The 42209-nt window shown below is 47.7% G+C and carries 26 protein-coding genes; 15 read left to right on the top strand and 11 right to left on the bottom strand.

The annotated features are described in order from the left end of the window. Positions 1 to 225 precede the first annotated feature (225 nt). From HXW94_RS09895 to amt, 10 genes are all read left to right on the top strand, one after another. Entirely contained in the window at positions 226 to 2994 is a 2769-nt protein-coding gene (locus HXW94_RS09895; protein WP_178366737.1) for a phosphoenolpyruvate carboxylase, read from the top strand. 1 nt (position 2995) lies between these two features. Further along, positions 2996 to 4147 (top strand): sigma-54 interaction domain-containing protein, encoded by a 1152-nt coding sequence (locus HXW94_RS09890; RefSeq protein ID WP_246293824.1) that lies wholly within the window; start codon positions 2996 to 2998, stop codon positions 4145 to 4147. 261 nt (positions 4148 to 4408) lie between these two features. Next, positions 4409 to 4768, top strand: coding sequence for a response regulator (locus HXW94_RS09885; protein WP_178366736.1), 360 nt, complete (start codon positions 4409 to 4411; stop codon positions 4766 to 4768). 180 nt (positions 4769 to 4948) lie between these two features. After that, positions 4949 to 5461, top strand: coding sequence for a chemotaxis protein CheW (locus HXW94_RS09880; RefSeq protein WP_178366735.1), 513 nt, complete (start codon positions 4949 to 4951; stop codon positions 5459 to 5461). A gap of 66 nt (positions 5462 to 5527) precedes the next feature. After that, a complete protein-coding gene (locus HXW94_RS09875) occupies positions 5528 to 7864 on the top strand; it encodes a methyl-accepting chemotaxis protein (RefSeq protein WP_178366734.1) in 2337 nt (778 codons plus the stop codon). Positions 7865 to 8000: 136 nt separating this feature from the next. Then, positions 8001 to 10928 carry a hybrid sensor histidine kinase/response regulator gene (locus tag HXW94_RS09870; protein WP_178366733.1) on the top strand — a complete coding sequence of 976 codons (2928 nt, stop codon included), beginning with the start codon at positions 8001 to 8003 and terminating at the stop codon, positions 10926 to 10928. A gap of 401 nt (positions 10929 to 11329) precedes the next feature. Continuing rightward, positions 11330 to 13711 carry a chemotaxis protein CheA gene (locus HXW94_RS09865; RefSeq protein ID WP_246293823.1) on the top strand — a complete coding sequence of 794 codons (2382 nt, stop codon included), beginning with the start codon at positions 11330 to 11332 and terminating at the stop codon, positions 13709 to 13711. 25 nt (positions 13712 to 13736) lie between these two features. Then, entirely contained in the window at positions 13737 to 14795 is a 1059-nt protein-coding gene (locus HXW94_RS09860; protein ID WP_178366732.1) for a protein-glutamate methylesterase/protein-glutamine glutaminase, read from the top strand. Positions 14796 to 14809: 14 nt separating this feature from the next. After that, positions 14810 to 15721, top strand: a complete 912-nt coding sequence (locus HXW94_RS09855; protein WP_178366731.1) for a chemotaxis protein — start codon at positions 14810 to 14812, stop codon at positions 15719 to 15721. A 336-nt stretch (positions 15722 to 16057) separates the two neighbouring features. Beyond that, positions 16058 to 19129, top strand: a complete 3072-nt coding sequence (gene amt / locus HXW94_RS09850; RefSeq protein ID WP_178366730.1) for an ammonium transporter — start codon at positions 16058 to 16060, stop codon at positions 19127 to 19129. On the opposite strand, the gene HXW94_RS09845 is transcribed toward amt, so the two are convergent. After that, positions 19080 to 20342 (bottom strand): EAL domain-containing protein, encoded by a 1263-nt coding sequence (locus HXW94_RS09845; RefSeq protein WP_218576656.1) that lies wholly within the window; start codon positions 20340 to 20342, stop codon positions 19080 to 19082. The two genes, amt and HXW94_RS09845, sit on opposite strands and share 50 nt — an antisense overlap. Positions 20343 to 20670: 328 nt before the next feature. Here HXW94_RS09845 and HXW94_RS09840 point away from each other — a divergent pair, with 328 nt between their 5' ends. From HXW94_RS09840 to HXW94_RS09820, 5 genes are all read left to right on the top strand, one after another. Then, positions 20671 to 22107, top strand: a complete 1437-nt coding sequence (locus tag HXW94_RS09840; protein ID WP_178366729.1) for a methyl-accepting chemotaxis protein — start codon at positions 20671 to 20673, stop codon at positions 22105 to 22107. Between the two features lie 15 nt (positions 22108 to 22122). After that, positions 22123 to 25785, top strand: a complete 3663-nt coding sequence (locus HXW94_RS09835) for a response regulator (protein WP_218576655.1) — start codon at positions 22123 to 22125, stop codon at positions 25783 to 25785. Positions 25786 to 25829: 44 nt separating this feature from the next. Continuing rightward, a complete protein-coding gene (locus HXW94_RS09830; protein WP_178366727.1) occupies positions 25830 to 26762 on the top strand; it encodes a GGDEF domain-containing response regulator in 933 nt (310 codons plus the stop codon). Continuing rightward, on the top strand, positions 26719 to 28044 hold the full coding sequence (locus tag HXW94_RS09825) for a DEAD/DEAH box helicase (protein WP_246293822.1): 1326 nt from the start codon (positions 26719 to 26721) through the stop codon (positions 28042 to 28044). Before HXW94_RS09830 ends, HXW94_RS09825 begins: the two co-directional genes overlap by 44 nt. Positions 28045 to 28107: 63 nt before the next feature. Further along, positions 28108 to 29181, top strand: a complete 1074-nt coding sequence (locus tag HXW94_RS09820) for a hypothetical protein (RefSeq protein ID WP_178366726.1) — start codon at positions 28108 to 28110, stop codon at positions 29179 to 29181. On the opposite strand, the gene HXW94_RS09815 is transcribed toward HXW94_RS09820, so the two are convergent. The 10 genes from HXW94_RS09815 to HXW94_RS09770 form a co-directional block, all read right to left on the bottom strand. After that, the gene (locus HXW94_RS09815; protein ID WP_246293821.1) at positions 29138 to 31252 is read right to left on the bottom strand and encodes a transporter substrate-binding domain-containing protein; all 2115 of its coding nucleotides are present in this window, start codon (positions 31250 to 31252) and stop codon (positions 29138 to 29140) included. The genes HXW94_RS09820 and HXW94_RS09815 overlap by 44 nt on opposite strands. Positions 31253 to 31279: 27 nt before the next feature. Further along, entirely contained in the window at positions 31280 to 33409 is a 2130-nt protein-coding gene (locus HXW94_RS09810) for a Tex family protein (RefSeq protein WP_178366725.1), read from the bottom strand. A 68-nt stretch (positions 33410 to 33477) separates the two neighbouring features. Next, the gene (locus HXW94_RS09805) at positions 33478 to 35973 is read right to left on the bottom strand and encodes a hybrid sensor histidine kinase/response regulator (RefSeq protein WP_178366724.1); all 2496 of its coding nucleotides are present in this window, start codon (positions 35971 to 35973) and stop codon (positions 33478 to 33480) included. Between the two features lie 345 nt (positions 35974 to 36318). Further along, the gene (locus tag HXW94_RS09800; protein ID WP_281357828.1) at positions 36319 to 37035 is read right to left on the bottom strand and encodes an energy-coupling factor ABC transporter ATP-binding protein; all 717 of its coding nucleotides are present in this window, start codon (positions 37033 to 37035) and stop codon (positions 36319 to 36321) included. Beyond that, on the bottom strand, positions 37032 to 37784 hold the full coding sequence (gene cbiQ / locus HXW94_RS09795; RefSeq protein WP_178366723.1) for a cobalt ECF transporter T component CbiQ: 753 nt from the start codon (positions 37782 to 37784) through the stop codon (positions 37032 to 37034). The genes HXW94_RS09800 and cbiQ overlap by 4 nt, the downstream gene beginning before the upstream one ends. Positions 37785 to 37796: 12 nt before the next feature. Beyond that, on the bottom strand, positions 37797 to 38420 hold the full coding sequence (locus HXW94_RS09790; protein WP_178366722.1) for a hypothetical protein: 624 nt from the start codon (positions 38418 to 38420) through the stop codon (positions 37797 to 37799). Positions 38421 to 38442: 22 nt separating this feature from the next. After that, positions 38443 to 39075, bottom strand: a complete 633-nt coding sequence (cbiM, locus tag HXW94_RS09785; RefSeq protein WP_178366721.1) for a cobalt transporter CbiM — start codon at positions 39073 to 39075, stop codon at positions 38443 to 38445. Between the two features lie 8 nt (positions 39076 to 39083). Then, on the bottom strand, positions 39084 to 39866 hold the full coding sequence (locus HXW94_RS09780; protein ID WP_178366720.1) for a DUF4198 domain-containing protein: 783 nt from the start codon (positions 39864 to 39866) through the stop codon (positions 39084 to 39086). Positions 39867 to 40292: 426 nt separating this feature from the next. Continuing rightward, the gene (locus HXW94_RS09775; protein WP_178366719.1) at positions 40293 to 42047 is read right to left on the bottom strand and encodes an acetate--CoA ligase; all 1755 of its coding nucleotides are present in this window, start codon (positions 42045 to 42047) and stop codon (positions 40293 to 40295) included. Between the two features lie 50 nt (positions 42048 to 42097). Continuing rightward, the coding region (locus HXW94_RS09770) for a transposase (protein WP_178366718.1) at positions 42098 to 42209 on the bottom strand (112 nt) is incomplete at its 5' end.

Below are 42209 nucleotides of genomic sequence, written 5' to 3'. Positions count from 1 at the left end.
CTTATAAGGATAAGGAATAGAGGCTGTGGGTTTCAGCCATTTAAAGTGCTTGCATTTTAATAAAAAAATTCTATTTGAGTCGTAAGTTTAATTCTTTAAATTACTATTTGATATAATTTTGTAACCTGACGCTTGATCCTTTTGTCAATTTCAGGCTGAATTTGACAATTTTCGTGGACTGATACATAGTTCATATATTTCTTAACCTATTAAATAAATAATACTATGAACACAGTTTTCACCCAAGTCAAAAATGCGTTGGGCAAGCCCTATGACGACCTTCACTTTCTATTAAATTGTTTTAAAGAAGTGCTGGAAGAAAATAATCAGCACCAGCTGGTTGATTTGCTTCCGTGGCTGAATTCGACGGTGCCGTCAGAGCCGGACCTGACAAGCAATAAATACATCCATATGATGTCGATGTGTTTTCAGCTGTTAAATCTGGTTGAGGTGAATGGGGCCGTACAAAGCCGCCGCCATAAAGAAGATGAGGACATGGCCCAGGTGAACGGACTGTGGGCCAATCAGTTTCAATACCTGACATCCAGGGGGATCACCGAGTCCCAAATTTTAAAGGTATTGCCTGACGTGCTGGTCGAACCGGTTTTGACCGCACATCCCACAGAAGCCAAACGCGCGGTGGTGTTACAGGAATACCGCGCGTTATACCTGCTGCTGGTTAAGCGCGAGAACCGGATGTACACCCGAATTGAACAAGCGGATATTCGGCAGGAGATCAAACAGATATTGCATCGCTTGTGGCATGTCGGAGAGATATATATTGAAAAGCCGCGATTGGCGTCGGAGCTGAACAATATTCTGCACTATCTGACCCATGTGTTTCCCAGTGTGATTATGATTCTGGATAAGCGGTTGCGCCAGGCCTGGAAAGAGTCCGGATTTGATCCGAATGCGCTGAATAATTCGGATGTACTTCCGGTATTGTCGTTTGGAAACTGGGTTGGCGGAGACCGTGACGGACATCCGCTGGTGACACCGGAGATCACCCGACAGACGCTTGAAAAACTTCGTATTCATGCGTTTTATATCATTAGAAATGAATTGAAATGTCTGGCGCAAAAGCTGAGCATTTATCACAATATTTCGGATGTAAGCAAGAATTTTGCGGCGCGGATTAAAGAACTCCAGGAGGAAATCGGCGTGAATGCCGATGTTGAACTTGAAGAACATGCCGAGGAGATCTTTAAGGCGTATGTGCTCGTTTTGATTCAGAAAATTCCCATTGATCTGAGCCGGGAGTTCAATTTTGAATTGGAAGATAAACCGAATAGTTACATCAAGTCCGTTGATTTGATTGCCGACTTGAGCTTGCTTCACGACGAGTTGGAAAGATGCGGGATCGGCCAGGTCGCCCATGTTGATGTTGGGTGGGCAAAACGAATTTTGAAGATTTTCGGGTTTTATTTAGCAAAGTTGGATATCCGTCAAAACAGTGATTATCATGAGAAGGCCTTGAAACAGTTGGTGACCGCATCACTGGGGGCTGACGCAGCCGCACGGATCGAAGATTCCCAGGAGGCCAGGCGGGCTTTCCTGGATCAGGAACTGAAAATCAACCGTCCGTTTCTGGTGCAGCATAAAAGCCTTGATCCGGAAGGACGAAATGTGATTGGGACCTTTGAGGTCGTCAGTGATCATGTTCAACGGTACACCTCCAATGCGTTTGGAAAGCTGATTGTGAGTATGACCCGAAATACCGAGGATCTGCTCACCGTTTACCTGTTCATGCGCGAAGTGGGTTTAATTGTGAAAAAAGAGGGCCGGCTCGGGGCGGTTCTGCCTGTTGTGCCGCTCTTTGAAACGATCGAAGACTTGAAGGCCGGCCCAGGCATTATGGATGATTTCCTGAGCTGTTCAATTGTGAAAAACAGTTTGCAGATGCAATCGTCGGAGAATCCCAATGGCGAATTGATTCAGGATGTGATGATCGGTTATTCCGACAGTAATAAGGACGGCGGAATGCTGGCCAGCGCCTGGTGCTTGTTTGAGGCACAGAAAGAATTGACCGGAACAGGCGAAAAACACGGTGTGAAAATCCGTTTTTTCCATGGTACCGGGGGGAGCATCAGCCGCGGTGCGGGGCCAAGCCATTGGTTTATCAAAACTTTGCCGCACGGATCAATCAATGGGAAGTTTCGTGTCACAGAGCAGGGCGAGACGATCGAACGAAAATATGCCAACCTGGTCAATGCGGCCTATAACCTGGAGCTGATGGTTTCAAGTGTCACCGCCCAAACCGTGTTGCACGAAAATACAAAAGGCAAGCGAGAAGACGTTGAAAGCTTATTCCGGCGGTTAGGTGATCGGGGCCGCCATTATTACCTGCAACTGATTTCCGATCCTGATTTTATCACCTTCTTTTCCCAGGCAACCCCGATTGATGTGATTGAGTCCAGCAAGATTGGTTCCCGCCCGGCACGTCGTACCGGGAAACGTTGCATGGAGGACCTCCGGGCAATTCCCTGGGTGTTCAGCTGGTCCCAATCGCGCTTCAATATTACCAGTTGGTACGGTGTTGGGTCCACGTTGAATGAGTTGAAAAACGAACACCCGGAAGAATATGAAAATTTACTTAATTTTGTTGAATATGATCCCTTGATTCGTTATGTAATGACCAATTTGGATAGCAGCCTGGCATCGACGGATGTACGGATTATGGAAAAGTATGCGTCGCTGGTTGAAGCGGTTCAGATTCGCGAGCGAATCATGGAGATGATTAAAACCGAGCTGTACTTAACGCGCAAGATGCTGGCTGATCTGTTGAAACGGCCCATTAACGAACGCCGCATTAATCATTATTACTCAACCATACTCAGGGCCGAGGCCCTTAATAATTTGCACGATGCGCAGGTTGAACTGCTGCGGAAATGGCGCAAAGCTAAAAAGGCGACGTCCAAAGAAGAAGATCATTATCTGTTTGCCCTTTTGCAGTGTGTTAATGCCATTGCCAACGCGCTTGGTGCAACAGGTTGATATGAATCAAAATCAGAACTATAATAAATTGATTGCGCAAATCAATCACCTTGAAGATCAGTTAGATAAAAAGCCTTTTCTTAACCAGGAACGGGATTTGATCCATAGTGTCTGCGAACGGCTTGGGAAAATTATCGAACGCATACAGACCGATGAAGCGCTTAAAGAGGTGGAAGCCGGCATAAAAGACCGGTACCGGTTTCAGAATATTATCGGCATGAGTCCGGCCATGCAGAACGTATATGATCAGATACTGACCGCTGCCAAATCCGATGCCAATGTTTCCATCTACGGGGCGTCCGGTACAGGTAAAGAACTGGTTGCCAGAGCCATTCATGATATGAGCCCCCGGAATGCCGAGGAATTTGTGACCATTAACTGCGGCGCCATTCCTGAACCGCTGATGGAAAGCGAATTTTTTGGCTATAAAAAAGGCGCCTTTACCGGTGCGGCATTTGACAAACACGGATATCTGGATCTGGCAGATACCGGTACCTTGTTTCTGGATGAGATCGGAGACCTGCCGGTAGGCATGCAGGTCAAATTGCTGCGGGCCATTGACGGCGGCGGATACTATCCCATCGGCAGCCAATCCAAGCATAGATCGGATTTCCGGATTGTTGCCGCCACCAACAAAAATTTAAAACAACTGGTTGGTGACGGATTTATGCGGGAGGATTTCTATTACCGTATTCAGGTCATTCCCATCTTTCTCCCCCCGTTAAAAGATCGAAAAGAAGATATTCCACTCTTGCTTGATCATTTTACCGATATGTACGCCCAAGACAGTCCCGTTAAAAAAATTCCCAACCATATTACGACACAGATTCTCAATCACGACTGGCCCGGAAATATCCGTGAACTACAAAATGTTCTGTTACGTTTTTTTTCAACCGGGGAATTTGACATGTCAAACAGGATCGTCAATCCTGGAAAATCTGCTGATGCCAACCGTTCCGATTCAATCGCAGACAACAGTAACAACCTTTCGCATGCCATTGAAATGGTTGAAAAAGAACAGATTGTCAATGCACTGCAATCGACAAACGGGCATCGGTCCTGTGCGGCGGCAAAGCTTGGTATCTCCCGAAGCACCTTGTTTCGCCGCATGAAAAAGCATGGGTTAATATTGAAACAAAATGTTCAATATTGACACAATACGCATAAATCTCCTTTTTATATCTCCGGGACGCCCGCGCTCCCAAGTTAAGGTATTTCGGTTTCATTTCTAAGGCTTCCAAAATGCAATTATTGTTTCAATATTGACACGTTGCGTTGCGTCGTGTCAGGCAAGTCATTGGATAATAATAAAAAAATGATGTATTATTAAATAGATATATATAGTTATGTTGATTTAACAAAATTTGGCACTATTATTGCCTCGTCTCTCTCCAGTTACTAATATGGAGACTGTATGAAAATCCTTATTGTTGAAGATGACCCCCAGATTGTCACGTATATTCAAAGAAGACTGGAAACATGGGGGTATGACCATCACGCCGTAAGCAATGGAACAGAGGCATTGCAAGACATTTTAAACACCGCATTTGATATTGTCTTACTGGATATCATGCTGCCGGACTACCTGGGATATGATCTCATCCCTGAATTGCGACAGATTGATCCGGATATCGACATTATCACCATGACCGGAGAGAGTTCCCGTGAACTAGAAAAACGTGTCAGAAAAGCGGGGGTTTTATACTACATGATTAAGCCGATTGAAACGCACAATCTCAAGCTTTTATTGGAACATCTGTGTAAACAACAGTAAAAAATGTTGGCCTTGGTCATATTTTAGGCCATACGGATTTCCGGTAGGTTGGGTTGAGGAACGAAACCCAACACCGATAAGTTGTTGGGTTTCACTTCGTTCAACCCAACCTACGCTGTGGCCGATGTTAGGACCAAACCCAAAATGTTGACTCTGTTGTTTATCAAAAAGGAGAAGCGAATGACCAAAGACAAAAGCCCCATGGATCAAGCCATCAAGGAGACCAGCATAAAAAATGGAAAATACCTGACTTTTTCCCTGGAACAGGAAGAATACGGCATCGGGATTCTAAAGGTAAAGGAAATCATCGGCATGATGCCCATTACATCCGTTCCCCGGACCCCGCGGTTCGTTAAAGGGGTGATTAACCTGAGAGGAAAAGTGATTCCCATTGTGGATTTGAGAGCCAAATTCGGCATGGAGAGCATTCCATATACCGAACGAACCTGCATTATCGTTGTAGAGATTGATTCCAAGGATGCCACGGTACTCATCGGCATCGTGGTGGATGCAGTATCTGAGGTTCTCAATATCCATGGAGATGAAATTGAAGACACCCCGGCCTTTGGTACCCATCTGGATACTGAATATATCATGGGGATGGCCAAAACAGAGGGCGGGGTCAAAATTCTGCTGAATATCGACCGGGTTCTTTCGATTAAAGAAATACAAAATATTCAAGGTGTTATGTGACAAATACAACCCCAGTGACAGCACTTTTAAAATAAAACATATTGATTAAAGAAAGGGAGTACAAAGATGAAAAATCTGAGTTTAGGAATTAAAATATCCGGGGGATTTGGGTTATTGATCCTCATGGCCATTGCGCTTGGCGGGATGGCGGTCTGGAAGATGAACACGGTTAAAACACAGAGTGTGATGCTGGCTGACGAATACGTCCCCGAAGTGGAGATGGCCATGGAACTCAGGGGGGCTGTAAACCGGCTGATGTATGAAATGCGGGGGTATGGATATACCGAGGACGACGCGTTCTATCAAAAAGCCCAGGAAGAGATGGCGGCTGTGGAAAAAGCATTGGACGCGGGAAGACTTCTGGATGAAAAAGCCGTGAATCTTGAAAAGCTCAAGGGTAATCTGGACCAGGCGACCCAGGGGATTCATGATTATAAGGCATTAATGGAAAAAACCGTGGACACCAGTGTCGAAATGGCAAAGAACCGCGAAACATTGTATAAATCCGCAGCCGAATACATGACCAACAGCAATGCCCTTCTGGCCCATGAAAACGAGTTATTTGAAACAAACTTGGCCGAACGGCAGCATAAAATCGCCCAGGTAAGCCAATTGGTTGATATCGGTACGAACGTCCGGGTGATGAACTATAAAGCCCAGGCCAATAATCAGCCGGACATGATTAATGCGGCGGCCGATAAACTGGACAGTGCCTTCACAGTACTCGATAACCTTCGATCCATCAGCAGTGATCAAGGAGACATCCGGCGCATTGATGCCACCGCATCCGCCGCCCGAAATTACCAGGATGCCATGAAGGCCTTTGCTCCGGAATTCAGAAAGGGTATGCTGGGGGATCATGATATACTGGCCCGGCTCAAGGCCCAAATGGACAAAAATGTAGCAGTCTATACGAACAATTGTAATGAATACCTCAAAGGGCAGCAGGAAAAATTAAGCCGGGATATGATGGATCGACACCATAAAATAACCCTGGTGAATGATGTGATAGATTTGGGAAATGATGCGCGTATCGGTGCATTTAAGGCCCAGGCACTGAGAAGTCCGGCAGTAATGAAAACCGCCATGGAACATTTTTTCAAAGTGAATGACAAACTGGATGCCCTCAAAGCCGTAACCCATTCATCAGAAAACCTGAAAAAAATTGAAGCGGTCCGGCAGGCCGGCAATACCTATAAAACCGCCATGTCTGATTTTCTAACCAACTGGATCCGGCGTGAGGAGATCGGTCATCAGCGTGTGAAAGCCTCTGAAATGACCATTGCCGCATGTAATACCACGGCTGATACCGGCATGTCCGCAACCAATGATGTTGCCGACGGCGCGGTCGCGTCCCTTGGCAATGCCTCCACAGTTATGACCATCGGTTTGATCGCCGCGCTTATTGTGGGATGTTTGATCGCATTTTTCATCACCCGGGGCATCACGGTACCGGTGAACCGGATTATCGCCGGTCTGAATGAAGGTGCCAATCAGGTGGCATCCGCCTCCTCGCAAGTATCGTCCTCCAGTCAGTCCATGGCGGAAGGCGCCTCCCAACAGGCAGCATCCATTGAAGAGACCTCTTCCTCCATGGAAGAGATGTCCTCCATGACCAAGAAGAACTCCGAAAATGCCAGCCATGCGGATCACCTCATGAAAGAAGCCAACCAGGTGGTTAAAACGGCCAATGATTCCATGGATGATTTAAATACCTCCATGAGCGAGATCTCAAAAGCCAGCGAGGAAACCTCCAAAATCATCAAAACCATTGATGAAATTGCATTCCAGACCAATCTTCTGGCATTGAATGCGGCGGTGGAAGCGGCCCGGGCCGGTGAAGCCGGGGCCGGATTTGCCGTGGTGGCGGATGAGGTCAGAAACCTTGCCATGAGAGCCGCGGAAGCCGCCAAAAATACCGCAACCTTAATTGAAGACACCGTAAAAAAGGTTAATCAGGGCGCTGAACTGGTCTCCACCACCAATGAGGCCTTTTCACAAGTGGCCCAAAGTTCCGGTAAAGTCGGGGAGATCGTGACCGAAATATCCGAAGCCTCCAATGAGCAGGCCAACGGCATTGAACAAGTCAATTTAGCGATCTCGGAAATGGATAAGGTGGTACAGCAGAATGCCGCCAATGCCGAGGAATCGGCGTCAGCATCAGAGGAAATGAGCGCCCAGGCCGAACAGCTCAAGGAGTATGTGGGGGACCTGGTACTTCTGGTCAAGGGCAGCGGCAGCCAAAACGAATCGATATCCGGACGGACGCATATCAAATCCATTGCTTCTTCCCCAACATCCATGTATGCGACGAAGAAAAAGACGTTGGGCCAGGCATCATCCAGAGAGGTCCGGCCGGACCAGGTGATTCCGCTGGATGACGATGATTTTACTGATTTTTAATCCAGTTCCCAAATAACTTAGCCTAGGCGCGCGGGCGTCCTGCCGGTATCGTTACTGCGGGCGGGACGCCCGCGCGCCCGGATCCTGAAATATGACCAAGGCCGGATACTCAATTCTTGATTTTGGATAATGTGTAATGGTCAACGATAAATACAAAAACGATTTTTGGACTCAGATTCCCGGGCTTAAATTTCCTGGAATGCGGTCCTACCAGGTGACCGTGGCGGTTATATTCGGATTGATCGGATTCTTCGTTAATTTTCTGGACATTGAATTTTTAAAAACCGGTGACTTTAAAATCAGCATTCTGCCGGGGGTATTTTTTCCCCTGATCATTGCCTTGGCCTGGGGCTGGCGCTACGGACTGCTTTGCGCCCTGGCCGGCGGATGCCAGACCATGTGGTGGCTCTGGTACGGGGACGGCTGGGGGATCTTTTACGCGGTACCGATTTTCACCTTATGGATTGTCTGGCACGGCTGGTGGGCCGACCGCCGCTCCGACAGCTCGCCCTGGTATATGACATCCTTTGCCGTGGAGATTCCGTTCCGTATCGTTTGTGAACTTGGCTTTCTGATGCTATTTCCATGGCTGCTCTCTTTGAATCCACCGCCCTGGGATTCCTTGCTGCTACAGGACCATGTGAGTTCGGCCTGGCTCCGGACGGTGGGCATCAAACACACGGTAACGGCCTATCTTTTTCTGATGGTGGCCTATGTACTCCTCAGCCTGGGATCTGTCCGGCATTTTTTCGGCCTGTCATCACGACGGGCCCAGGCCGATACCATGGTCATATATATCACGGCCATGCTGTTCGGCCTGGTTTTGTGGATACTGGATGTGCTGACGAATTACTTTTTTTTCCCCAATACGGGACAAACCTTCTGGGGCCTTGCCGTGCATGGGGCAAGCCCCAAAGAGCTGTTTTTTAGATCCTTTTATGTGATCGCCGCCTTGCTTGTTGGGATTGTGCTGGATCGCTTTAACCGCAACCGCGTCAGACTGCAGGAGCGCCTCGACCACCAGAACCGTGTGCTGGCAGCCATCCGTAACGTCAACCAGCTCATTGTCGGAGAAAAGGATTCGGACCGTCTTTTAAATAAAGCGTGCGCCCTGCTGGTGGAAACCCGCGGCTTTTATAACGCATGGATCGCTTTAACCGTGGACGGGCGGCCAAAGGAACCATTTTATCATGTGGGGTTTAACGGCGAATTTATTCCCATGGCCGAACGTCTGCTTGCCGGGGATATACCGGCCTGCGCCAAAGCGGTGCACAGGTCCGGCAATGTTCAGGTAAAAGAAAATCCGTTACACCATTGCAAGGGGTGCCCACTGAGTGATTCCTATATCGTTCGGGCCGGATTGTGCGTGGGACTGAATTACGCAGACAGAAATTTTGGCTGGCTCAGCCTCTCCTGTCCCAGCGAATTTGCCCACGATGCCGAAGAACACGACCTCATAAAGGAAGTGGCCGGCGACATTGCCTTTGCCCTGTGGTCCATTGAAAACGATAATCAACGTAAAACCGTTGAACGTCGATACGCAGACGTATTGGCGGTTTCTGTGGATGCGGTGGTGGCCACGGATATGGATGACAGGATCACGGTGTTCAACCCCAGCGCGGAAAAAATGTTTAATTGCCAGGCACAAGAGGCCCTGGGGTCCCCCATCACCCGCTTTTGCCCTGAAGATTGCCTGGCCGAACGGGAACAAATGATGCGCCGTTTGCATGAAACCGGGGAAGTAGCCAGTTATGAGTCTGAAAGATTGACTGCCGATGGCCAACGGATATGGGTGGAATTCTCAAAGAGCATCAGTCGAGATGATCTGGGGCATCCACAGGGCATTAATTCTATTTTACGGGATATCAGCGAACGGAAAAAAATGGAACAAGAGGCGTTTCGGTTACAAAAACAGATGCAGCAAGCTCAAAAAATGGAATCCATTGGTTCTCTGGCCGGCGGTATTGCCCATGATTTTAACAATATCCTTTTTCCGATTGTTGGGTTTTCACAAATGCTGATGGAAGATTTTTCTGAAGACAGCACCGCATATCAACATGCCAGGGAAATCCTGACAGCAGCCGGAAGGGCGACCGAGCTTGTCAAGCAGATTCTTTCTTTCAGCCGTCAATCCGAAGACAAAAATATACCGGTCCGATTTCAAAGTATTGTCAAAGAGGTGTTGAAGCTGTGCCGGTCAACCATCCCAAGCAATATAACCATCCATCAGGAGATCAATTCCCAATGCGGTTATATAACGGCAAACCCGACACAACTGCACCAGATTCTCATGAACCTGATGACCAATGCCTATCATGCCATTGCGCCGGACCATGGAGAAATATCATTAAGGCTTTGTGAAAAAGAATTTTGCCGGGAAGATATCCCGGCCTTTTCACTCGAACCCGGCCGATACGTGATGCTGTCCGTTTCCGATACAGGTGAAGGGATTGCCCCTGACATCATCGATAAAATATTTGATCCCTACTTTACCACCAAGGAGAAAGGCAAAGGTACGGGATTGGGGCTTTCTGTTGTTCACGGCATTATTAATACCTATGGCGGTGAGATAAAAGTGTACAGTGAAATCGGGCAAGGAACGACCTTTAATGTCTATCTTCCTTTAAAAGAAAAAGCGGTTGAACCCCCAACTGCCCAAAAGACGAAAATCAATCCCACGGGTACTGAACATATTCTTCTGGTTGATGACGAGAAACCGATTGTTCAGATGGAGAAAACCATAATTGAACGCCTTGGCTATCAGGTAACATCCCGTACCGGCAGTATTGAAGCCCTGGAACTGTTCAAGGCAAAAGACGGGGCATTTGACCTGGTGATCACGGATATGACCATGCCCAACATGACCGGAGATCAATTGGCAAAAGAATTGTTGGCTGTTAATCCGGATATCCCGATCATCATAGTTACCGGGTTCAGTGAACGGATCAACAAAGATACCATAGAGACCCTGGGGATCAAAGGCGTTCTTATGAAACCTGTTGTAATATCTGATATGGCACTGGAAATTCGACGCGTATTAGACGAACGCCAAGGCATTGCTTAGGAATGGGGGCCTTGGTCATATTTTAGGCCATACGGGTTTTCGGTAGGTTGGGTTGAGGAACGCAACCCAACGTCGATAAGTTGTTGGGTTTCACTTCGTTCAACCCAACCTACGCTGTGGCCGATGTTATGAGCAAACCAGATTTTTTATTTTGGGCCAAACGATGATCATGACCGGAATGGGTCTTAAATAACTTGCTCTTTTGCTGTGTCGCAGGATATTCTGTATTGCTGAATCAAATTAATAAAATTTGGAAAAAAAATATGCCATATGAAATCATAATATCAACGACCGAAAGTCTAATCTCCGAACTTATCTTATCTGATCCGAATAAACCGGATTCGTTAAAACGGTTATTGCCGATCCTCAAATGTATTCATACCCAATGCACGAAAGCCGCCTTGAACTTCGAAGCAAAAAAAATCTTAACGGCCAGACATATCATTGATTCTATTTTAAAGAATGGACCAACGATTAACGGCAGCCGGTTTTCTGATCTGGAGCGTATTCTTTCTGAGTTCAGGGATCAGATAAAGCGTCTTGATCCCAACGAACTCGACAAGGCGATTGAGATGGAAGTCACAAAAAAACCGGATGATGAAACAGAGAATAGCGAATATAGTGAACTAGAGGTGAAGTTAGATGCGTTATCCATGCTGATTGCCGGGTTCTGCCCCGGGGAAATTCCTGATTTGGGACAAATGCTCAACACCCTTGATGATCTGATCAATATTTCTCAAGACAGTGATCTTAAAATTTTTTGTGACATTTCAAAATGCTGCAAAGCATATATAGAGGAGATGACGCTTAAAAACCTGGATGACACAAATCCGGTTGAAGAGGTCATTACCCTGTTAAAATCCATATTGACGTATTCGAAAAAAGGGGAAGCATTTACATTTGACTATTCAGATGTCCTTGAGATGCTGGAAGAGAATCTGTCAAGAGATGATATTAAAGAACAATCCGCGCAAATCGAAAAAGAAGACACCGATCATACCATTCAAAGCGCCCCTGAAAAAATTTCTGATGATGACATGGAAATCCTCACTGATTTTATTTCAGAGGCGGAAGAAAATTTGAATACAATTGAAGTCTCCTTGATCGAGCTGGAACATGATCCGGAAAATACAGATATCATTGATGACATATTCCGGCCGTTTCATACAATAAAAGGGGTTTCCGGGTTTTTATCCCTGACGAAAATCAACAAGCTTGCCCATGCCACCGAAAATTTGTTGGACAGTGCCCGAAGTGGTGATTTTATTATCAGCCATAGCGTCACAGATACGATTCTGGCGTCTGTAGACACCCTGAAGGCGCTTCTTGACAGGGTAAAGCAGGGTATTCAGACAGGTCACAGCGCGTCGGATGATGATATTGATGTCGATGCTTTACGGCGTCATCTCACGTATCTTCAGACATCCCTTACCAAAGGCGGAAAAGAGCCTTTGGGGCAAATCTTTGTCCGTAAAAAAGAGCTGACGTATTCCGACCTCGATCAGGCGCTTGAAATTCAAAATAAAAATTCGCATAAAAAACTCGGGGAGATTCTGGTTGAAGAGAAAAAGCTGGCACCTGAACAGGTTGCCTCAGCCTTGATGGAGCAGTCTCCCGTTAAAAAGAAAATGGATGTGCAGGTAAAGGTCAGCACGCAGAAACTGGATGATCTTGTGGATTATGCCGGAGAACTTGTTATTGCGCAATCCATGCTCCGGCAGCAGACTCAATCGGATGCCCTTATCAGTAAGACGGTTTCGCAATTGGGACAGATCGTAAACAATATGCAGAATATTGCCATGTCCATGCGTATGATTCCAATTAAGGCAACATTTATGAAGATGATCCGCCTGGTCCGCGATCTTTCTCGAAAATCCGGAAAAGAGATCCATTTATCCATGACCGGAGAAGATACTGAGATTGACAGAAATGTCGTCGATGCCCTTTATGAGCCCATGGTACATATGATCAGGAATGCCTGCGACCATGGAATTGAAGCACTCTCGGAACGATCAGAAGCAGGCAAGCCTGCCCAGGGCAATATACATCTTTACGCCTATCATAAAGGCGGGAATATTGTCATTGAAATTGAAGACGACGGTAAAGGCCTGGACAAAGATAAGATATTGGAAAAAGCCCAATCAACCGGATTGATTCAAGGCGATGAGCAAATGACCGATGCCCAGGTATTTGATCTGATCATGCAGCCGGGATTCTCCACGGCAAAACAGGTAACAGACGTATCCGGTCGCGGGGTAGGTATGGATGTGGTTAAAGATGGTATTGAAAAATTCCGCGGTCATCTTAGCATTGAGTCAAAAAAAGGAAAGGGCACTAAATTTATTATCAGCTTGCCCCTGACACTTGCGATCATTGACGGTATGCTGGTCGGCGTAGATGATGAAAGATATGTCATTCCCACCATTGCAATTCAGAAAGCCTTCAAACCAGGGCAGGGCGAATATTTTACTGTAGAAAATAAAGGAGAAATGGTCAAAGACCGGGGTAGTCTGATCCCTCTCATACGATTGAATGAGATTTACGGAACCAGTAACAACAAAAAATCCATAGATGCGTGTTTGGTTGTGGTGGTTGAATCAAAAGAGGAAAAAAGAGCCATCTTGATAGATGAACTTCTGGGTAAAGATGAGTACGTCATCAAAAGCCTGGGCCACAGTATGGATGATATTCAGGGTATTGCCGGCGGTGCGATTATGGCTGACGGAAAGGTGGGACTTATTTTAGATGTAGACGGCATTTTTTCTATTGTTTCTCAAAAATGATCTCATCAAGGGAAAAGGATTCTTAATGGCGAACAATATCAAGGTACTGGTGGTGGATGATTCTGCGGTTGTAAGGAAAATTTTCAAAGAGCAGTTGAATCGGCAAAAAGGAATAACGGTTATTGATACGGCACCAGATCCTTACGTCGCCCGGGATAAAATTATAAAGTTGAATCCTGATGTTATCACGCTTGATATAGAGATGCCGCGCATGGACGGTATCACGTTCTTGAAAAAATTGATGAAATATTATCCGCTTCCGGTGATCATCGTCAGTTCTTTGACAGCAAAAGGCAGTAAGCTTGCCATGGAAGCCTTGTCCATGGGGGCATTGGAGGTGATTTCCAAACCCAGTGCGGCGTATTCAGTCGGTGATATGAGTGTGCAGCTTGCAGAAAAGATCCGGGCCGTTCATGGTGTGAAATTAAAAAAGCAAACGGTCGTTAACCGGTTGAGCGCGTCTATTGCTAAACCATCCCTGGCATTGGCGGAAACGACAAACAAAATCATTGCGATCGGCGCATCCACTGGTGGAACCGAAGCGATTAAAAAAGTCGTCACCGCAATGCCGCACAATTCTCCCGGTATGGTCGTGGTGCAACATATGCCTCCTAAATTCACCACCTCGTTTGCAGAACGTTTAAATGAATTGTGTCAGGTGACCGTCAAAGAGGCCCGGAACGGAGATACGGTAACAAACGGCATCGTTCTTATCGCCCCAGGTAATTATCATATGCTCTTAAAAAGAAGCGGTGCCCGATATTACGTGGCGGTTAAAACCGGGCCACTTGTCCATTATCAGAGACCGGCGGTTGATATTCTGTTTCGATCCGTTGCAAGGTATGCCGGTGCAAATGCATTGGGTATCCTTTTAACCGGTATGGGAAAAGATGGGGCCCAGGGTTTGCTTGAGATGAAAAAAGCAGGTGCCGTAACAATTGCCCAGGATGAGGCTTCCAGTGTTGTGTATGGGATGCCCAAAGAGGCCAGGCAGATTGGCGCGGTTGATTATGTTGAAGATATTTTAAACATTGCGGATCGAACATGCTTGGTGTTACAGAAAATGTTTATGACTAAGGCCTAATTGGGAGAATGTGTATGAGTGAAAAGGGTATATTGCTTGAGTCAGGCACTAACGAGATGGAGCTTCTTGCAGTTTTAATAAATGGCCAGTCATTCGGGATTAATGTTGTCAAAGTCCAGTCGATTCAACAATATGATCCCAATCTCATTACGGCGTTACCCAATAAGGTGCCGGGTGTGCTTGGTATGCTTTTATACAGGGACCGTACAATACCGGTAATGGATTTAGCGCAAATACTTGATATCGAAGTAACACATAAAAGTGAAAAAGAAATCATTGTTGTCACTGAATTTAACAATGCTGTAAATGGTTTTAAAGTTCAAGGTGTTAAACGCATATTTCGATTGTCCTGGAAAGATCTGGTGCCATTTGATCAGGCGATCTGGAATACTGATTATTTTACAGGCTCTGTTGATATTGAAGAAGATCAAATACTTGTTATCGACCTTGAACATATTCTTTCAAATATTTTCCCTGATCTTATCATTGAAGACATTAATGAACAGAATCTTCTTAAAATTGAAGATATTGCAAGAGATCAACTGCAGATTATTTTCGCAGATGATTCTCCCACTATTCGAAAAGGTGTTTCCAACGCTTTAAAATCAGCCGGGTTTTCAAATATTACGGAGTTTGTGGATGGGGCCCAAGCGCTTAAGTATCTAAAAATCAAATTCAGCAACGGTGAACAAAATTTAGATAAGGTTGTTTTGATAAGTGATATCGAAATGCCCCGGATGGACGGATTGAGCCTATGCAGAAATGTGAAGCAGGACAAGAACCTTCGAGAGCTTTTTGTTGTGATGTTTTCAAGCCTGATCAATAAACAAATGATTGCAAAATGCGAAGGTGTCCAGGCTGATACATATGTCACCAAACCTGAAACAAATCAGCTGATAAAATTGCTGGATGAACGATGCCGTTGATTGATCCGGATCACTTTGTGGTGGGTGCTGGGTATTGGGTATTGGGTGCTGGGTGCTGGGTAGTAGGTGGTGGAAATTTCTATATCATCTATTCAATTACATTAATGTGATTGTTGCTTCGATTAAATAACAAAAAAGAAATTTTAGAATGCTTTTCCGGCATGATAATCTTTGCAACTGTGTGAAAGTAGCACCAATAATAGGGATTGTTCTCATCTGGCGCGCTAATTGCTTTTGTTAAAAGTTGAAAATGGTACCAGGCATTGCAGATTTGTCTGTACCTTGATGATCGCGTGTAAACAAAAGCTGAAAATTATTAGAATCAAAGAGTCGGTTATGGGAAATTCCATTGTTGATAATTTCTGGGTCATTGTTTCAGCAGTTCTTGTCTTTTTAATGCAACCCGGCTTCATGTGCCTTGAATCCGGGCTTACCCGCCAGAAGAACAGCATCAATGTCGCCATCAAGAATCTGGCTGATTTTGTGTTTTCCGTCATGCTTTTCTGGCTGGTCGGCTTTGGTATGATGTTCGGCCTTTCTTTTAGCGGCATCGTTGGCACCGACAACTTCATCCCCGAATTCGGCAACAATTTCCACCTGGTATCCTTTTTTTTGTTTCAAGCAATGTTCTGCGGTACTGCCACCACTATTTTTTCCGGTGCGGTGGCCGAACGGATTAAGTTCTCCTCTTACCTGATTATTGCCATATTGATGTCCGCCTTTATTTATCCCCTATTCGGTCATTGGGCCTGGAACGGTATAGACGCAGGCGTTTTTTCCGGATGGCTGGGGGAGGCCGGTTTTGTTGATTTTGCCGGTTCAACCGTGGTACACAGTGTCGGGGGCTGGATGGCACTGGCTGTTCTCATTATTATCGGCCCAAGAAAAGGCCGGTTTTTACCAGACGGGAAGCCCGTAGAAATATGCGGAAGCAATCTGCCCCTTTCAGTCCTCGGCACGCTTCTTCTCTGGATCGGCTGGATCGGGTTCAATGGCGGTTCCACGTTGACAATGGATGTCCGGGTTCCGGGAATTATCGTTAATACAATGATGGCGGCGGCCTCAGGATCAATATTTTCACTCTCGATCGGCTATCTGTTGAACCGGATCTCCAAGATTTCTTTTCTCATCAACGGCTCTTTAGGGGGGCTTGTTGCCATCACTGCCTGCTGCCATTGTGTCAGTATTTCGGAATCGGTCGTGATCGGCGCCATTGCCGGCGGGGTCTGTCTGGTTGTTGAAGATATTCTTCTTTATTACCGCATTGATGACGCTGTCAGCGCTGTCCCGGTTCATCTGGGCTGCGGTATCTGGGGGACCCTGGCCGCGGCACTGTTTGGAGACCCTGAAATTCTTGGCACCGGCCTTGGGTTTCTTCCGCAATTAATGGTCCAGGTGACCGGCATTGTTGCCGCTTTTGTTGTGGCGTTTCTCATACCGTGTTTCATTATCCGGGGAATAAACCGAAACGCTCCGCTCCGGGTCTCTCCCGAAGACGAATATATCGGCCTGAATATTTCCGAACACGGCGCAAAAACAGAGACGGCGGATTTTCTCAGGGTCATGGAAATTCAGGAAAAAACAGGGGACCTTACGCTGCGGGTACCGGCCGATCCCTTCACGGATACCGGGGTTATCGCCACACGCTATAATAAGATGATGGATGCGCTTCACCGGATCGGTGCCACCTTTCAACAGCTGTTCGACGGCTCCCCCCAGGCTGTGGTGTCAACGGATATGAACGGACGTATCACCAGGGCCAACAAAGGGTTTCAATCATTGTTCGGCTATCCTGCCGCAAAAGTGGTGGGGGCCTGTAATATTGACCTCATTGTACCAGATAACCTCTGCCTTGAAAGCGTTACGCTCAGGCAGGCCATTCTCAGTGGTAAAAGCATTGAAAAGGAGACACACAGAAAACACCATACCGGAAAATTGATACCGGTTTCCCTGATGGGGTTTCCCCTGATTGTCAATAATGCGATTGAAGGGGTTTTCTATATCTATCAGGATATTACCGAGCGCAAGGCCATGGAGGACGAGCTTTACCACAAAGCCTTTTATGACAGCCTGACCGGCATCCCCAACCGGGTACTTTTCATGGAACGGCTGGAACACGCCTTTAAAAGAAAGCAGCGAAAGGAACAATTCAACTTTAGCGTTTTGCTGATCGACCTGGACGGTTTCAAGTGGGTAAACGATAATCTGGGCCACCAGGCCGGTGATATCCTTCTCAGGAAAGTCGCCCAGCGATTCCTGGGCTGCCTCCGTTCCGTGGATACCATTGCACGCCTCGGCGGGGATGAATTTGCCGTTCTCCTGGAAGACATCACCGGTCCTAAAGAGATTGTCGCCATTGCCTGGCGGCTCATAAATGAGGCGGCACGGCCATTCACGCTTCAAGACACCGAGGCCTCTATCAGCGCCAGTATCGGCGTCATTCTCAAGGCATCCCGCTACACCAGGCCCGATCATATTCTCAGGGATGCCGACATTGCCATGTACCGGGCAAAAACCAGCGGTAAGTCACGGTTCAAGGTCTTCAGTAAGAAGTTGCACCGGATCACCCATGAGGCCCAGGAACTGGAGAATGACCTGAGAAAGGCAGTTGAACGCAATGCGTTTACCCTCTTTTATCAGCCCATTATCTGTTCCAGAACCGAAGCCCTGCAAGGCTTCGAAGCCCTGATCCGATGGGCGCACCCTGTAAAAGGAAAGGTCCCTTCCAGTCATTTTATTCCCCTTGCCGAAGAGACCGGACTGATTGTTCCCATTGGCCAATGGGTCATTGAAACCGCCTGCCGTCAGCTGAAAGCGTGGCGGGCCCGTATCCCCGGGGCCCTGAATCTGACCATGAGCGTAAATATATCCGCCCAACAGTTTGTCCACAACGATCTTGAGCAGATCATTGAAAATGCCCTCAGGGCAACGGATCTCCCTCCCGGCTGTCTGATGGTGGAGCTGACTGAAGGCAGTGTTATTGAAAAGCCCGAAGTCATGATCGTTCATCTCAACCGGCTCAGGAAAATCGGGATTAAAATTGCCATTGATGATTTCGGAGCTGGGTATTTTTCTTTGGCCTACTTGAAAAATTTCCCCCTGGACTGTCTCAAAATCGACAAGATTTTTGTGGATGAGATCAATACCAGTCATGAGAATCTGCAGATTGCTAAAGCCATTATCATCCTGGCCCGGAACCTGGATCTTAAAGTCGTGGCTGAAGGCATTGAAGACCATGAGCAGCTCGAAATCATGCGCGGCTTAAATTGCAATTTTATCCAAGGATATTATTACTCAAAACCCTTGTCTGCCCGGGATGCGGAAGACTGGATGCAAAAGAAGAAGACCGTTTGCACGTCTAAAATTTCAGATCGCAGCACAATATGCAGTCTCCGTCCGGACAGGTAAACTTCATGGACAGGGTCACGCACATATGCGCCCCGGCAATGGAGAGATAGGGTCGGGTGACCTGGATCTGGTCAGGATGGTAGATGGCGCGTCTGAGGTAATGGCGACGGAACCAGTCTGCACTTTTTGCATCTTCCAGGGGTTTGAAGCGCTTGTCTCTCATGGCGTCATACTTAGCAGTCACCAGGGTCTGGCCGATCTGTATGCCTTCGGTATCAATGCAGTAGCAGCGAACAACGTCGATCGTTGACAACAGATCCCTGCAGGCGGTATCCATGGCGCTTCCCGCTTTGAACATGGAGACGGCCCGCTCAAACAATGTGCGGTATGTCCGGATACGTTGCCTGAATTTTTTTTCGCTGGAATGCGACTCGCTTTTGAAATCCGCCAGGAGGCCGTTGAATCCGTTGAACGCCGGTGGCGGTTGTTTCAGGTTGGTAAAAGGTCTGCCGAAAAAGAATCCCTGTACGAAGTCCACATCACTTTCGATGGCGATCATCGCCTGATCCCGGGTTTCAACCCCTTCCATGAGTACCAGGGCCCCGGCTTGATGGAGAAGTGTCACAATACCGGAAAGAATTTGCCTGATTTCAGGGTTGCGATCGGCCTGGACCAAAAAGGATAAGAAGGATCGGTCCAGCTTGACAATATCCGGCTGGAGGCTCCAGATCCGGTCAAAGTTGGAGTGTCCGGCCCCGAAATCATCAATCGCGATCAGACAGCCGAGTTCCTTGAAAAAGGCAACGGTTTCCATAAGTAGGCCGTTTTCAACGATGGGGTTCTCCACGATCTCGATCACAATACGGTGGGGGGGAAAGTCATGGAACTTCAATAGCTCATTGAAGTATGCGCCGTATGCTTTTCTTCCACTGCTGATGGTGACGGGGGAGACGTTGAGGAATAGCCAGTTAATGGGCGTGTTGATGAGCCGGTAGTTGTGGAGGTGGATAAACCGACAGAGCCGGTCTAAGTGAATGACTTCGGTGGCGGAGCGTTCCTGGTCAAAAAGGATGGCCGGTGAGACGGGGACCCCGCCTTGATCCTGGATACGGACCAGTGCTTCATGGCCGACCACCCGTTTGTGGGCAAGGCTGTAAATGGGCTGCAGGGCCGTCATCAAATTCAGGGTGTTGAATTTACCGGTCATGAAAGGGGCGCGATATTCCGCCCATTGCCGGATATAATTCAGGTCAAGCGTCAGTGTCTGCTTCATTTCGGCTGCCAAAATTTTTTATTGCATTACAATTTCATGTATTTGCCCATAATGGACCTTCCCTCATCGAAACCGAACATTAAGCAAAAAGCAAATTATATGCCAGATCCAGGATATCGCTTGGTTGACGTGCGGATAAATAGTATACTTTTCAAAAATGTAATTTATTGGATAGTTCTTAATACATAATTGTAATAAAACCATTGAAGGCCAATAATTCCTTAAAAGCGACCTTTTCCAGCCGGTTGATTAACCGGCATTGAATTTGTATATTTGCTTTGCAATAAAAGACATGAAATACGGATTTAAGATAAATAGGAGAAGTAGGATGTTATTCAGATTGATGAAAAACAGGATGACGACAACAGGATCTGACCCAATAGATGAAATAGAAAAAATGCTGGAAAGCACCTGGGATCTGACCATGGCCCATTCTGTGGAAGAAGGGGTGCCTGAAGCCAGGGTGGTTAATATTTTCAATACGTTTTTTGCAAAGCTTAACCGTACCATTACCGCCATTTTAAGACATATCGTCGCCTTGGCCGGACTGGCCCCTGAACTCACCGCCTTTTCCAAGACTTTTGGACGGCTGGCCGGCGAACAAGAAGCTCATGTGGCTGACATTAGCAAGGCCGGGGACAGGATCACCCTGGGAATTGAGGAGATTCTAAGCAGTACGGCTGAACTGAATCAAAATTTTACGGCCATGAAGGGCGATGTGGAGAGCGCCATGAACCAGGGGAATCTAAGTAAAACCGGATTCAACGAGATCAAGTCACAGGTCGGTATTCTCGTGGAGACCATCCAGGCCCTCAAAGAGAATTCCGCCTCCATCAGTTCCATATCAGATACCATCAACGCCATCTCCGATGAGACCAACATTCTTTCTCTCAACGCCCGTATCGAAGCCGCCAGAGGGCAGACCGACGGCAAAGGGTTTAAAGTAATCGCCGAAGAAATCGGACACCTGGCAAAACAGTCTAAAGACGCCACGAATGATATCAGGCAGCGGTTGGATCTGCTGGGGGAAAAAATAACGGAAACCATTGCAGCCGTGGATACGGTAGAACAACATGTCACGGACTGTGAACGACAGATCCTGGATGCAAATATCGCTCTGGATCATGTCTGTTTCCAGTTCAGGCCTCTTTCCGAAGACCTGGATACCATCAGCCGTGCTGCGCAACAACAGGCCGAAAACATAAAAGGGGTAACAGTGAATATCGCTGAAATTAAAGACGCCTCCAAGCGTCAGACAGGTGAAGTAAACACCATTTTGACCATTGCGGACCGAGTAACTGCCGCCTGTGATGGTATGGTGACAGACGTTGGGGGGTTCCATATTTCCGGCCACGAAAGTGCTAAAGCAGCCGCCCTTGAAATGGCGGCGGATACAAATCTGATAAACGGCAACCTTGATATCCGGGAGAAAGCGTTGATGACATTCCTTGACAGGTTCTCATTTATTGAACTGGCGTATATTACGGATACCAACGGCAGACAGGTTACCTCCAATATTTATGCAAAGGTGGCGGCAGAAAAAAAAGGGCTCACAAAAGGCTTAGGCAATGATTGGTCCGCCAAGGAGTGGTTCAACAAAGGGCTTGGCAACAGCACCCCTTTTGTGTCAAAAGTATACCGGTCATCGGCTACCCGGGAATTCTGCTTTACCGTATCGCTGCCCCTCAGGTATGCGGATGGAAGAACCGCAGGGGTTCTGGGTATCGATGTGAATTTCAGGGATATGTTGAATATTAAAAAGTAGGGGGTTACGAGAACTTTGGGATCTGCATTATCTTACCGAAATTTGAAAATTTCACACTATCTGATTATCGTTTTTCTTATACTTTCGATGCTGATAAACATAATTATCACCGTTACCCTTTACCAGGCGGCATCTAAACGGGTAAAACAGGACATTCAACAACGGCTTCATGATATTGTCGCCATCTCCGCCAGAAGCATTGACGCAGATCTTCACGAGCAATTATTGACAATTTCCCGGCAGCAAACCCCACTCTCGGCTCAAAATTCAAAAATTTATAAAGAACTCAAACAGACATTGCAGAAGATTCGGGATGCGGCAAGCGATATTCATTTTATTTACACCATGAGGACTACCCAGACCCCAGGAGATCAGGATTATGGCACGCCCCAAACCGCCCCCCAAATTATGTTTGTGGTTGATGCCGAAGCCGATCCCGGCCAAATGGCCAGACTCGGGGATATATATACCGATGCCGGACCACGTTTAACCAAACATTTTCTTGATATGCGCACGCCGGTGATTGAGGCGTCGGCTTATCAGGATCAATGGGGGTCCTGGCTTTCCGGATATGCCCCTTTTTATGATTCCCAGGGGCGCCGGGCCGGTGTTGTGGGGGTAGATATTTCGGCAGCCACCATCGCCCAGTACCAGGAACGGCTTTTATTTAAGTCGTTGATGATCTTTCTGGCCACCCTTCCCTTGATTCTGGGCGGTGCAATGCTCATCGGACGGTTGTTCGGCGCACCTTTAACCTTGATGCAAAAGGGGGCCCAAGCCATTACCTCAGGGGACCTGGGCTACCGCCTTAAAATTCCTGCGGGCAGGGAACCGGCTATATTGGCTGATGCGATGAACCGGATGGCAGCGCATTTGCAGCAGGAGCAGGACAACCTGAAACTCATGGTTGAAAAATATAAAAACATTTTTGAAAATGCCTCAGAGGGCATATTCCAGACCACCCCTGAAGGCCGGTTGCTAACCGCCAACACAGCCATGGTTAAAATGCTTGGGTACGAGAGTATTGATCAGATGACGGCAGCCATTGACGGCAGCATTGGCAATATTTACCAAAATCCGGAAGACCGGCGACAAATTGTCCGGCGCCTGAAACAAGAGGAACGGATCTCAGGCCTTCAGGTGGAATTGAAACAAAAAGACGGTTCCGGTATTATGGTGGAATTGAATATCCATCTCTGTGATTACGGCCAATCCAATGGGGAGGGAAAAATTATCGAGGGCAGTATCCGGGATATCACCCAGCGCATTGAGCAGGAAAAGGCTGAACGGGAAAAAGAGGCGGCCCTGGCCTCATCCCAGGCAAAGAGTGAATTTCTGGCCAATATGAGCCATGAAATCCGCACCCCCCTGAATGCGGTAATGGGCCTGACGGATCTTCTGGCACGGACTGAGCTTTCGGACTCCCAGCAGCAATATTTACAAAAAATCACCATTTCATCCAAAAGCCTTTTGGCGGTCATCAATGATATCCTTGATTTTTCCAAAATTGAAGCCGGACGGCTGGAGCTGGAGCAGGCCCCATTTTCCCTGTATGATCTCATGGCCAATGTTTCTGAAATATTTGCCTTTAATGCCGATGAAAAAGGGCTTGAATTTTTGCTCTCCATTGATGAAAACGTCTCTGTCGCAGTCATTGGAGACTCGGTTCGCCTTGGTCAGGTATTGATCAATCTGGTGGGCAACGCCATTAAGTTTACCCGGGAAGGAGAGGTTGTCGTCAGGGTAGACCTTGAAAAGGCAACTCAAAAAGATCAGGATAAGGGCGAATCTGTTCAGTGGCTCAGGTTCTCAGTCCGGGATTCAGGCATCGGCATCCCGGCCGACCGCCTGGAGACCCTGTTTGAATCCTTTACCCAGGCAGATGGTTCTACTACCCGCAAATACGGTGGAACCGGACTGGGGCTGACCATTTCCAGACAACTTGTCCGCCTCATGGGCGGGAAGATTACCGTGACCAGCACCCCGGGGGAAGGGAGTTGCTTTTCATTTGTTCTCCCCCTGAAATGTCAGCCCCCAAAGGACCAGATCCGGTTGAATCCCCCCAAGGATCTACGTGGATTAAAGGTGCTGATTGTGGATGATAATCGGACGTCCCTGGAGCTTCTGGCCGGTATTATCCAATCCTTTCACATGGAGGCGGTCACTGCCCAGTCCGGGGCACAAGCCCTGGATCTGCTCAGAAAACAGGCAAAAACCGCCCCGTTTGATCTGGTGCTGATGGATTGGAAAATGCCGGAAATGAATGGCCTTGAGACCTCACGTAAAATCAAGCTGGATATGGAACTGGACAAGACCCCCATCGTATGCATGGTTTCGGCCCATGCCCGGGAAGATCTCATCCATCAGGCTGACCGGAAATTTCTGGATGCGTTTCTGCATAAGCCGGTAAACCAGTCATTTCTTTTTGATACCATCATGGAGCTTTTCGGCAGGCATGAGGCCCAGATAGCCAAACCCGGTACCCGGATGCCGGCCCTGAAAAGTCTGGAAAACGAACAACTCAAAGGCAAACATATCCTCCTGGTTGAAGACAATGAAATCAACCGGGAAGTGGCCCTGGAATGGCTCAACAGCGCAGGACTTGAGGTGGATATGGCTGTGAATGGAAAGGAAGCCCTGGCATCTTTGGGTATTGAGCCCCACAACCGGAATCGGTTAAGGCCCGACGCAGTGCTTATGGATATTCAAATGCCTGAAATGGATGGATTTGAAGCGACCGTTTATATCCGCAAAGATCCCCGGTACACGGATTTACCCGTCATTGCGATGACAGCCCACGCCCTTAAAGGAGATCGGGAAAAGTGTCTTGATGTCGGTATGGATGATTATGTGACCAAGCCGATTGATCCCGAGAACCTGTTTCAGACGCTGGCCCGATGGAGCATAGACAGCAACGAGCCGGCATCCAGGAAATCAAAAACCCTTGTGCCCCAAAAGAGAGAGCCTGAGAAGCCGGAGGGAGAACCGGGGGATAAAGCCCCCCCATTTGAAATTCCGGGTATTATCGTGGCCCATGGGCTTTACCGTGCCAATAACAATGAAAAATTATATGAAAAATTGCTCAGAAGTTTTATCAGGGATTTTGGACATGCCCGGGATGAACTGACCCTTTTTTTGACTCAAAAAAAAGATTTGCCCAAAGCCATAGACAATGCTAGAATTACAGCCCATTCCATTAAAGGGGTCTCCGGCAACATCGGTGCAGAAGCCCTTTGCAACCGGGCTTCCGACCTGGAGCAGGCCATTGACGCGTTAAAACAAAGCAAGGGAGAGATAAACGTACCGGACCAGGTCTGGCAACCATTCTGCCATGAACTGGATCAGGTACTCTCGGGTATAAAGAAACATATAGACAAAAAAGATGACGGCAAACCCTTTGAAGTCCAACAGGATCAAAACAGCAGCCCCGGCCCGGCCCAGGATATGGGTGCCTTGGTTAAGATACTGGCCCGCCTCGGCCCCATGCTGGATGACGATCTGGATGCGGCCCGGGATATGGTAGACCGCATTGCCCGGGATTTTAAAACAGTCCTGGGAGAAGCGCGTTGTCGGAATTTAATGGATGCAATGGATGATTTTGCAATTGATGAGGCATCTGATATGATAGAAGAGATGTTCCGGATCGTAAAAGAAAAAACAGCCCAGGAACGCCCATAACCACCTCAACAGGCTGTTAAAAATATATATTAGGATATAAGTATATGGAGACCCAAGGGGACAGCAAAACGCATCGGGAAAAGTTGCTGATCGTTGATGATAATAAACAAAATATTGAATTGCTGATGGAATTGTTTCGCAGCGGTTATAAAATTGCCGCAGCAAGAAATGCCCAGCGCGCCTTGAAGCTGGCTATTTCGGATTCGCCACCGGATATTATTTTATCTGATATTCTTATGCCGGATATGGATGGATACGAGTTTTGTGCCAAAATCAAGGAAGATCCTAGAACAAAGCATATTCCTATAATTTTCATCACAGCGGTTTCTGAAGTCATGGACGAAAACAGAGGATTTGCCCTGGGGGCCGTGGACTATATTACCAAGCCTTTTCATCCGCCCATGGTCAAAGCCAGGGTAAAACTCCACCTTAACCTTAAACGGAAACAGGAACTGCTTGAAAAATATGCATTTATTGATGCCTTGACTGAAATCCCCAATCGAAGACGGTTCAATGAAGTCATTGAAAAAGAATGGCGACGGGCAGGTCGTTCAGGGTATCCCATCTCCCTGCTGTTTATCGATGTTGACCATTTTAAAGCGTATAATGATACCTACGGCCACGGAAAAGGAGATGAATGCCTGAGACGTATTGCTTCGGCCATGGCACGGACCCTCAGAAGGGCAGGTGATTTCATCGGCCGGTACGGTGGTGAGGAGTTTGCCGTTGTACTTCCGGATACAAAATCTGATAAAGCTGTGGCAATGGCAAAGACTCTTCAGAAGGCCGTGGATGGCATTGCCATTTTTCATGGGGCATCGTCGGTGGCCTCGCATGTCACCATCAGTATCGGCATTGCCACGGTAACACCGGATGATAAGGATATCTCCTTGACCCCGAAAAATTTGATTGATGCGGCGGATAAAAAAATGTATGAGGCCAAATCCCGGGGCAGACACCAGATTGCTTATAAATAGAAACCATTCCAATGAAACCCTGATCTGCCTGCCGGGACTTACGGAAATCAAATCGTTCTGGTACCAGGAAGAAACCGCCAAAAAAGTACTCAAGCAATTCAGGGGACGGGCACTGCTCTCCGATGAGGTGGGGCTGGGCAAAACCATTGAGGCGTTGATCATCCTGTCGGAATATTTACGCCGGGGCATGGTGAAGACCGCATTGATTCTGACCCCGACCCCTCTGGTCTCCCAGTGGCAGACGGAAATGGCATCCAAATTCAACCTCAAGGTGCCGTCAACCGACAGTCCGGAATTTAAATCCGGGGACAATGACTTCTGGGAGCAAAAGATTGTGGTGGCGTCCATCAACCAGGCCAAGTCAAAGAAAAACTGGGATCTGATCACCACCCGGGAGTATGACATGGTGATTGTTGATGAAGCCCATCATTTAAAAAATAAATCCACGTTGAATTTCAAGCTGGTCAATGCCCTGAAGAAAAAATTTATCCTTTTACTTACGGCTACGCCCGTGGAAAACAACCTCATGGAACTGTACAACCTGATTACCCTGCTCAAGCCGGGGCAGCTTGAGACGGCGACCTCTTTCAGGGAGCGGTTCATGACGCGCGGAGATCCCACAGACCCCCGGAACAGAGAAATGCTCAAACATCTGTTAGGCGAGGTGATGATCCGGAATACCCGGGCCTTGGCAGGGATTCATATTCCGCCCCGGTTTGCGACCACCATCCGCATTGCGCCCACAAAAGATGAAACGGCTTTTTATGACCGGCTTCAGGTTCTTTTACACCTGCTCAATGATCAGCAAAAGGGGCGGGTCAAATTGATGATTAAAAATCTGCTGGCCCAGGCCGGATCATCTCCCAAGGCGGTGGAAGCCACCCTGGACCGGATGCTTGACAGCCGGTCATGGCTGCCGGAGATTGAAAAAGAGATCAAAGCGGTTCGGGACCTGTGCCGGACAACGGCGGATACCCCCAAGAACATGGCGTTACTGAAACTAATCAAAGCGAACAGCGAAAAGCTCATTGTTTTTGTGAAATATACGGCGACCCTGGATCATTTGGCTGACTTTCTGGAACGGAATGATGTCTCATTTGTTCTTTTCCACGGCGGCATGACCAATGATAAAAAGGATGCGGCCATTGAGGCATTTAAAGATAATATCCAGGTACTGGTCACCACGGAAATCGGCGGGGAAGGGCGCAATATCCAATTTTGTTCCCGGATGGTTAATTACGATCTGCCCTGGAATCCCATGCTAAACTGGGTACAAAGCTGAAACGGGCCAAAACAGGGTATGTGAAAACAAGGGAACTGGACGGCAAGCTTTTTGGAGATACCTATGAACTCTGATGGACATGAACAGATTGATGTCATGGATTTTGCCTGCCGGTTTTTTAAGTCCCGGGGTGGGGTGGTGGAAGACCAGGGCCTGGTCCGTGATATCCTGCTGCCTGAAGAGACGGCCCAAAGCCTTGGCATGGATGAATTTTTTCGGGTCGGACCTGAAGCGGTGGCGGCGGCGGGCCGGCCAACGGTTCATGCCGTGCAACTGCATACCCCGTTGCTTGACCGGATACTCACCTTGGCAGGGCAATCCGCACCATTTGCCCGGGCCGAGCTGAAATTTGACTATATCAAAACCCAGGGATTTGACCGGCTGATCAAAGAGCGGTTTCAATTTCACAAGTCCAAGATCCAGGTAATGAAGACCGGAGAGGCACGAACCCGGTATCTTATACTGACCTGCCGGTATACCGCCCAAAGCGATGAGATCAAACAAGGTCTTGTGGAAATCTGTATTAATCTGGATACGGGTGTGGTCATCCCGGACATGTCCCGGAATCTTTTCCACGTTCAAAAGGCATTCAGCGTTAAACATGCCAAAGGGTTGAACGAAAAGGAAATTGAAGGCATGCGGACGGTTGTTTCCCGATATGGTCAAGACCTGGTGAAAGACCGATTGGCCTCATTTGTAGACAGCATGAACCGGCGGTTCCAAAGGGATACGGCAAGTCTTGACGCATATTACCAGGCACTTGAAAAAGAGATGCGACAAAACCTCAACCGGAGCGGACTTTCCCAGGATCTGATCCGGGAACGGGAAGAAAAAATCGCCATGATTCCAGCCGAACTTGCGGCCAAGAAAAAAGATCTGCTCAATAAGTACGGCATCCGTATTGATTTTAAACCGGCAGCCGCCCTGTACCTGACATCAGCCTGCGTGACCGTGTTTGTCCGGCTCATATCCGGCCGCAGCCATACGGATTTCAGCATGACCTACAATCCTGTGACCAAGGATATGGACCCGGTTGCCTGTCGCGCCTGTGGTGCCGGTACCTACGATATAGGATTGAGTCCCAATGGGCAGATCAACTGTCCGGACTGTTTTGGCTTGCCGGTAACAGAACAGTGAACACAGCGCCGCCTCCCATTTTATTTTTAACGGATATAATGCCGCCATGGTTGTGAACAATTCCATGAGCAATGGCCAGTCCCATGCCCACCCCCTTGCCGAACTCCTTGGTGGTGAAGTAGGGATCAAAAATTCTGTCCTGTATGGCCGGATCAATGCCGGTGCCGGTGTCTGCAATGGTGAGCCGGACAGCCTCGGCTGCAGAGAACCCCTTTAATTCAGGCATTTTTAAATCATGGGGGGCCACCATGTCCAGGCCAATGGTCAGGGTACCGCCGTCGGGCGCCATGGCCTGGGTTGCATTGTTGCACAGGTTGATAATGACCTGCTGGATCTGTGTGGGATTGGCATGGATTGTTTGTATGGGGGGATTGTTTTGATACAAAATTTCAATGGACGAGGGAAGGGATGCCCTTAAAAGTCGGACCGTATCGGTTACTAATTTAGCCGGGTTTAAAGGCTGTTTTTCCTGTTCTGTCTGTCGGCTGAAATTGAGTAGTTGCAGGACAACGTCCTTGGCCCTGAGGCAGGCAGTCTGAATTTCATTGACGCGTGAACAGGCTGGATTATCTTCGCTCAGGTCCAGCAGTGCCAGCTGGGCGTTTCCCAGGATAATTCCCAGAATATTGTTAAAATTATGGGCAATGCCGCCTGCCAGGGTGCCGATGGATTCCATTTTACGGGCCTGGATAAGTTGGCGTTGCAGTGCTTCCCTGTCTTTTTCAGCTTTCTTCTGCTCTGTAATGTCGGTTGCAGAACCGACAATGGTTACGGTTCTACCGTTTCTTACAACCGGGTGTTCACGGATTTCCACGATAACTTTACGGCCTTTGGTTCCTTTCAATTCCAGTTCATACGGGGGCTGACGCTGTCCGGTTTTGATGGCCTTTGCTTTATATTCAAGCCCTTTGCGGTTGATGGGATTATCCGTAACAAAATCAATCCATGATTTCATGGCCTCTTCGGGTTCGCACTGCAGGATCTGTCTGCACCGGGGGGTGATGTAGGTGATTTCATGGTCAGGGGTATGGGCGTAATACATGTTGGTACTGTTTTCCAGGATGTTTCGAAGTTTTCCTTCGCTTCTCCGCAGGGCTTTTTCCGTGGCAATCCGTTCCCGGGTCTCTTTTGCAAGCCGATGGCTCCGGAACAGTACAACAAAAATAACACCAAGCGCGAATAAAAGAATCAAAACTATATATCGGAACACATCTTTGGGATTAACGCCATAGTCATATTTGACGGAGAGCCACTGGTTCCGAACTTCATTTGTTTGTCGGGGCGTTATGGTGGGAAGTGCTTTGTTTATAATTGAGAGCAGTGGCTGGTGTCCCTTGGGAACGGCCATATACAGCCGATATTTGTCATAGGGTGTCGGCACCGCGATTTTAAGATTTGCCAGCCCGTTTTGGTGAATCAAATAGTTGGCTGTTGCCAGATTATCTATGGCGGCATCTGCCCGTGAAAACGAGACCGCTTCAAGCACATGCAATGGGGATTCCACATAAAGGGGTGAAAACTCAATTCCGTCCCTGGAAAGCCATTCCGGTACAAGGGTTTTGGGTACCATGGCCAGCGTTTTCCCTTGAAGGTCTTTAATGCCGTTCATAACCGGGCTGTTGTCACGGGTGATGATAACCAGGGGAAACGCCAGGTAGGGAACAGAAAAATCAAGATAGGTTTCCCGGTCAGCTGTTTTTGCAATGCAGGTGATCAGGTCAATCTCACCTTGTTGAACGCTTTCCAACACCTGGGGCCAGGGAAGATTTGTCAGGATATGCAGCTTAAACCCTGATTTAGCCGCTATCTGGGTGATATAATCGGCTGAAAGGCCTTTTAATTTGCCTTTTTCATAATAATGAAATGGCGGAAAAGAACGGGGACCGGCAATGGTGACAGCGGGATGTCTGTCCAGCCAGGTTTTTTCAGCGGACGTTAACTGAATACTGCCGGTGGCATTATCTGCTGGATTTTGGGCATGGGAATACGCAGCATTCGTGAACCATAATCCCATGAGCAGCGTCGGCACCAGTATGCATCCCGTAAAAAAATGTCTAACGTTAAATGTCAACAAATTATCCCCTTTACTTCATATCTTTCAGCGTTTTTTTATGGATAACGAGATCCGTTTTCTGGGAATGTCCACCTCAAGAACGCGAACCATGACCTGTTGGCGCACTTTGACCACTTCATTGGGATCTTTGACAAACCGGTCAGCCAGTTGGCTGATATGGACAAGGCCGTCCTGGTGTACCCCGATATCCACAAAAGCGCCAAATGCAGTGACATTGGTCACAATACCGGGAACAACCATGTCCGGCACCAGATCTTTGATTTCGTGGATGTTTTTGTCAAAGGAGAAGGCCTGGAACGGCTGTCTCGGGTCCCGGCCCGGGGCGGCCAGTTCGGCAACGATGTCTTTGAGTGTGGGAAGGCCTGTGGTCTGTGTCACATAAGGCGTAAGGTCCATGCCCTGCACCGGACTTTTTGCGGTCATCATTGCTTCCACACGGCAGCCCAGGTCCTTGGCCATCTGTTTGACCACGGGATAGGACTCGGGATGAATGCCGCTGCGGTCCAGGGGATTTTTTCCGTTTTGGATTCTTAAGAACCCTGCGGCCTGTTCAAATGCTTTTTTGCCCAGGCGGGGCACCTTGAGAAATTCGGTTCTGGAGGCAAAGGCACCATTTTCATCCCGGTATTTGACCATGTTGGCGGCGATGCCGGCGTTCAGGCCGGATACCCGGGATAACAGCTGCTTTGATGCCGTGTTGACCGCCACGCCCACCTGGTTGACACATGACACCACCACATCGTCCAGGGCGGTCTGGAGCAAGTTTTGGTCCACATCGTGCTGGTACTGTCCCACCCCGATGGATTTGGGCTCTACCTTGACCAGCTCTGCCAAGGGGTCCATAAGCCGTCTGCCGATTGAAACCGCCCCCCTGACCGTAATGTCGTGATCCGGAAACTCTTCCCGGGCCGTTTTCGAGGCTGAATAGATAGATGCCCCGCTTTCATCCACCATGATCACATCCACCTCTTCGGGCAGTTTCAGATCTCTGATAAAACGTTCCGTTTCCCGGCCTGCGGTACCGTTGCCCACGGCGACGGCTCGGATGTTGTAACGGCTGACAAGTTCAGGAATGCGTTGTGATGCGGATGCGTTTCCGTTTGGGGTATGGGGATGGATGACATCATGGTGAACCAGTTTTCCCGTGGCATCCAGGCAGGCTATTTTGCACCCGGTGCGGAACCCCGGGTCAATCGCCAGCACGGGTCTGCCGCCCAGGGGAGGGGAGAGCAGCACCTGCCGTAAATTGTCCGAGAAAACCGCCACGGCCTTTTCATCAGCCTTTTGTTTAAGCATTCGCAATGCTTCATTTTCAATGGATTTGGACAGCAGGCGTTTGTATGCGTCTTCAGCTGCCGCAAGGATCTGCGCCCGGCTGCCGGGGCAACCCTTTATTTTGCCCGGGTAAATTCCATGGATGATATTCAACGCTTTTTTTTCATCGGGCACTACACGGACACGCAAAATTTTTTCGGCGGCGCCCCTGAGCATGGCAAGTATCCGGTGGGACGGCGCTTTAAATGCCGGTTCCGCCCAGTCAAAATAGTCCTTGAACTTGGCCCCGTCGTCGGCTTTGCCCTTGATTACCGTTGCGTGGATCAGGGCGGTGTTGATGAACAGCTCCCTGATCTCTGACCGGATGGATGCATCTTCGTTAATGATTTCGGCAATGATATCCCTGGCACCGGCCCATGCCGCGTCCGGGTTTTCTACATCAGGACCGATGAATCCGGCTGCCTCTTTTTGAAGATCAATGCCGGGTTTGGGGTTCAGGATCATTTGGGCCAAAGGCTCCAGCCCTTTTTCCCGGGCGATTACGGCACGGGTCCGCCTTTTGGGCCGGTACTTTTCATAGACATCTTCCAGCCGGGTCATGGTGTCCGCGTTTTCAATGCGTTGGGCCAGATCCTTGCTGTAAAGCTGCCGTTCCTCCAAAGATTTGATAATGGCCTGTTTCCTGGCTGCCAGTTCATTTAAGGCTTTTGCCCTGTCCCGGATATCGGATATGGCCACCTCGTCCAGGCTGCCTGTGCGCTCTTTTCTGTACCTTGCTATGAAAGGCACGGTGGACCCCTGGTCCAACAGATCCAGAACCGCTGTTACCTGGTTTTCTTTGAAACCGGTATCCCGGCTGATCATTATGTTTATATTCATACGGAATTATTACAGCGGACCAGGGCAAAAAGTCAATGGTTTCAAAACCGGTCCAGCAATTCTGAATATCAATCCAAAATCCTGCGTATTTCTTTCGCCATATCTGATTTTACAACCGGCTTCATTAATAAACCTTTTATGCCGATCGCTTCGGCTTGCTTTTTGTTTATGCTTTCACTGAACCCGGTACAAATGATAATAGGGATATCCGGTCTTATGGATAAAAGTTCTTTTGCCAGGTGGTCACCGGTCATATTCGGCATGGTCATGTCGCTAACGATAAGGTCAAAATCGTCCGGATTTGAACGAAAAAGATTAAGCGCATCCAAGCTGCTGGTACGTGACGTAATTTGATAACCAAGGCGTTCAAGCATCTGTTGCTCAAGTCTGATTACTGCGGCTTCATCATCAACCAATAGTATATGCTCATGACCTGTCTCAAGTTCGGTTTTCGTTTCTGTGTTCTCCTTATCTTCTGATTCACCTATTAATGGTAGATAGACTCTGAATGTAGTACCGCAACCGATTTCGGTTTCCACGTCAATTCCACCGCCATAATCTTTTACAATTCCATAAACCACGGCCAGTCCAAGACCGGTTCCCTTGCCTTCCTCTTTGGTTGTAAAATACGGCTCGAATATTTTGTTTTTCAGTTTTTTTGTCATGCCGGTGCCATCGTCGGAAACGGTCAGCATCAGATACGTTCCTGGATTAATAATGGTATTGGTTAAATTCGTTAAATTAATTTTAATCTCTTCCAGCGCAACTAAGATGGTCCCGTTTTTCTCTTGAACCGCGTGATATGCATTGGTGATCAAATTCATGGCGATCTGGTGAAGCTGCGTGGCATTTCCCCGAACGACACCACAGTTCCGCTCTATTTTCTGCGCTATTGTGATGTTTGCCGGGATGGTTGACCGGCAAAGTTTGAGCACCTCTTTTAAAATACTTTGAAACCTTATGGGTATTTTGTCTTGATCGGATTGACGGCTGAATGCAAGAATCTGTGACACCAGTTCTTTGGCCCGATGACCGGCTTTATTGATTTCATTGGCATATTCCAACTCCAAACTTCCAGCCGGCAGGTCTTCCATCATCATTTCCGACATGCCGATGATGGGAAATAAAATATTATTAAAATCGTGCGCAATACCACCCGCAAGATTGCCGATGGCTTCCATCTTTTGTGCTTGTTGAAGTCGATTTTGCAATTCTATGAGTTCTGTTGTGTCTCTGAATACGGACAGCTTAGACAATGATCCGCGTTCATTCACAAAGACCGTGCTTGAAATATTGAAAGAGCGGTTGTCCAGGGGGCTGATGATATTTTTTTCACTGCAACCGCGTCGAAAGGTCTCTTCATATGTACACCAGTGACATATTTTATCGAAGCCATGCAGTGCTTCATAACACACTTTTCCTGTGGCGTCATAACCAATCCTGTCGATCATGGCCTGATTCATATACTGTATTTTATAATCTTCCGAGCAGATATAAACCGGGTCTTTTATCGCCTCCATCATTGTTCTATATTTGGTTTCGCTTTTTTTTAATTCCTTTTCCGAACGTTGTAACGCATGTTCCACTTTTTTTCGTTCGGTAATATCCCGAATGATGGATAGAATTACCTTTTCATTATTTAAAGTGATCTTTCTGGCAGACATCAGCCCATATATGATCCTGCCGTCCTTTACAATGAATTCCGCCTCAAGATTTTCAACAGCCCCTTTTTCTTTCAGACGTTTTACCAACCTTTTTCTGTCTTCCGGGTTTTTCCACATGTTTAAGGCAATAGACGTCTTTCCGATAACCTCATCGGGTGAATACCCCATTGTCCGGGTAAACCCCTCATTGACATCAATAAAAATACCATCCTCAAGTGAACTGATATTAATTGAATCAGGGCTTGTCATAAACGCCAGTCGAAACCGTTTGTCAGACTCTTTAACAGAATTAAGACTGTTCCGATATTTTGCTTCACTTTCCTTTAACTGACGCACATAAAGCAGGTTATCTAGACAAGTAGTTATTCTTTTACCGATCATATGAAACAACAGTTGTTCTTCTTTTGTCCAAACTCGGTTGCGATCACACTGATGGAGCCCGAACATCCAGGGTTCTCCTGATTTTGGTCGAATTGCCATGAACATCATGGATTTGACATTAAATCGAATTGCAATGTCGTTTTTAATCGTTTCGCCGACAGGCGGGTCAATGTCTAAACCATCCGCCGCCGACAGAGCCCGCTTGCAATAGTCGGCCATGTCATCGGTCATCGGCACTTTCTGGTTCAATGCCTTTGCGCCAGGGTATTCGGGCGTAGCGCTTTCAAATGTGACATCAAATGAGGGGAGTTCGGGATCACAAGGGTAAAACAACCAGGAACGGCTGGCCTTGAAAATTTTAAGGACCTCTTCCATGAGTCGTTCCAATACGATATTTACATCAAATGTAATTTGTATAACATTATCGATGGCATAAATTGCTTTTAAAATTTCAAATGGAGTTATAGGGTGAACTAATTCTTCAGGATTTAAATTGTTTTTTTCAATCCTTCCGACCATGGGTTTCTCCTGTTATTCATTTATTACATATTTGCCCGGCTTGAGTTGATTTACTGATAGGCCACTGACGGCAGCCACAGAATGATTTCAGGCCAGATAACGATGACGGCGAGGCCGATGAGCTGTAGATGATAAAGGGAATAACGCCTTTAATAATATCCGCATCATTATAATCCGACATGGCCGTTCATGCAATCATTTTCATTTTTTTTGTTCTTAAACATTGGCGGCGCAGGCGCTTAAGAATAGGACCGGATTAAGTAAAATGAGAGTATAGGAGTTTCCATTTCCCAGCACCCAGCACCTAACAGCCCACCCAAAGGGCGCTAGTTTAAGACGCGTTCCTTAATGGCGCTGCCCGGGGTTGCGATGTTTATGGATATACTGGTGAATATGGACATTTTTTTTCAACTGCCCGTTTTCCAAAATAAACATGGCATTGGCAATCTGTGACATAAAATCACTTTCATGGGAAATCAGGATATATGAAAGCGCAAAACGGTTCAATACCTCAATCAGAATGGCTTTTGTTTTTTCATCAAGACCTGTGCTGGGTTCGTCTAAAAGCAGTAGTTCCGGCTCCATGGAAAGCACAGTGGCCAGGGCCACCAGGCGCTTTTCCCCGCCGGACAGTTTATGGGTAACCCTGTTTTGAAAATGGGCGATACCTAAACGTTCCAGGGTGTTTAGGGCGATATCCCGGGCTTCGGATTTAGATTTGCCCAGGTTAAGCGGTCCAAAAGCCACATCTTCCATAACCGTGGGACTGAACAGCTGGTCATCGGCATCCTGGAACAGCAGGCCGACTTTTTTGTAAACGTCTCTGAAATCTTTCTCTGTTTTGACAGGTTTTCCTAAAAATTCAATGGTGCCCGAAGATGGGGAGAGCAACCCCATGATGATATGAAGCAAGGTGGTTTTCCCACTGCCGTTGGGACCCGCTAAACCAATGCGGTCCCCTGTGTTGATCTCAAGGCTCAGGTTGTCTATAATCCGTTCCTGGCCCGGGTAGCTGAAACTGATATTTTCAAGGCGCAGGATGGGAGCCGATGTTGTCATCATAGGGTGATCTCCATAAAAATCAGGCAGACTGTGACCGTCAGGGCAGCCAACGTCCATATTTTGTCTGCAGGGGAGAGGGCAAATTCGTGCAGACAGATAAATCTGCCTGAAAATCCCCTGCATTTCATGGCATTGTAAACCCGTTGGGCCCTGGCCGATGCCCGTACAAACAGCATGCCGCAAAGATAGGCATAGGTCCGGTAGGTGTGCATATTGGTCCCGGGGCGGAAACCGCGCAGTTTTACCGCCCGGACCAGGCGCCGGTACTCCTGTTCAATGACAAAAATATACCGGTAGGTTAACAGCAGCAGTTGCACCAGTTTTTCAGGAATTTTGAAAAAATTCAAGGCATATCCCAGGGTGCTGAAATCCATGGTGGCGATCAGGGCGATGAACATTAGCAGAATGGCATTGGATTTAATACTGATTACCGTACACAGGCCAATGCCCTGTCGGGTGGCACCAAGTTTTCCGATCTGCCGGACCACATCTCCGTCATAGGTAAAGGGTAAAATAATCCACAAAAACAGCAGAAATCCCCAGATAACCAGCAGGCGCCTGAACACATGGACAAGGTTCAGGCGGGCCCATAACACCAGAATCACGGAAAGTCCCAGTCCTGCCCAGAGTACAGGCATTTTTTGCCCAAGGGCAATGACAAAACACAGCAGGGTGGCTGCAACCAGCCTGCACCTGGGATCAATTTTGTGAATAAATGAATGGCCGGATGCAAAGATCTCTTCGATCATGGGAACTTTTTTTTATTTTTTCTTGCGGGATGAAAAATAGATGGCCACGCCCATCAGGCCGAAGATGTATCCGATGCCTCCAAAAATTTTATCGATGGTCGGGCCTTTTTGCGTCAGATCCGCCACCATTCCGGTCAGCGGCGTAATTTTTTTATTTAACGCCTTTGTTACAGCCTTTTCCACGATGGCTTCAAGCTGGGCCGGATCAATGGACACTGACGGATGTGCCGCCTGGCCGGGGGCTGTGTTTTCCGGGGGCGCAGGTGGCGGTGTTCCTGAATCCCGGGTGTTTTTAATCGTGGGGGTATCATATATATCTTCAAGGGGAATGATCCATTCGGCCTTGTGTCCCATGCCGGCAATGAGTTCAATACGCATGCCTGTTTTTGCCGGGATGGGAAATGAAAATTCACCTTTTTTATTGGTCCGGGTGCGCAAGAGTTCTTTTCCCTTCACGTCCCGGACAATAATTTCTGCGTTCTGCGCTTTTTTGCCGCCGCTGAATTTACCTTCTCCCAGAACGGTGTTCCCTTCCACCCAGGCAAACACCGTGACTCTATGCGCCAGGGCATTGCCGCCTGAAAGAATGAAAAAGAGCATCAGACAGGCAAGTTTTATAAAATATCTTCGATTCATTAATTAATTACCAAACAGTTTTTCAGACGGCCAATGTGTTCTGCTGACGTGCCGCAGACCATTTGGGCAGAAGTTCGGGCTGCACCTTTTTAAGAAAACCGACACAGAATATCGCCACAAGCCCCTCTATGAACATAACCGGAAGATGGGCTATGACAACGGCCCAGGCCACTGCCAAAAAACTTTCCTGGGTAAACATCAGGGCTGTGCCTAAAACCAGACTGCTGAAAAAGACGCTTAAAAATCCGCAGGCAAAGGAGGCGGCATAGGATATCGCCTTGGGTTTGTGGACAAATCCTGCAAACAGGTAATGACAGACCACTGCAGGTGTGGCCATGATAACCGTGTTGACCCCCAGGGTGGTGATACCGCCGAACTGAAACAATACCCCCTGGAGCAGTAGCGCTATCAAAATGGCGGGAAAGGCGATCCATCCCAGCATCAGGCCCAGAATACCGTTGAGAATCAGATGGACGCTGGACGGCCCGATGGGTACATGAATCAGGGACGCCACAAAAAAAGCGGCCGACAAAACAGCGGTCCGGGGGATTTTATCCTCTTTGAGTTTTTTTAAGCCTACGGCCGTACCGGCGAATGCCAACGCCATCCCGGCCCCTAAAACCGGGGCGGAAAGAACACCTTCGGAAATATGCATAATATCTTCTACTTAGTTTTCCAGTCTTCGAATTTTACCCAGATCACCGCACCCAACTCCACACCCTTATCCTGCCCATCCGCTTTAAGGGTGAAATCAGCTTCATTCAGTGCAGCAAACCCCCACCATCCTGCCCTGGGTGCCGCATAGGTGAATACGCCGTTGCCATCAGCCTTGACGGTCTGGGTAACCATGTAATCCGTGGGGGCTTCGGATTTTTTGTCTTCGTTGTAATATTCCACTTCAACTTCTGCGTAAGGCACAGCTTTGCCGTCTAATTTAACAATGCCCTGGAACACATTCCCGGCATACTGTGCAAACGGTTTGGACAAAGGAACGATTTCAGTTTTCAGCCCGATCTCCTGGTCCCATCCTTCGTCATCCCCGAAAGCGGTTACTACGGTTTTAGTGTAATGAATGATAAAGCAGTCTTCGGCAGGTTCCCAATAGGGTCGGGGCTCCATGTAAAACATGTAAACACCGGGGGTCTTAATTTTATAATCGGTCTTCCAGGCCGTGTGTTCCATGACCTCTGCCTGTTTCAACGCGTCTAAAAGATTTTGGGATTCGCCATTGGCGAGAACGGCAAAGGCTTTGGGTTTGACAAGTTCCATCCCGTGTCCTTCAAAAGGATGGGAAAAAGAGGCGGTGAGATGAACCGTGCGGTCGTCATCCTGCATAACCATATTGTCCGAAGGGATGACCATTCCGTAGTGTGCCTGGACACTTACGGCAGTAAACATAAGAACAAGAAACATTAACCCTGATGCAAGCATTGATGGTTTAATCATTTTTTTTCTCCTGTGAATCCTTGAAGTATTAAAAATATACGCATAATAGCGCTGCCAACTGCAGTGCAACCTTCCCGGCTGTGCTATGTAAAAGTATTGCTATACAACGATGGATCACAGACTTCATGCCTGCATTTGCTTTTTCTTCTATCTTAAAAAACAAATTGAATCAATGGGAAATGTTGTACAGCCGCAATTCTAAATATAAATGTTTTTAGTTAAAAAATTCGCACAAAGACACCAAGACACAAAGATTTTATTTGGTTTTCTGAATCTTTGTGCCTTTGAGGCTTTGTGTGAGAATAGAATTAGAATTACTGGTTGTACAGGTCTATGCCGAGTCCTAAAAAACAGGCAGCAGGTTTTTTAAAACCCGCTGCCTGTGACGGTGTTACAATATTGATTTTTTTTTAAAGTTTAGAGCTGTTATTGATTTTTGGAGCTTAATTCCGGGAACTGATGATAAAAGAATTCAGTTGTCTGGTCTTCGGTTTTGCCTTCCTCATTTTCCCGGAGCTCTATACGCCTGATTTTTCCGGAGATGGTTTTGGGCAGTACTTCCACAAATTCAATGATTCTGGGAATTTTAAATTTGGCCAGCACATTAATGGTGTGCTGGAACAGTTCCAGCGCCAGTTCCCTTGATGGTTTCTGTCCGGGAACCAGGATAACAAAGGCTTTTACCAGCTGGTGACGTTGGGGATCAGGCACGCCCACCACGGCGGTCTCCATGACGGCCGGGTGTTCAATGAGCGCACTTTCCACCTCAAAGGGGCCAACCCGGTAATCACTGGATTTGATGACATCGTCAGCACGGCCCACAAACCACCAGTAGCCGTCCTTATCAAAGGTGGCCTTGTCACCGGTAAAATAGAGTCCATGCTTAAATGCTTCAGATGTTTTTGCCTCATTTTCGATATATTCCTGAAACAGTCCAATGGCGCGCCAGTTGGAAAGACGAACTACGATATGGCCGGTGATGTCGGGTTCAGTGATCTCTTTGCCTTCATCATCGGCTAAAATCACATCATACATGAATGAGGGATATCCAAAGGACCCCAGGCGCATTTTGCCTTCCATCCAGGGCGGATTACCGATCATGGCTGTGGATTCGGTCTGGCCGTAAAAATCACGGATTTCAGTACCTGTGGCGTCCCGCCATTGGTCAATGACCTCCGGATTCAACGGTTCGCCGGCACTCAACGAGTACTTCAAATTTGAAAAATCATACGCTGCCAGGTCAAGACCCACAAAGGCACGCCAGGCCGTGGGCGGTGCGCAGAATGAATTGATTTTATATTTAGCCACAAAGCTTATGTATTTTTTAATATCCAGCGTGGTGAAATTAAAGCCTGTGGCCGTGCCGCCAACGTTAAAGGGGCTGAAAAAACTGCTCCATGCCCATTTCGCCCACCCGGGCGCACTCAAGTTGTGATGAATGCCTCCAGGCTCAAGCCCGAGGATCACGGCTGTTGACATATGGCCCAAAGGATAGGAAACGGCGGAATGTCCCACCCGTTTGGGAAGGCCTGTGGTTCCGGAGGTGAAAAAGCAGAACAGAACGTCTTCACTGTTAATGGTTGCAGGTGATGCCTGCGGTGATTCCTCTGCAATCTCAGGATACGATGTCCAGCCCTCTTTTGCGCCAAGAATAATTTTCGCCTTGGGGGTACACTCTGCCTTGGCCAGGGCATCGTCCACCAGGTCGGCCAGACTCTCATGGGCAACAATAACATCCGGTGGATACGCTTCAAAGCGGAACTGAATTTCGCGTTCGGTCATGGTGGTGGCGGTGGGAACAGCCACAAGACCGCCTTTGATGGCGGCAAAAGAGGCAAACCAGGTTTGGGGGACAATGGGTGTCAGCATATAAAGGTTGTTGCCTTTTTCAACTCCTTTTTTACGCAGATAATTTAACAGCTTGTTGCCGTTCTCAGCCAACTGGGCATATGTATACTGCGCTTCCTCATCCGTATTCAGGTCTGCCCAGATAAGCGCCAACTGGTCCGGGCGCTCTTTGACGTGTATATCCTCGAAAATTTCCTGGGCCCAGTTAAAGGTTTGGGGCAGTTCGGCTGAATTCAGTTTTTCAAAAAACGTTTTTGCTTGAATTTCACGTTGAGCCATATCCTGAATTCCATTGAGTTCCATCACCTCTTTATAAAAGCTTTTCAACGTCATTGGTTCCCTCCCGGTTAAGTTTATAGAATTCGGCAATGAATTGCCGCTTTTTAGCCTTGCTGTTCAATATACCTCTTAATTGTTTCAATTGAAGCATTACCAATTGAGCAACAAAAATATCCATCACTCCAAAACACTTTCTTTTTCCAAAAATGTTTTTCA

This window comes from Desulfobacter latus (genome assembly GCF_013389365.1).
In the GTDB taxonomy this organism is placed as follows: Bacteria; Desulfobacterota; Desulfobacteria; order Desulfobacterales; family Desulfobacteraceae; genus Desulfobacter; species Desulfobacter latus.
This window is presented reverse-complemented; position numbering and strand designations above follow the sequence as displayed.

Coding starts and splice junctions, on each gene's coding strand:
- HXW94_RS09800 (WP_281357828.1), bottom strand. CDS start 37,035: ATGATGACAACATCGGCTCCCATCCTGCGCCTTGAAAATATCAGTTTC.
- HXW94_RS09775 (WP_178366719.1), bottom strand. CDS start 42,047: ATGACGTTGAAAAGCTTTTATAAAGAGGTGATGGAACTCAATGGAATT.
- HXW94_RS09890 (WP_246293824.1), top strand. CDS start 2,996: ATGAATCAAAATCAGAACTATAATAAATTGATTGCGCAAATCAATCAC.
- HXW94_RS09790 (WP_178366722.1), bottom strand. CDS start 38,420: ATGAATCGAAGATATTTTATAAAACTTGCCTGTCTGATGCTCTTTTTC.
- cbiM (WP_178366721.1), bottom strand. CDS start 39,075: ATGCATATTTCCGAAGGTGTTCTTTCCGCCCCGGTTTTAGGGGCCGGG.
- HXW94_RS09855 (WP_178366731.1), top strand. CDS start 14,810: ATGAGTGAAAAGGGTATATTGCTTGAGTCAGGCACTAACGAGATGGAG.
- HXW94_RS09840 (WP_178366729.1), top strand. CDS start 20,671: ATGTTATTCAGATTGATGAAAAACAGGATGACGACAACAGGATCTGAC.
- HXW94_RS09875 (WP_178366734.1), top strand. CDS start 5,528: ATGAAAAATCTGAGTTTAGGAATTAAAATATCCGGGGGATTTGGGTTA.
- cbiQ (WP_178366723.1), bottom strand. CDS start 37,784: ATGATCGAAGAGATCTTTGCATCCGGCCATTCATTTATTCACAAAATT.
- HXW94_RS09895 (WP_178366737.1), top strand. CDS start 226: ATGAACACAGTTTTCACCCAAGTCAAAAATGCGTTGGGCAAGCCCTAT.
- HXW94_RS09880 (WP_178366735.1), top strand. CDS start 4,949: ATGACCAAAGACAAAAGCCCCATGGATCAAGCCATCAAGGAGACCAGC.
- HXW94_RS09860 (WP_178366732.1), top strand. CDS start 13,737: ATGGCGAACAATATCAAGGTACTGGTGGTGGATGATTCTGCGGTTGTA.
- amt (WP_178366730.1), top strand. CDS start 16,058: ATGGGAAATTCCATTGTTGATAATTTCTGGGTCATTGTTTCAGCAGTT.
- HXW94_RS09820 (WP_178366726.1), top strand. CDS start 28,108: ATGAACTCTGATGGACATGAACAGATTGATGTCATGGATTTTGCCTGC.
- HXW94_RS09830 (WP_178366727.1), top strand. CDS start 25,830: ATGGAGACCCAAGGGGACAGCAAAACGCATCGGGAAAAGTTGCTGATC.
- HXW94_RS09825 (WP_246293822.1), top strand. CDS start 26,719: ATGAGGCCAAATCCCGGGGCAGACACCAGATTGCTTATAAATAGAAAC.
- HXW94_RS09805 (WP_178366724.1), bottom strand. CDS start 35,973: ATGGTCGGAAGGATTGAAAAAAACAATTTAAATCCTGAAGAATTAGTT.
- HXW94_RS09810 (WP_178366725.1), bottom strand. CDS start 33,409: ATGAATATAAACATAATGATCAGCCGGGATACCGGTTTCAAAGAAAAC.
- HXW94_RS09885 (WP_178366736.1), top strand. CDS start 4,409: ATGAAAATCCTTATTGTTGAAGATGACCCCCAGATTGTCACGTATATT.
- HXW94_RS09870 (WP_178366733.1), top strand. CDS start 8,001: ATGGTCAACGATAAATACAAAAACGATTTTTGGACTCAGATTCCCGGG.
- HXW94_RS09780 (WP_178366720.1), bottom strand. CDS start 39,866: ATGATTAAACCATCAATGCTTGCATCAGGGTTAATGTTTCTTGTTCTT.
- HXW94_RS09845 (WP_218576656.1), bottom strand. CDS start 20,342: ATGAAGCAGACACTGACGCTTGACCTGAATTATATCCGGCAATGGGCG.